The 45,367-nt window shown below is 70.7% G+C and carries 31 protein-coding genes and 2 pseudogenes; 12 read left to right on the top strand and 21 right to left on the bottom strand.

The genetic code is table 11. From position 1 onward, the window contains the following. Positions 1-1,074: 1,074 nt before the first annotated feature. The gene (locus ACLZN2_RS42400) at positions 1,075-3,165 is read left to right on the top strand and encodes a hypothetical protein (RefSeq protein ID WP_416985110.1); all 2,091 of its coding nucleotides are present in this window, start codon (positions 1,075-1,077) and stop codon (positions 3,163-3,165) included. A 121-nt stretch (positions 3,166-3,286) separates the two neighbouring features. Beyond that, positions 3,287-4,006 carry a UPF0158 family protein gene (locus tag ACLZN2_RS42395; protein ID WP_416985108.1) on the top strand — a complete coding sequence of 240 codons (720 nt, stop codon included), beginning with the start codon at positions 3,287-3,289 and terminating at the stop codon, positions 4,004-4,006. Between the two features lie 96 nt (positions 4,007-4,102). Here the strand turns inward: ACLZN2_RS42395 and ACLZN2_RS42390 are convergent, their stop codons facing one another. Both ACLZN2_RS42390 and ACLZN2_RS42385 read right to left on the bottom strand, forming a co-directional pair. After that, on the bottom strand, positions 4,103-4,708 hold the full coding sequence (locus ACLZN2_RS42390; RefSeq protein ID WP_416985107.1) for a hypothetical protein: 606 nt from the start codon (positions 4,706-4,708) through the stop codon (positions 4,103-4,105). Positions 4,709-4,834: 126 nt separating this feature from the next. Continuing rightward, the gene (locus tag ACLZN2_RS42385) at positions 4,835-5,272 is read right to left on the bottom strand and encodes a hypothetical protein (protein ID WP_416985106.1); all 438 of its coding nucleotides are present in this window, start codon (positions 5,270-5,272) and stop codon (positions 4,835-4,837) included. Between the two features lie 165 nt (positions 5,273-5,437). Here ACLZN2_RS42385 and ACLZN2_RS42380 point away from each other — a divergent pair, with 165 nt between their 5' ends. Next, positions 5,438-7,720, top strand: coding sequence for a 2OG-Fe(II) oxygenase (locus ACLZN2_RS42380; protein WP_416985105.1), 2,283 nt, complete (start codon positions 5,438-5,440; stop codon positions 7,718-7,720). A gap of 398 nt (positions 7,721-8,118) precedes the next feature. Here the strand turns inward: ACLZN2_RS42380 and ACLZN2_RS42375 are convergent, their stop codons facing one another. The 11 genes and pseudogenes from ACLZN2_RS42375 to ACLZN2_RS42325 form a co-directional block, all read right to left on the bottom strand. Then, on the bottom strand, positions 8,119-8,538 hold the full coding sequence (locus ACLZN2_RS42375; RefSeq protein WP_416985103.1) for a PIN domain nuclease: 420 nt from the start codon (positions 8,536-8,538) through the stop codon (positions 8,119-8,121). Further along, positions 8,538-8,792 (bottom strand): type II toxin-antitoxin system VapB family antitoxin, encoded by a 255-nt coding sequence (locus ACLZN2_RS42370; RefSeq protein ID WP_013001761.1) that lies wholly within the window; start codon positions 8,790-8,792, stop codon positions 8,538-8,540. The genes ACLZN2_RS42375 and ACLZN2_RS42370 overlap by 1 nt, the downstream gene beginning before the upstream one ends. 329 nt (positions 8,793-9,121) lie before the next feature. Beyond that, the gene (locus tag ACLZN2_RS42365) at positions 9,122-9,514 is read right to left on the bottom strand and encodes a type II toxin-antitoxin system VapC family toxin (RefSeq protein ID WP_416985101.1); all 393 of its coding nucleotides are present in this window, start codon (positions 9,512-9,514) and stop codon (positions 9,122-9,124) included. After that, positions 9,514-9,765: a hypothetical protein gene (locus tag ACLZN2_RS42360; RefSeq protein ID WP_416985100.1), complete on the bottom strand. Its 252-nt coding sequence runs from the start codon at positions 9,763-9,765 to the stop codon at positions 9,514-9,516. Before ACLZN2_RS42360 ends, ACLZN2_RS42365 begins: the two co-directional genes overlap by 1 nt. A gap of 511 nt (positions 9,766-10,276) precedes the next feature. After that, entirely contained in the window at positions 10,277-11,518 is a 1,242-nt protein-coding gene (locus tag ACLZN2_RS42355; RefSeq protein ID WP_416985099.1) for a YbfB/YjiJ family MFS transporter, read from the bottom strand. Between the two features lie 354 nt (positions 11,519-11,872). Further along, positions 11,873-12,178, bottom strand: a complete 306-nt coding sequence (locus ACLZN2_RS42350; protein ID WP_416985098.1) for a DUF1330 domain-containing protein — start codon at positions 12,176-12,178, stop codon at positions 11,873-11,875. Then, entirely contained in the window at positions 12,175-12,864 is a 690-nt protein-coding gene (locus ACLZN2_RS42345) for a type 1 glutamine amidotransferase domain-containing protein (RefSeq protein WP_416985097.1), read from the bottom strand. Before ACLZN2_RS42345 ends, ACLZN2_RS42350 begins: the two co-directional genes overlap by 4 nt. Before the next feature lie 89 nt (positions 12,865-12,953). Continuing rightward, a complete protein-coding gene (locus tag ACLZN2_RS42340; protein WP_416985095.1) occupies positions 12,954-13,547 on the bottom strand; it encodes a TetR/AcrR family transcriptional regulator in 594 nt (197 codons plus the stop codon). Positions 13,548-14,179: 632 nt separating this feature from the next. Then, complete coding sequence (locus ACLZN2_RS42335; RefSeq protein WP_416985094.1) at positions 14,180-14,548, bottom strand: phosphotyrosine protein phosphatase; 369 nt, start codon at positions 14,546-14,548, stop codon at positions 14,180-14,182. A 32-nt stretch (positions 14,549-14,580) separates the two neighbouring features. Continuing rightward, positions 14,581-14,822: pseudogene (locus ACLZN2_RS42330) on the bottom strand (FAD-dependent oxidoreductase); the annotation flags it as partial. After that, the gene (locus ACLZN2_RS42325; RefSeq protein WP_416985093.1) at positions 14,819-15,232 is read right to left on the bottom strand and encodes an arsenate reductase ArsC; all 414 of its coding nucleotides are present in this window, start codon (positions 15,230-15,232) and stop codon (positions 14,819-14,821) included. The pseudogene ACLZN2_RS42330 and the gene ACLZN2_RS42325, both read right to left, overlap by 4 nt. A 108-nt stretch (positions 15,233-15,340) precedes the next feature. Between ACLZN2_RS42325 and ACLZN2_RS42320 the strand changes: the two genes are divergently transcribed. From ACLZN2_RS42320 to ACLZN2_RS42310, 3 genes and pseudogenes are all read left to right on the top strand, one after another. After that, entirely contained in the window at positions 15,341-15,649 is a 309-nt protein-coding gene (locus ACLZN2_RS42320) for an ArsR/SmtB family transcription factor (RefSeq protein WP_416985091.1), read from the top strand. Beyond that, positions 15,646-16,413 (top strand): aquaporin, encoded by a 768-nt coding sequence (locus ACLZN2_RS42315; protein ID WP_416985090.1) that lies wholly within the window; start codon positions 15,646-15,648, stop codon positions 16,411-16,413. Before ACLZN2_RS42320 ends, ACLZN2_RS42315 begins: the two co-directional genes overlap by 4 nt. Beyond that, positions 16,410-17,430 (top strand): annotated as a pseudogene (locus ACLZN2_RS42310) (ArsO family NAD(P)H-dependent flavin-containing monooxygenase). Before ACLZN2_RS42315 ends, ACLZN2_RS42310 begins: the two are co-directional and overlap by 4 nt. Before the next feature lie 23 nt (positions 17,431-17,453). Here ACLZN2_RS42310 and ACLZN2_RS42305 read toward each other — a convergent pair. After that, positions 17,454-17,993 carry a DinB family protein gene (locus ACLZN2_RS42305; RefSeq protein WP_416985089.1) on the bottom strand — a complete coding sequence of 180 codons (540 nt, stop codon included), beginning with the start codon at positions 17,991-17,993 and terminating at the stop codon, positions 17,454-17,456. 35 nt (positions 17,994-18,028) lie between these two features. Continuing rightward, positions 18,029-18,397, bottom strand: coding sequence for an ArsR/SmtB family transcription factor (locus ACLZN2_RS42300; protein ID WP_416985087.1), 369 nt, complete (start codon positions 18,395-18,397; stop codon positions 18,029-18,031). Positions 18,398-18,580: 183 nt separating this feature from the next. On the opposite strand from ACLZN2_RS42300, the gene ACLZN2_RS42295 reads away from it, so the two are divergent. Further along, a complete protein-coding gene (locus ACLZN2_RS42295; RefSeq protein ID WP_416985086.1) occupies positions 18,581-19,960 on the top strand; it encodes an FAD-dependent oxidoreductase in 1,380 nt (459 codons plus the stop codon). 28 nt (positions 19,961-19,988) lie between these two features. Continuing rightward, positions 19,989-20,462: an ArsI/CadI family heavy metal resistance metalloenzyme gene (locus ACLZN2_RS42290; RefSeq protein ID WP_416985085.1), complete on the top strand. Its 474-nt coding sequence runs from the start codon at positions 19,989-19,991 to the stop codon at positions 20,460-20,462. Between the two features lie 249 nt (positions 20,463-20,711). On the opposite strand, the gene ACLZN2_RS42285 is transcribed toward ACLZN2_RS42290, so the two are convergent. After that, positions 20,712-21,542: a hypothetical protein gene (locus tag ACLZN2_RS42285; protein WP_416985084.1), complete on the bottom strand. Its 831-nt coding sequence runs from the start codon at positions 21,540-21,542 to the stop codon at positions 20,712-20,714. Between the two features lie 173 nt (positions 21,543-21,715). Here ACLZN2_RS42285 and ACLZN2_RS42280 point away from each other — a divergent pair, with 173 nt between their 5' ends. Next, entirely contained in the window at positions 21,716-22,282 is a 567-nt protein-coding gene (locus tag ACLZN2_RS42280) for a hypothetical protein (RefSeq protein WP_416985082.1), read from the top strand. 43 nt (positions 22,283-22,325) lie between these two features. On the opposite strand, the gene ACLZN2_RS42275 is transcribed toward ACLZN2_RS42280, so the two are convergent. The 5 genes from ACLZN2_RS42275 to ACLZN2_RS42255 form a co-directional block, all read right to left on the bottom strand. Next, complete coding sequence (locus ACLZN2_RS42275) at positions 22,326-26,969, bottom strand: FtsK/SpoIIIE domain-containing protein (RefSeq protein WP_416985081.1); 4,644 nt, start codon at positions 26,967-26,969, stop codon at positions 22,326-22,328. 149 nt (positions 26,970-27,118) lie between these two features. Next, positions 27,119-28,351, bottom strand: coding sequence for a hypothetical protein (locus ACLZN2_RS42270; RefSeq protein ID WP_416985079.1), 1,233 nt, complete (start codon positions 28,349-28,351; stop codon positions 27,119-27,121). Between the two features lie 11 nt (positions 28,352-28,362). Continuing rightward, positions 28,363-28,938 carry a sigma-70 family RNA polymerase sigma factor gene (locus ACLZN2_RS42265; RefSeq protein ID WP_416985078.1) on the bottom strand — a complete coding sequence of 192 codons (576 nt, stop codon included), beginning with the start codon at positions 28,936-28,938 and terminating at the stop codon, positions 28,363-28,365. Between the two features lie 318 nt (positions 28,939-29,256). Then, a complete protein-coding gene (locus tag ACLZN2_RS42260; protein ID WP_416985077.1) occupies positions 29,257-29,556 on the bottom strand; it encodes a hypothetical protein in 300 nt (99 codons plus the stop codon). Positions 29,557-29,647: 91 nt separating this feature from the next. Next, the gene (locus ACLZN2_RS42255) at positions 29,648-31,900 is read right to left on the bottom strand and encodes a hypothetical protein (protein WP_416985075.1); all 2,253 of its coding nucleotides are present in this window, start codon (positions 31,898-31,900) and stop codon (positions 29,648-29,650) included. A gap of 242 nt (positions 31,901-32,142) precedes the next feature. Here ACLZN2_RS42255 and ACLZN2_RS42250 point away from each other — a divergent pair, with 242 nt between their 5' ends. From ACLZN2_RS42250 to ACLZN2_RS42240, 3 genes are all read left to right on the top strand, one after another. Next, positions 32,143-41,661, top strand: coding sequence for a hypothetical protein (locus ACLZN2_RS42250; protein ID WP_416985073.1), 9,519 nt, complete (start codon positions 32,143-32,145; stop codon positions 41,659-41,661). Further along, the gene (locus ACLZN2_RS42245) at positions 41,658-44,351 is read left to right on the top strand and encodes a right-handed parallel beta-helix repeat-containing protein (protein WP_416985072.1); all 2,694 of its coding nucleotides are present in this window, start codon (positions 41,658-41,660) and stop codon (positions 44,349-44,351) included. The genes ACLZN2_RS42250 and ACLZN2_RS42245 overlap by 4 nt, the downstream gene beginning before the upstream one ends. A 70-nt stretch (positions 44,352-44,421) precedes the next feature. Continuing rightward, positions 44,422-45,333 (top strand): hypothetical protein, encoded by a 912-nt coding sequence (locus ACLZN2_RS42240; protein WP_416985071.1) that lies wholly within the window; start codon positions 44,422-44,424, stop codon positions 45,331-45,333. The last annotated feature ends 34 nt before the right edge of the window (positions 45,334-45,367 follow it).

Genomic DNA, 45,367 nt, shown 5'->3' with positions numbered 1-45,367 from the left:
AGCCACAGTCGTAGCCGCCTGGTCAGGCCACGACCAGCCCGACAGCCCCACCCGAAAGCCCGAAACGGGCATCACGTCACGTACTGCCCTCTCAAGAACCCGCCGTTCACTAATATCGGCCTCGCCCTCCGACCGCGTTCCAGCAGTACCTCGACGTACGCGGCCTGCCCCGGCCCCTGTGGTGGCGCCAAGGGAAATGACCCCGGATCTCAAGATTCCCGACAGAGTCGTTCAATGGGACCTGAGGGACGGTCTCGGGAACAGCCAACCGGAGAGGTCTGCGCCGGCCACGCTGGAAGGGGCCGTCTCAGGAGCGGCCTACGGGAGACCCGGCATGCGTACGAAGGGGCTGCGGGAGCCCTACAACCTCGGTGATCCTGCTTCTTGCCACCGGCGGTGGCCTTCCCGGTGGCCAGCCGGTGGCCGGACGCCTTTGGACGGTGCAGCATCGGCCGGCGCGGGTCAACCTGTTGCATGTTCTCTGATCAGGCACAACGTCGCTACGCGGCACGGCGAAACATCGGGCAACACAATCGCTCACGGTCTCGTAATGCGTAGGTCGGAGGTTCATTTTCTGTGACGAGGTCGACTATCAAAGGTTCTGACCTGGTCTTTTATCCGCTGGTAGGGGATGGATCATGGTGGCGCAAAGGGTCCGTGGACAACCGGTGGACAGCCGTGCGTCACGCTCCGTCAGGACTCTCTCTGCCCCTGTGTCGACGGGTGAAATCCACGGGTCTCAGATGGAGCGATCGGCATCGTGGGGACTGTCCGGTCGCGACAGATCTCACATCCGGCGCGGGCGATCCGTCGGCAGTCGGCCCCTTGGGTCGGACTCGGCGGTCGGGCGTCCGACGGTGGGTCTCTCGCGAGTCGGCGGAAAGGGTCCTCGCACACCTCCGCACCCGGGCTCTTCATTGCGCTTCGGTTCAGTGAAACGTAGTCGTGCCGTGGCAATACGTGACCATACTCCTGGCCGGTGGCTGGCCGCTCGTCCCCGGCCACGTTGTGCGTCGCTGTTCGGCGGTAGCGTGGCGCGGCAGAAAGTGCTGAGGACAGGTTGGGCGGGTTTCCATGCGGATGCGGTGCGAAGCCGGGGCCGAGGAGGAGTTCGAGGCGGCGTGCGGGCTGCTGGTCGACAGGCTGGTCCAGTGGGCCGGGGAGCAGGGGCTGCCGGTGGACGGGTTCATGGCCGAGGCGGCGCTGGACTACCGCCACCGGGCCACCGCCGACGGTCGGTTGGGGCTGTGGGAGCCGCGGCATGTGGAGGAGCTGCTGCTCTGCTGGCTGCCGGAGACCATCACTGAACTTCCCGGCGAGGAACGCGGCGACGCCCCGGGCACGTTGCGTACGCTGCTGCGCTATCTGCACGCCGCGCGGTTGGCGGATCCGCGCGGCCCCGCACTTGAGGACTCCCTCGCAGCGGTCGACGCGGTGGCGGAGCTGTATCCGGGGGCGATGGCGGACCGCACCCGCTGGGGTTTGGCGAAGTTCTGGGCGATGACAGCCGCCGAGCAGGGCGTGGATGTCCTGGACGGGGCGGCGTTGCAGCGGTTCGCGGAGCGTGCTCAGCGCGGGGAGGCCGCCTACGACCAGCAGGCCCTGGACATGGTCATGGAACGGCGGTTGACCGGCCGTGCTCTGTCCAGTGTGGCTCGGGCCGAGCCGCAATTGCCCGTAGTGCTGCCCCCGGACGACGAGCTGCGCCGACGGGCCGAGGCCTCGGCGATCGTGGTGCAGTTGCGCGGGCTCGCGGAGTGGGCGGGGCGCGACGGCCGCGCGGTGACGGAGGCGGGGCGGCTGCGGATGGCCGATGCCCGCGAGCTGGTGGACGTGCTGGGTACAGGCGACAAGGCCGAGGGGGTGCGCTCGTCGGCCGATCTGCCGCGGCTGGGGCTGCTGGTGGAGTGGGCGAAGAAGGCGCGGCTGGTCCGGGTGGTCAAGGGGCGGTTGTGTGCGGTTGCCAGGGCCCGGCCGGTGCTGGCCGACCCGCTGCAGCTGTGGCTCCGTGCTTTCGAGGCGTGTTTCGAGTTGCGGCAGGCCCTGATTGGTGCGCGAAGTGGCTGGCATGTGGAGTCGATGCTCTTCGATGCGTACGAGGATGTGCTGGAGGACGTGCTGAACACGGTCTACAGCCTGCCGTACCCGATGCCCTGGCCGCGGCTGCGTGACTCCGTTCACCTGGCCTACCGGGCCCGTTTCCAGCTGGACGGTGGTTCGGACGTCCAGCACCGGATGTGGTTCGAGCACGCCGACCGGGACCTGCGCACGGTGCTTGACACGATGGTGGAACTGGGCGCGATCGAGCGTGAGCGGGGGATGACCGATCCGGTGTTCCTCGAGGTCGACCTTTCCGCTGAATCCGAGTTGCCTGAGGGCATGCCGCCGGAGCTCGCGGAGCTGCTGGGCTCCGCAGGGGTAGCGCCGGACCCGACGGCACAGGAACGTGACCGACGCCTGCGTGAGGAGCTGACCGCCGGGCCGGTGGAGCTCATCCGTCTCACCGAGCTGGGCACCCGGGCGGTACGGCAGCGGCTGCTGGCGGTCGGCAGGGACGCACCGCTGGTCGGCGAGCTGGCCCAGGCGTCGGCGACCGGCCTGCTGGGTGTGCTCTCCGAGGACTACGACCCGGATGCCGCCCGCGTGGAGCTGGCCGGCTGGATCGCGGCCCGCGGCGAGCGGGATGCCGCGCTGCGGCGACTCGTCGAAGCCGTACGGTCCATGCCCTTCCGGGTGCGTGCGCAGGCGATGCTCGCCGTACTGCTGGTGGCGTTGCCGGACGGTGAGGGCGAGCGGCTGCTGCGCGGGCTGCGCGGCGACGCAGCGCTGGCGCCGCTCGTGCTGACCGCGCTGACGCACCATGAGCTGCTGTCCCCCGAGGACATGACCGATGCCGAGCAGCTGCTGCTGCTCGCCGAGAACCTGCTCCAGCTCGTGGAACTGGCGGGCGGCGGGGACGGCGCCGAGGAGGTGCTGCGTGCTCAGGGCTCCGAGGTCAGGGACGCGGTTGCCGCCGTGCTGGACTCCGCGCACCCGGATCGGGCCGGACTCGAAGAGCTCGGGCAGCTCGCGGCCCGGGCACTGCGTACTCCCGCAGCCCGACTCGGCCGCGCCTGGAAGCGTCGGCGCACCGCCGGCAAGAGTGGCCGCAAGCGGCACCGCTGAGCAGGGCATGACCGCCTGCTCATGAGGGTGCCGGGTGAGACCGGCACCGGCACGGTGTCGGGGGGAAAGCCGGTGGACCCGGCGCCGTACGTCCCCGGTGGCGCGCGCTACCGTCGGAGTCATGGCCGAGGGCTGGGACGAGGGCGGGCTGCGAGCCGTGCGAGGCGCGCTCCAGGCTCAGGACGGGGTGGCGCTGCTTGCCGCGTTGCGTCGTGGAACCGTGCGTGAGGTGCTGCAGTTGGCCGGCGATGGTGTGGCCGGGGCCGCGGCGCGGGGCCTGCCGGGGGCTGCGGAGATGGCGGCCTCGTTTGTCGGCGAACTCCAGGAGCGCGGGTTCCGGGGCGACGAGGAACTGGCGCACCAGTTGCGAACGGCCATGGGAGATGCGGCGATTCCCCTCCTGCGCCCGCTCGCGGTCGATCTGGAGATGCTGGCCATGCTGCTGGAGGGCGACCTGGCTGAGACGGGTGGCCGGATCGACCTGTCCACCGGGGAATGCCGGCCGGCGTTCACAGACGAGTTGGGGACCGGGCTTGAGGCCGAGGAGGCGGACGATCCCGAGCGATGGCTGTACGTGCCGGCTCTGGGTTCCCGGGCCGGCTACCGGGACATGGAGTTGTTCATCGACGGGCTCGGCGACGTCGCCCTCGCCGACCGGCTGCGGATCGCCATCACCGGGCGGGGCGCCTTCCGACGCTTCAAGGACGTCCTCGCTCGGGACGAGCGCGCCTGGCGTCGGTACCACCGGCTCAACGATGAGCGACAGCGCGGCCGGGCCCGCGCCTGGCTGACGGAGGAGGGCTATTGCCCGTCCGCGTCATGCAGCGCATCCTCGCGCTGACCGTCGCGATCACGGCACGACGACCACACCGGACAGCCAGTCCTGCGCTCACTGCCCGCCTGTGATCACTGACCCCTTGGATGGGAATCAGTCATCTCAGCGGGGCGTCAGGCCGGCGTCGGTGAGGCGGCGCATCAGTGAGGGCTTGCCGCGGTGCTGCTCGCGCAGGTTGTCAAGGCGCCGGGTGAACTCCTCGGGGGTGCCCGCCCGGTCGTGGATCTCGCGGAGATCCTTCAGGAGGGTGACAGCGGTGTCGTAGGGGCCGGGCTGCTTCTGCCCGATCAGGTGGGCGATGTCCTGCCAGGCTTGCTGGGTGTTCTCGGTCAGGCGGTCCAGGTGGCTCTCGCGAGCTCGCTGTTCGGCCCGGCGGGCCTGGGCGCGGGCCTGTTCCTGCTGCCGTGTGTGCTCGGTGCGCACCTCGTAGGCGGCGTCGAGGAGCTCCGCGGCTGAGCGGCGCCGGGTGGCGGTGGACGGTTCGGCCGTACCGCGGGACGCGGCGCGGTGGCGGGCCAGCAGAGCGGGGCCCGGTTGCGGGGCGGTGCCCAGGGCGGCGTCCAGCAGCAGGGCATCCTTCTCTCGTTGCGGCAGGGCGCGGATCCAGGTGGCGAGTGCGTCCTTGTCGACTGCCTGGGAAGGGGCGGCACCGCTGGCGTGGGCGGCCGCGGTGAGCAGGTGTGGGTCGACGTGAAGGAAGTCGGCCAAGCTCTTTTGCGGGCCGGTGAGGTGGGCGAGACCGGTGGGTACGGGCGGCTCGAGGGCGGAGGTGTACTCGTCCTCGTCGACGTCCTCCTCCAGCGCCCAGCGGGTGAGTGCGGACAGCCAGGCCAGCTAGAGGGGGCGCAGGTCGCCTGCGGCGAGTTCGGTTCGCAGGGTGGTGAAGGAGGCGAGGGTGAAGGAGGTCTCGAAGTCCCACTCGCCGCCGTCCTCGGCCTCGTAGGAGAAGTCGAGCAGCAGGTGCCCTTTCCTGGTCCAGCAGGTCAAGGCGTCTTCCGCGCAGTACGGTTCGGCGCTGCGGGCGGGTAGCAGTGTGGTGGGCAGACGCAGCATCAGGCGCCGCGAGCCCCAGTTGGCGACGTACAGGTGGGCGTCATACACCTGCTCCATCAGTTTGCGCTCATCGCCGCGGAAGTTGCCGTAGTGGTACTCATTGACGAAGTGCGTCGCGCTGATCCGGGCCCGTCTCGACAGCGCTCGCACCCCTTCGAGCTCGTCCTTCGTCAGCGGTCGGTCGATGGCCTGGAACTCGTGGTAATGGTACTCGCTCACATCCGTGCAGACGTTCGACAGGCGCTGCGGCTCATCTCACGGGACCTGGATGTGTTCCCTCGTTCGGGGCCCCGTCCACGGTTACGGTCCTGGCGGTGCCGTCGGGTTCGTAGGATCGGGCCGAGAACGACGGCCCCGCAGGGGGCGGCGGAGGGCAGGCGTGTGGTGGCGGCACCGAGGGACCGGCTGGCTGGTCTGCTCGGCGGGGCGAAGGCGGCGGGGGCTTTCAGCGCCCGGCTGGAGGCGCCGGTGGCCGGCCTGGGCCTTGAGGTGGTCGGGGTCGGGCCGGTGCGTCTTCCCTTGCGGGCGCCACAGGTGAAGCGGCTGATCTCGGTGGCACGGCCGGCGTTGTTCGGGCGGGGCGAACAGACGCTGAGCGACACCAGTGTGCGCGACACCTGGCAGATCTTGCCGGATCAGCTCAGTCTTGCCGGTCCCTCCTGGTCGTCGCTGCTGGGCGGCGCGCTGGAGCATTTCCGGGACGCTCTCGGTCTCCCGTCGGCGACCCGGCTGTGGGCCGAGCCGCACGCGATGCTGGTGTACGGCAAGGGACAGTTCTTCCTTCCGCACCAGGATTCGGAGAAGGACGACGCGATGGTGGGCACGCTGGTGCTCTCCCTGCCTTCGGCGCACACGGGGGGAGAACTGGTCGTCGAGCACGCCGGGCAGGAGCGCGCCTACCGCGCCTCGAAGACGGATCTGACTCTCGTCGCCTTCTATGCCGACTGCCGGCACCAGGTCACTCCGGTCCGATCCGGGTACCGGGTGACGCTCACCTTCAACCTGCTCGCCGAGCCGGGGACTTCGACGGAGGCGTCCGGACCGCTGGCGGAGCTTGCACACAGTCTGGGCCGGCACTTCGGCTCGCCCGCCAAACCGCGCTACGGCACCCGCGAGTTGGACCCGCCGACCCGGCTCGTGTACCTGCTCGATCACGAGTACACCCAGCGGGGCCTGAGCTGGGAGCGGCTCAAGGGCGCCGACGTGGGGCGTGCCGCTCTGCTGCGCGCCGCTGCCGGGCAGGCCGGGTGCGAGTCGGTGCTTGCGCTGGCCGAGGTGAAGGAGACCTGGGATGCGTATCCCGAGAGGGACGATCCCTGGGACGACTACGGGTACGACGAGGATGATGAGGAGGAGAGCGGCGATGCGGGTGAGGACGGGGGCTACGTCCTCCAGGAGCTGGTCGACGACGAGATCACCCTGGGCTGGTGGACCGGTTCGGACGGCACCGGTGGCGAGCCGATCTCGTTGCGGGTTCACGACTACGAGGTGTGCGCGAGCACCGCGAACGCGGACCTGACGCCCTACGACTCCCAGTACGAGGGCTACATGGGCAACTACGGCAACACACTGGACCGGTGGTACCGGCGGGCCGCGGTCGTCGTGTGGCCGCGCGAGCGGGCCTTCGCGGCACGCGGCGAGGCCGGATCGCGGTGGGCCCTGGAGGAACTGCGCGCCGGTATCGCGCGGGGCGACCTCGACAAGGCGCGCGACCAGGCCCAGTCCCTCGCACCGTTCTGGAAGAGCACCCGTCCGCAACCCGAGCTGCTGGACTGCGCGTTGCGGGTGGCCGCAGGACTGGATGCGGCCGAGACCGCGGCGATGCTGCTGGAGCCGTTCCAGGCGGGTGCGCTGGACCCGGAGCACGCGGACGGACTCGCCGCGGTTGCGGAGCGGTACGGGACCGGGTGGATGGGCCCGGTTGTCGACGCCTGGTTCGCCTCGGAGCACCGCCTCCCGTCGCAGCAGTACGAGTGGACCGAGCGGTTGCCGGAGCTGTGCACGGCGCTGCGTGCGCATCGGGCGTCGGCGGTGGCACGGCTGCTGTCCGCCGGCGTCTGGGCCGCGGTGGACAGCGGTCTGCGGCTGTGGACAACGACCGGGCCTGCCGAGATCCGCCGTGCGCGGCTGCAGCAGCTGACTCTGCCGCTGCGACACGTCCTGGCGGCGGCCGACGAAGATCTGCGGGACGGGATCCTGGCAGTGCTGCGCGAACGCGGGGACACGGTACTCGAGTGCCTGATGCCGCTGCTGCGCCACGCCGCTGAGGCGAGCACGTCGGCCGAGTGGGGTGCGGCGGGGCTCGACGTCATCGCCCGGGACTGCGCGGACCGGCTCCGCTCGGTGTGCGAGCGGCCGCCGCGCGCTGCCGACGACTGGGCAGTGGCCTGGGCCGGGTGCGGCTGCGAGCTGTGCGGTGTTCTCGGCGCCTTCCTCGGGTCCCGGTCGCGGCGGGTCCTCGAATGGCCACTGGCGAAGGACGGGCGACGGCATGTGCACACGAGGATCGACTCGGCCGAGTTGCCGGTGCGCCACCAGACCAGGCGGCAGGGGCGCCCGTACACGCTGGTGCTGACGAAGACCCAGGAGTTGTTCACCCGTGAGCAGACGGTCCGCCGTCAGGCGGCGGCCGACCTGGCATGGCTGATGTCGCTGCGGAACGGATGACTGCGGTTTCCGGCTCGGCGGCCTCGTCGCGAAGCTACGCCCCGGCCGGAACCGGTTCGTCGGCTGAGGCGACCTGCCAGGGCGTCGCCCCGTCCAGGCAGCCCGCCCCCGAAGACTCCAGGCCACAGACGCTCAACGACCCGTATCCAGGCGGTGATCACGGCCTATGGCGCCAGGCTGGGCCAGAACAAGCCGGGGCTCTATGCCGACGCCGGGGTCCCCCATCTGTGGCGCATCGAGGGTGAATCAGGTCTGCCGGTCGTGCTCACCTACGAGCTTCGACGACGCCATCCGGGTGCACGTGGCCACCGGCGGTCACCGCGACTCGTTGCCCACCTCTGTCCCGTTCCCGTTGGATCTCGCCCTCGCCGACCTCTCCCGACAGACAGCCGGTCTGCTCAACGGTCGGCGTTGCCGGGCGGTACGACCCATTCGGTGGGTTGGCCGGTGAGGGAGGCGATCATGTCGAAGTCGCCGTCGTAGTGGAGGACCGTTCGCCGGTGCAGTTCCGCTGTGGCGGCGATCAGCAGATCGGGGAGGGACAGAGCGCGGTGGAAGCCTGAGTCGAGGGCATGGCGCTGGATCTCGAGAGCGCGGGTGAAGGTGTCGTCGTCGGCGCGGAGGTAGTCGAAGGCGTGGAGCCAGGTGCTGATCCGTGTTGCTTCCGAGCTGTCCCGGGCGGAGTGGATCATCTCGAACTCGGTGGGCTGGCATACGGCGAGGAGGTAGCGCTCGTGCAGAGGCTTGAGCACCTCCTTGACGCTCGGCTTCGTCCAGCGGGCGAGGGCCGACTTGTCGATCAGGTAGCGGTCCTGCATCAGGCGGCCCGGCCTCCGTCGCGGTCGCCGTTGTGCTTGAGGGAGCCGTCTGCGTTGCGGGGCCCGGTGTTCTCGACGATCTCACTGAAGTCGAGCTCGCCGGCCTCCATGGCGTCGAAGCCCTCCTGCCGCAGGTGTCTCTTGACGGCGTCTTCCATGGCGAGGCGGACGGCTTTGGCCTTCGTTTTGGTCCCGAAGATACGCATGGCCTCGGTGACCATGTCTTCATCGAGGTCGATGACGGTTCTGGCCATGTGGTGATCCTCTCGGAGGTACTTCTTCCAGCAAAATGATACCAGTCGTCGGCTGTGACAGATATCGTTTCGATCGTAGGTTCCGTCATGGATGGAGGGTGTGGCGTTCACGGTGACCTGCCGTGCGGTCGCCCGCCCCTGTCGGGGGTTTCACCGGAAGCGATGGGGTGGCGGGAGGCGGTCGACCAAGCGGCCCTGTCGGTGGACAGCCGGTGGACAGACGCATTTGGACCATGCATCACGGGGTGGCACAGGTGACTGATTGCCGTGCGTTGTCGAGGGTTTGCGCTGTGTCATGCGTGAGCGGGTGTGCCCGCGATCTGTACGCGTCAGGTTTTGATGACCTCGACGGCGGGTCCACAGAGCAGACTGATGTCCTCAGGGTCGGAGGTGAGGACGATGACTGGTCTTGGCGCCGAGCGTGCAATGGCCGCAAGGACGGCGTCGATGGCGTACTTGTGGCCGCTGAGGTGGTGGTTGCGCAACAGTGCTGCCGCTTGGTCGGTGACGCTCTTGGTGACGTCATGGACGTCGATCCGGGAGAGTACCCACCGGATGCGGGCGGGGTGGATGCGCTCGTAGTCCGCCTCGAGCGTGGTCATGGCGGTCGTGGCCACTCGGGTGCCTTCTTCCGAGGCTGCTTGGACGAGAGCCACGACGGTGCGGTCCTTGAGGTAGAGCTTGGACAGGCCCTCGCTGTCGAGGAGGAGTGTGCCGGGCATCAGGCTGCGGCACCGCTCGAGTCGCGCTGATCATGGCGCAGTACGGCGCGGGCCGCTTCGATCTCTTCCCGGGACAGCGGGTCGTTGTCGGTCTCGAAGTCGGCGACGATCTCACGAAGCTTGTCCATGGCTACACGCTGCTCCAGGGCCTCGGCCACGTAGGCGGAGAAGCCGCCTGGGCCCACGTGGCTGCGTACGGTCTCGGCGAGGTCTTCGGGGAGGCTGATGGAGTACTTCTTGCTACCACTCATGGTCCTTATCCTACCGGAGGTGAGAAATCGCGCTCCAGCTGACGCTTCTTCTGCGCCGGCCTGACGCTCGGGCTTGCCCCTTGGCCGCCGCCGCCCGCCGCTGCGGCGTCGCGCCATGGAGGACGGCTTCGGTGAGGTGGGCCGCGGTGCGTGAGCGATGCGGGAAGGGGACGGCGCGGCATGGGCCACCGAGGACCCGGACTGGGCAACCTGCCGCGAGGTGCTGATCTGCGCAAACAGCACCGCACGGCACGCGCCGACACCACCCACCATGATCCCCGCAGTCCTCGTAGTAGGTCTCGGGTTCGAATCCCGAAGGCGGCTCTTTCTGAGCCCAGCCCAGACACTGGGGCGGAGTTCCGGCTGAGGCTCCGGGGCGGGTTCCGGGCCGGGCATGAAGGTGTCGCCCATGCGACGCATGGCGTCCTTCGAGAGGTGAGATCGACCCTGTACGTACTGCCGGGTCTGGCTGCTGGGTGTGACGCAGGATCTCCATGATCACGGGTGGGGATCATGGGCCTGTCAGGGGCGCCATGGGGGGCAGGTTCCGTGTCAGGCGGGAGGGTTCGATCATGTGGCCCAGCCGGTGCGGGTAGCGGACCCTGAGCGCTGCGGCCGCCACGGTCGCGGCAGCCAGGACGACGCTTGCCAGCAGCAGGGCTGCCGAGTAGCCGGTTCCCAGCAGCGGCTGGGAGATCAGGGGGCCGATGATCTGCCCGATCCCGTAGCCCGCCGTCAACAGTGCGACGGCTCGCGGCACCTGGAGGTGCTCACCGAGGGCCAGTGCCAGGGAGGTGATCCCCACGAACGTGCCGCCGAAGGCGGCCGCTGCGACGAGCGCGCCGGCGCTGCCGGGAACCAGGCCGGTCAGGGCGATACCGGCGGCCTGGAGCATCAGAGCCGACGCCAGCAGGGTGGGGCGGCTCCACCGCCGGGCCAGGGCCGTCCACAACACCGAACCGGGGATCGCGGCCAGTCCGACGACGACCCACGCCCCCGCGCCGACCCAGCCGGGGGCGTCCTGGGTGATCGAGGCGACGAGGAAGGTGCCGGCGATGATGTAGCCGATGCCTTCGAGGGTGTAGCTGAGCGCCAGCGCGGCGAACCAGCGGTGGGTACGGGGGCGGGTCTTCGCCTTCGCGCCGGCTGACTGCGGGGCCGGCGGGTCGAGTTTCCATGAGGCGGCGGTCAGCAGCAGCGTGAGGACGGTCGCGATCCACCACGCCGTACGCCAGGTCGAGACCTCGCGGACGGCCAGGACCAGCAGTCCTGAGAGCACGATGCCGGCGCCGATGCCGCCGAATCCCCAGCCGATCAGGTGTGGGGCCGATCGACGCAGTCCGGACAGAAGCGCTCCGACCGCGTAGACGAAGGCGAGCGCGCTGGTGAACCCGGCGATGAGACGCAACGCTGACCAGGCCGTGACGTCCTGCGTGAGTGGCATCAGGGCGAGCGAGGCAGCCATCGCGATCATCGAGGCACGCATCACCGGGCGCGAGCGGACCAGCCGGGGCGCGAAGCTGCCGGCCAGCGCGCCGGTCAGGTAGCCGACATAGTTGGCTGTCGCCAGGTCTGCCCCGCTCGTGGCCGAGAGGCCGGCCTGGTCGTGCATCAGCGGCAGGATCGGGGTGTAGACGAAGCGGCCGACGCCGTTGCTGGCGGCCAGCGCTGCGGCCCCCTGGAGTGCTATGAGCCACGGTGCGGGTCCGGGAAGTCGGCGTTCAACCGAAGCTCGTTCGAGGGTGAGAGTCACGAAAGGGCCCTTTCTGAAAAAAAGTCCTGGCACGGTGCTGCCGGATCGGGCGGCGGCATCTTCGGCGCCAGGTCCGCGGCGTCATCGCCGCCGAGACCCTTCGCGGTCCATGGGTGGCATCAGCAGGGTGGAAAGCTGGGTGTCTGGCATCTGGTCACGGCGTCGCCTGTGCAGCGGAGCGCCTGCGCGTTGCCCGGCCGGCTCCCTGCCTCGGGGCTTCGGACCGGCCGAATCCGCGGTGGGCGCCGACCGGCTCAGTGGCGCGGCGTCGTCAGTGGGGTGACGGCTCCGGGCATGGGGGGTGTCTCCGTCGGTGGAGGAGGGAGGGTGCGGGTGGCCGCCGGACCAGCAGTCTCAGGGGGCCTGGGTGTCGTCGATTCCTTCGACGATGAACACGCGGTAGTCGGCGCCGGCTTGGCGGTGGGGCAGTGCTGCCTGGTAGGCGGGGCTGTCGTACCAGGCCCGTGCGTCCTTGACGCTGGGGAAGCGGTGGATCAGTACCCCGTCGAACGCTGTGCCCTCAAGGGTTTGGATCGCTCCGTATCCGACGACGGGTGTGATCTGGTGGCCTGTCCGGGCCGCCCGGGCCGAGCTGGCGTAGAGGGCCAGCTCGGCCGGGTCACTCACGCGTTCGCGGAGCATGACGACGTAGGCGCTCACACGCCGTCCTTGGTGACCAGCTCGATCAGGGCGTCGGCTGCGGGGGCGGAGGAGGCCGGGTTCTGCCCGGTGATCAGCAGACCGTCCTGCAGCACGTAGGGGTGCCAGTCGTCGGTCTTGGAGTAGAGACCGCCGAGCTTGGTGAGCTCGTCCTCGACCAGGAAGGGCACGACCTCGGTGAGCTGGACCGCCTCCTCCTCACTGTTGGTGAAGCCGGTGACGTTCTTGCCCGCGACCAGCGGGGTGCCGTCCTCGTTCACGGTGTGCCGCAGGGCGCCGGGTGCGTGGCACACCAGTCCGACCGGCTTGCCCGAGCGGAGGGTCGTTTCGATCAGCCTGGCGGAGTCGGTGTCCTCGGCGAGGTCCCACAGCGGTCCGTGCCCGCCGGGGTAGAAGACCGTGTCGAAGTCGGCGGCCGAGACGGAGTCCAGGCGCACGGTGTTGGCCAGGGCCTTGGTGGCCTCCGCATCGGCCTCGAAGCGCCGGGTGTCGTCGGTCTGGAAGCCGGGTTCGTTGCTCTTGGGGTCCAGCGGCGGTTGCCCGCCCTTGGGTGAGGCGAGCGTGATCTGCCAGCCGGCCTCCTTGAAGCGGTAGTACGGCGCCGCCAGTTCCTCCAGCCAGAACCCGGTCTTGCGGCCGGTGTCGCCCAGCTCGTCGTGCGAGGTGAGAACGATCAGAACCTTCATGACACACACTCCTTGGGGAGTAAGTAGACCAGTCTACTATTATGACTGAAACGGGGTCCCCGTGACCGGATCGGGCATGGGGTGCGGGTCTACGGGTGCAGCAGCTTGCGGGTCACCGCCGTGACGGTGTCGAGCGGGGCCAGGCTGCGGTGGATCTTGGCCATGACGCTCGCGCCGAGCCACATGTCGTACAGGGCCTGCGCGACCTCGCGGGGATCATCGTCGACCGAGAGGGAGCCGTCCTCCAGGCCGCTGGTGATCGTGCGCTCGATGCGGTCGACTATGGCGCTCGTGCCTTCCTTCAGGGCCAGGCGCATCGACTCGGACAGGTCCGCGACCTCGGCGCCGAGTTTCACGGCCAGGCACTTGCCCTGGCACTCCTCGACGCTCTGCGTCTCCCGCCACCGCTGCCAGTAGGTCATCAGTCGCTCGGCCGACGACTGGCCGGGCTGGGCGAGGATGCGGTCCATGTCCGCGAGGTAGTCCGCGAAGTAGCTCTTCAGGAGAGCTTCACCGAAAGCGTCCTTCGAGGCGAAGTAGTGATAGAAGGACCCTTTCGGCACGCCGGCCTCCGCGAGTACCTCATTGATGCCGACAGCCGAGTAGCCCTTGCGGGCCATGATCTGCTGGGCGGTGTCGAGGATGATCCGACGGGTGTCTGTGGTGCGCGCGGTGACCGGCATGTAGGAACTGTAGCACCTGAGTAGACCGGTCGTCTAGAGAGGTGTATGGCAGAGGGCGACAGCACCGCAACAGGGAGATGAGACCGAACGACGTCACTCAAAGGGTAGGGAGATCCACCGAGGAGGCGTGGCCACCAACTCCACTCGGTCGTCGCGGAGGCTGCGTGCGGGTGGGCGCTCAGCTGGAAGGCGACGGGTGGTCCGGTGAACCGGGCTCCCGCTGCAGTGGGGCCGCGACGCCTTGGCCGACTGCAGCTTCTCGGGAAAGTGCTGGTCACGCACCTGCGATGCCTGGGTCAGCGGATGCGTTGGAGCTTGTGCTGTGCGGATGGCAGGCCACTATCGCGGCTGACGCCGCCTTGATTCCGCTGTCGACAAGTGGGGCGCGATGGCGCCCAGACGGACCTGTTCGCGACCCATCCGTGCGGCGCTGCGCCTGCGCTGACCGGTAACGGGCGCCGCAGGGAGAGGGGAGGCCGGCCACCGCCGACCTCCCTCACCGTCGAGTCATCCAGCAGCCTGTCTCGGCGACGTTCCGAGACGGGCCGAGTACGTGGCGAGCCTGTCGGGAACGAGCAGTCGGCTTTCGGGACTCAGGCCGAGGGGCCGCTCTCCATCCGCTCTGTGTGCGGTCAGTGTTGTGCAGGGACGCCGAGGTCGTCGAGGAGTCCGCGAACGCGGCGCTCGATCTCGTCACGGATCGGGCGGACATCTTCGACGGTCCTGCCTGCGGGGTCGTCCAGGGCCCAGTCGAGGTACCGCTTGCCGGGGAAGACCGGGCAGGCGTCGCCGCAGCCCATGCTGACGACGACGTCGGCGGCGCGCACGACCTCGTCGGTCCAGGGCTTGGCGAACTCGCGGGAGATGTCGATGCCGCGCCCGCTCATTGCGGCGATGGCTGACGGGTTGACCTCGAATCCGGGCTCGGATCCGCCGGACCAGGCCACGGCGTTGTCTCCAGCCAAGTACTGGAAGAAGCCCATGGCCGTCTGGCCGCTCATCGCCGAACGCTTCGCCCGCCAGCGCCTGCGCGCGCGCCGAACCGCTCGGCCTGGGCCCGCATGTTCTTCATCAGCTCGGGGCCCATGATGCCGTCGCGGAAGCCGGGGAAGTTCTCCACCTCGGTCGTCTGTACCAGCGCGCCGCCGGCCGTGACCGCGCCCTCGAAGACCAGTGGCTTCAGTGAAGCGCGGGCGGTGTAGAGGGCGGCGGTGTATCCGGCGGGCCGGAGCCGATGACGATGACGTTCCGGATGTCCGTCGCCGTGCCGCTCATGCCTGGGGCTCCGGCGCGATCTCCTTGATCAGGCCCTCGACCAGCACCTTGATCTCGTCCCGGATCGGACGTACGGCCTCGACGCCCTGGCCTGCCGGGTCCTCCAGTTGCCAGTCCAGGTACCGCTTACCGGGGAAGACGGGGCAGGTGTCGCCGCAGCCCATGGTGATGCAGACGTCCGATTCCTTCACGGCGTCGACCGTGAGCATCTTCGGGACCTCGGCGGAGATGTCGATGCCGACCTCGGCCATGGCCTCGACGGCGGCCGGGTTGACGTTGGCACCGGGGTTGGAGCCGGCGGAACGGACCTCGACGCGGTCCCCGGCCAGGTGGGTCAGCCACGCGGCGGCCATCTGGGAACGGCCGGCGTTGTGGACACAGACGAACAGCACGGAGGGCTTGGCGGACATCAGAGGTCTCTCTTGTCTCACGGCGGCATCTGTCTCACGGCGGCATCAGGCGCGAATGACATCATCACCTGGTGGTGTCAGCCACCACTGATGTGACAGTATCAGCCCATGCTGACGTCAGTCGACACTGATCTGATCCGGGTTCTGGCCGACCCGCTCAGGCTCCGGATCGTGACCCTCCTCGCCAAAGAGACGCTGTGCACCACCCACCTCGTGGAGGAGACCGGTGCCCGGCAGACCAACCTCTCCAACCACCTGAAGGTGCTGCGCGAGGCCGGGGTCGTCGAGACGGAACCGTGCGGCCGGTACGTCTACTACCGACTCAAGCCGGACGTCATCGCCCACCTCGCCGGTCAGTTCGCCGACCTGGCCGAGTCCGCTCGCACCGCCGCCGAGAACAAGAGGGCCTGCCCATGACCGCCGCCGAAGCCGCCCCGACCGCGGAGTCCGCGACACCCGCTCCAGCACCCGCCCCCGCCGTGCCCGCGCCGCCGCGTACTCCGCTGGTCGCCAGGGCTGCCGCCGAACTCATAGGCACCGCCCTGCTCGTGGCGGTCGTGGTCGGCTCCGGCATCCAGGCCACCGAACTGACCAAGGACGTCGGCCTGCAGTTGCTGGCCAACTCCACGGCCACCGTCTTCGGCCTCGGCATCCTGATCTTGCTGCTCGGCCCGGTGTCCGGCGCCCATTTCAACCCCGTCGTCACGGTCGCCGAGTGGTGGACCGCCCGACGCGGCGGCGACGGGGTCACCCCGCGCGAAGTGGCCGTGTACCTGCCCGCGCAGGTCGTGGGCGCGATCGCGGGCGCGATCCTGGCGGACGCGATGTTCGGTGAGCCGCTGGTGAAGTGGTCCACGCACGACCGCTCTGCCGGGCACCTTCTGCTGGGTGAGGTCGTCGCGACGGCCGGCCTGGTCCTGCTGATCTTCGGCCTCGCCCGGGCCGACCGCCTGCAGTTCGCGCCCGTGGCCGTCGCCTCCTACATCGGCGCCGCGTACTGGTTCACCTCGTCGACCTCCTTCGCCAACCCGGCCGTGACCATCGGCCGCGCCTTCACCGACACCTTCGCGGGCATCGCGCCCGGCTCGCTTGCCGGGTTCATCGGCATGCAGGTCGTCGGCGGCGTGGTCGGACTGGCCCTGGTGGCCCTCATCTTCATGCCCGGACGACCGGCCGAATGAGCCACAGCACGCAGGTGGTGGTGGTCGGCGGCGGCCAGGCCGGCCTCGCCGCCGGCTACCGCCTGCGCCGCCTCGGCCTCGACTTCGTCGTCCTCGACGCCCAGACCACACCGGGCGGCGCCTGGCAGTACGCCCGGGACTCGCTGCACCTGTTCTCCCCGGCCGCGTACTCCTCCCTGCCCGGACGCCTCATGCCGCCGCAGGTCGGCGAGACCTACCCCGACGCGCAACACGTGGTCGAGGACCTGGCCGACTACGAGAAGCGGTACGAGCTGCCCGTCGAGCGGCCCGTGCGCGTGATGAGCGTCCACCGGAGCGGCCCGTTCCTGCGGGTGGAGACCGACTCCGGCACGTGGCGCGCCCGCGCGGTGATCAGCGCGACTGGGACCTGGTGGCGGCCCTTCCCTCCTGCCGTCCCCGGCCGCGCGGCCTTCGTCGGCCGCCAGCTGCACACGGCGGAGTACCGCAGCCCCGCCGACCTCGCAGGCCAACGCGTGATCGTGGTCGGCGGGGGCAACTCCGGCGCCCAGCTCGCATCCGACCTGGCGTACGACACCGACCTGACCTGGGTGACCCAGCGGCCGCCGCACTTCCTCGCGCGGCCGTCGACGAGGGACGCGCGGACGCGGGCGGCGTCGCCTCGCTCGGGGACATCGTCGCCGTACCGCCCGTACGCGAGGCCCGAGACCGCGGCCTGCTCGAGGCAAACCCGATGTTCTCGCGTCTCGTCCCCGGCGGCGTCGAATGGGCCGACGGCACCCGCGCCGAGGCCGACACGATCATCTGGTGCACGGGCTTCCGCCCCGCCCTACCCCACCTCGCCCCGCTCCAACTCCGGGGGCGCCGCGGCCACATCGCCACCGAGGGCACACCCGCGCGGTGCGCGAACCACGCCTGCACCTGCTCGGCTACGGCGACTGGACCGGGCCCGCCTCCGCCGCCCTCATCGGCGTCGGCCGCACCGCCCGCGAGGCAGCCCGTGCGATCAGCACGCTTGTTTCGAACGGGATGCGGTAGCCGCGGCTCGGAGCCCTCCGTCGTCAATGCCCCTCGTCGGCCAGGGTGAGCTGCCGGCGGTGGAAGTCGAAGTGCTGGGTGGGATAGCGGTAGAGGTCGGCGATGGTCATGACCTCTTGGAAGAAGGGATCCCAGCGCGTGGGGTAGTGCATGGCGAGTGCGAGGTCGGCCTCCTGCTCGGTGTCGAGGCGGCGGTGCAGGGAGTTGATCACGCGGTCGAACACGATCCCCGTGCGGCGGCGCCCGAAGACCTTCGCCCCGCCGAGCGGACCCAGGTAGTTGACGACGTCGAAGGGTCTGGCCCCAGCGTTGAGGAGGCCGGCGAAGGCCCGGCTGAAGCCACGCGGCAGCCGCCCGAAGATCCGCAGCAGGAACAGCAGCGGCCGGATCAGGATGTAGCCGAACAGCATGTGGAACAGCAGCTGTCCGTTGGTCCACCGGGTGCCATTGCTGGGCTGGCGCAGGTCGTCCCCGGTGGCGTTGTCGAGGAGCCGGTGGAACGTTGTCCGGGTCCGCTCCAGCTCGTCGTGGATCGCCTGACGATCCAGCAAATCGTTGCTCATCGGACTCACCCGCTCCCCGGGTCGGTCCAGTCGGCTCAGCCCAGGCTGCCGAGCATCTGCCCCATGGCGGCGACCACCGACGGCTCCACCTTGTAGTACACCCAGGTGCCGCGCCGCTCGGAGGTGAGGAGCCCGGCCTCCTTCAGCTTCTTCAGGTGGTGGGAGACGGTCGGCTGGGAGACACCGACGTCGGAGATGTCGCACACGCACGCCTCGCCGCCCTCGTGTGAGGCGACCAGCGAGAACAGCCGCAGCCGGACCGGGTCGCCGAGCGCCTTGAACATCCGGGCGGTCTTCTCCGCCTCCTCGGCGGTCAGCGGACGCTCGGTGAGCGGCGGGCAGCACGGCGCCACACCCTCGGGGACCGAGGGCTCCAGCAGCGGCAGCACCTTCGTATTCGACATGCGTCTATGTTGACATACGTCGAACCAGGGTGGGGAGGGGTGGTTTCCTTCGGGCGGGAGGGCTGCGTGGGCATGCGACCGGCAGGCCATTAATTCGATGGATGTCTATGTTGACGCTTGTCGATTCAGGTGCCATGCTGGCCGGGTAAGACATCGACAAACGTCGAAACAAAGGGGAACTCCGTGACTGCGTCCGCCAACACCGTGCTCACCGCCGACCACCCGCCCGTCGTGGTCATCGGAGCCGGCCCCATCGGTCTGGCCGCAGCCGCCCACCTCGTCGAGCGCGGCATCGAACCCCTGGTCCTGGAGGCCGGCCCGGCGGCAGGCAGCGCCGTACGCGACTGGTCCCACGTCCGCCTCTTCTCGCCCTGGGGCGAGATCACCGACCCGGCCGCCGAGAAGCTCCTCGCCCCGACCGGCTGGGTCCGCCCCGACGCCTCCGCCTACCCGACCGGCGGCGACTGGGCCGAGAAGTACCTCCAGCCGCTCGCCGACGTCCTGGGCGACAAGGTCCGCTACGGTACGACGGTCACCGGTGTCGCCCGCGCCGGACGGGACCGCATCGTCGACGCCGGCCGCGACGAGCAGCCCTTCACCGTGCACGTCCGGTCCGCCGACGGCCACGAGGAGCGGATCACCGCCCACGCCGTCATCGACGCCTCCGGCACCTGGTCCGTCCCGAGCCCGATGGGCGCCGACGGCCTGCCCGCCCTCGGCGAGAAGTCGGCCACCGCCCGCATCTCCTACCGCCTCCCGGACCTCAAGGACCCTGCCGTACGCGCCCGTTACGCAGGCAAGCGCACCGCCGTCATCGGCTCCGGTGCCTCCGCCTTCACCGCCCTGGCCCTCCTCGCCGACCTCGCGAAGGAGGAGGACGGCACGCACGCGGTGTGGATCCTGCGGCGCGGCATCGGTGCGCACACCTACGGCGGCGGCGAGGCAGACCAGCTCCCCGCCCGCGGGGCCCTGGGCCTGCGCGCCAAGGAAGCAGTCGAGGCCGGCCACGCCAGCGCGGTCACCGGCTTCCGTACACAGGCCGTGGAGGAGGACGGCGACCAACTGGTCCTCATCGCGGAAGACGGCCGCCGCCTCGAACCGGTCGACGAGGTCATCGTCCTGACCGGCCTGCGCCCCGACCTGTCCTTCCTCTCCGAGGTCCGACTCGGCCTCGACGAGCGCCTCCAGGCCCCGACCGCGCTCGCCCCGCTGATCGACCCGAACATCCACTCCTGCGGCACCGTCTACCCGCACGGCGTGAACGAGCTCTCCCACCCCGAACAGGGCGTCTACCTCGTCGGCATGAAGTCCTACGGCCGCGCCCCCACCTTCCTCGCCATGACCGGCTACGAGCAGGTCCGCTCCATCACCGCCGCCCTCGCCGGAGACCAGGAGGCCGCCGAGCGCGTCGAACTCACCCTTCCGGAGACGGGAGTCTGCGGCGGCGCGGGTCTCTTCGACGAGCCGGAGAACGCAGAACAGTCCGGCGCCGGATGCTGCGCCGCTCCCACCACCCTCCAGATCGGCATCGGGGCCCCGGCCGCCACCTCCGGCGGCTGCTGAACACCCCACCCACACAACGAGGTTCGCCATGACATCCCGAGTACAGCTCGCCCTCCGCGTCCCCGACCTCGCCGAGTCGGTCGCCTTCTACAGCAAGCTGTTCAACACCGAGCCCGCCAAACTCCGCGACGGCTACGCCAACTTCGCCATCACCGAGCCCCCGCTCAAGCTCGTCCTCATCGAAGGCACCGCAGGTGAGGCGACCCGCATGGACCACCTCGGCGTCGAGGTCGAGACGACCGAGGCGGTGCACGCCGCCACCGCCCGCCTGGGCGAGGCGGGTCTGAACACCGACGTGGAGAACGACACCACCTGCTGCTATGCCCTCCAGGACAAGGTCTGGGTCCACGGCCCCGGCCAGGAACCCTGGGAGGTGTACGTCGTCAAGGCCGACGCCGACTCCCTCGCCAAGCAGCAGGGAAGCACCTGCTGCACCGGCACGGCCGAGACCGAGACCGAGACCGGCGTGAAGGAACCGGTCACCGCGGGCGGCTGCTGCTGACCCGCAATGACGTGTGGCAGACCGGGGAAGAAGCCGAAGAAGGCGAAGAAGGCGAGCGCGGCGACGAGGCCCAGGAGAAACGCGGCGGTCCGGGCCCGGCGACGCCGCGTCTGGCGAGAGTTGTTCCGCATCGGGTCGATCTTGCACTCGCTGTGCGTCCTGCCGCGCGCTGTGCGGTAGGACCGGTTGTGGGTGTCGCCATAGGTGAAGGCACGGCGCAGCTCGTTCCCCTTGGCTCCGGTGGGACTTCTACTGAAGTCCCTCGACCTGATCCTTGGCCCACCACAGGAACGCGGCGGCGTGCTGCTGGTTGGCGAAGCCCTCGCCGACCAGGTCATTCAGGAGGTCGTTGCTCCAGAGGATGAGCCGGCCGGGGGTCCAGGTCACCGACTCGGGTGCCGGCAGGTCCAGTCCGTAGACCATCCGCGCGATCTCGCGCTTGCCGCCCGCCTGCGTCGTGTACTTGAGGATCGTCAGGAACCGGTCGGGGTGCATCACGCAGAGAACCCTCGTGAGGAGGGCCTCCTTGAAACCGGTCATGGCGAACGGCCTGGTGCCGGAAAGCAGGTGCTGGAGCCGGTCTTCGAGCGGCACGTCGTCAGGGCCGTACAGGAGGTACTCGATCGTCTGGCGGGTCGCCTCCCCGGCCGCGGCATCGCCCATGTCGTTCCACGCGGAGTTGAAGGTGGCCTGATTGCCGGGGCGGGCTCCGACCTCGGAGTTGGCGAAGTCCTTGAGGACTCTGGGGTCGCACGTCCGCAGCCCGTCGGGGGAGAAGATCCGCTGGTACTTCGACCAGTAGGCCGCCACGTCGGGGGCGAAGTCCGGCTTGACGGCGAGGTACCGCTCCTTCAGCCGGGCCACGCGCTCCAACTGCTCGGGATCGACGTCCTCGGGTTTGGGGAAACGGGCCTTGAGGTCGTCGAAGACGGTGAGCGGGTTCCTCCGGGGGACGGTGGGCTCCTTGTGCTCCCATCCATAGCCGCACCGGTGCTTTACGAACCGACGCCCGCCGTCGAGCGTGCGAACCACCTCGATGTCCTCGTCGTCGCTGCACAGCGGACACATGACCAACGCCATGGGTACCCCCGTTCCACAGTGCTCGAGCCCACCGCGAGCCGATGCACTTGTCCACCCAAGGGCCGCATTCTTGCATTCGGCAAAGGCGGGCGGGATGTGGGGCCATCCAGCGAGACTGGGGTCGGGGACCTCCTGTCCGTCGGATCAGCCTGTGCCATTGACCTGCTGGCCGCGTGCGCCGAGACCGGGCGGACCGGTGCGTACGCGGCACCGTTGCGCATGCTTGCCTTCGAGGTCTACGAACGGCTGCGCGCCAGGCTTGGCGCGGAGCGGGTCGGTGCGATTTCCTGGTCGTCGACGAAGCGCATTGGCTCGCCGACGAAGACCGCGGCCACGCCTGGACCCGCCTTCTCCTCTCCGGAGCCCACACCGACGTGCACGTCTGTGCCGCACCGGAAGCCGAAGATCTGCTGCGCGAGCTCTTCGTCCCCGGCACGGACATCACCGTGGTCCGCCACGCCCGGCACGGCGCACTGAGCCGGACGGAGGAGTTCCGGGCTGCGAGCCTCCCGTCGGCAAGCGTGGTGGTGGCCTTCTCCCGCAAAGCCGTTCTCGCTCTGCACCGTGAGCTGCTCGAGGCGGGCCGGTCAGCGACGGCCCTCTGCGTGCGGTGGCGTTCGCGGAAACGGGCAAGTACGACGGCAGTTCCCGCCGGGATCTGCAGGTCTGGGAGGCCGCCCAGATCGCCGGGCGGGCAGGGCGGCGGGGTCATGATGCGACGACGGGCACCTGGGCGGTGAGCGGGGGAGGCATCGATGGGTGCCTCCCCCGGCACTCGTGCCGTCAGTCGAGTGTTGTCTCCGGGATCTGTACGTTGATCAGGTCCCCGGTGTGCGGGTCGACGGTCAGGCCCCGGCCGGGTTTGCGGCCGCGTAGGTGGGCGTGGGCCAGGCGGGCGCCGATGAAGTCGCCCTCCAGGATGCTCTGCGGGCCGAGGAGGACGCCCTTGCGGTGCCGCTTGAGGGCGCCGAGCCAGCCCATCGCGCCCGTCATCGTCTCGGCGGTGGCCCCGATGACGATGCCCATGCCGCGGTCCTTGCCGGACTGGGAGAGGGAACGCAGTTGCTGGTCGATGTCCGGCAGGACGAACAGGTCGGCGTCGTCCACGACTACCACCTTGGGTCCGCTGCCGGTCTCCAGGGCTTCGGCGAACTCCTCCTCCGTGGGTTCCGTCGCGGTGATCAGCCGTACGCCGGGGTGGTTTTCGAGGGTGCGCAGGTGTGACTCGCGGGGGGCGAGGATCACCAGTCGGGTGCCGGAGGCGAGCAGCGAGACCGCGAGCGAGGCCAGGGTGGTGCTGCGGCCGGAGCCGGGTGGGCCGACGACCGAGAACGCCGGTGTGAGGTCCGCGAAGTCGACGCCCACGGGAGCCACTTCGTCGCCACCGAGGCCCAGCAGGCCCCACATGGGGCGGCGCGATTCCTCCGGCACCTTTTCGTACGCGTCGGTGAAGGTCACCTTCACCGGCAGGGTGCCGATGCCGGCGGGCTTGCGGGCCACGGGGAGTCCGGCGTCGCGGTGGGTCGCCTCGGCGCCGATCGCGCGTAGTGCCTCGGCCTGTTCCTGGCCGGTGGCGCCCGGTGCGAGAAGCGCCACCTGGATCTCGGTGCCGCCGTCGGAGGTCCAGCCCCGGCCGGGCTGGATGATGTCGGGGATGTCGCGGGAGCGTTTACCGACGGCGTGGTAGTCGGTGCGGTCGTTCAGGCGCAGCAGCAGCTTGTTGTCGTTGAGGGCGGTGGCCCGGCCGGTCAGCAGGGCGCGTTCGGAGGTGGCGACCAGGTGGATGCCGGCCGCGGCGCCTTCTCTCAGGAGGCGGTTGACCTGTTCGACCAGTCGGCCGCCGTTGTGGTCGGCGACGGCCTCGATCATCGCGTCCCAGCCGTCGATGAACAGCATGGTGTGGGCCGGTCGGGCTCCGGCGGCGACGAGTTCGCGCAGTTCGGTGAGGTTGCCGGCGTGGTGCTGGGTGAGGAGTCCCTGACGGCGCTCCAACTCCGCGTCCAGCCGGGCGAAGAGGCGTTCCAGGCGTTCGATGTCGCCCCGGGGCACGATGGCACCGGTGTTCGGGAGGACGCCCAGCGCGGTGAGCGCGCCGCCGGCGAAGTCGATGCCGTAGAGGTGGACATCGGCGCTGGTGTGGGCCCGGGCCAGGGCTCCGGCCATGGTGCGCAGGACCTGGGAGCGGCCGGAACGCGGGATGCCGATGACGTACAGGTGTCCGAACTCGGCGAAGTCCAGGCGGACGGGCAGTTGGGCCTGGGCCTCGGGGATGTCCGACAGGGCCCAGGAGACGGGGGCCAGCCGGGCGCCGCCGGGTTCTGCGCCGCCGGGTTCTGCGCCGCCTGGTTCGTCGGGCTGGGGCAGGTCGTCGATGAGGACGTCCTGGCCGAGCGCGGGCAGCCAGGGGCTGGGCTGCGGTACGCAGTCGACGAGCCGCGCGGCTTCGGAGAGGGCGGCCACCAGGGCGTTGAGGTCGGTGGGGGTCTCTTCGGCGGCCAGGTCGTCGGCCGTGTCCGTGTTCTGGTCGCCGTCCGGGGTGCCGGGGCGGGCGACGGCGCGGCCGAGGCGCTGCCAGTGGAGTGCGGTTCCCCAGATCCGGGCTTCCTCGGCCGCCCGCCGCTCCTGGCGTGCCTTGGCCCTGGCGGACGGCTTGGCGGCGGGCAGGGGGGTGCCAGCGTAGGCGGTCTGGAAGGGTACGACGGTGCCGTGGCCGAGGCGGGCGAGGGCACGGCCGGGGGTGGCCGGGGAGATGCTGACGGCGTCCTTGGTGTCGATGACGTCCATGCTCTCCGAGGAGTCGGTGACCCGGAGCGCGATGCGCAGGTTGGTGTTGGCGCGGATGTCGGAGCTGACGACGCCCGCGGGGCGCTGGGTGGCGAGGATGAGATGGATGCCGAGGGAGCGGCCTCGTTGGGCGATGCTGACGAGGCCGGGGATGAAGTCGGGGATCTCCCGGTAGAGGGTGGCGAACTCGTCGATGACGATCACCAGCCGGGGTACGGGCCCCAGTTCGGGGTCGCGGCGGCGCATGCCCTGGTATTCGGGCAGGTCCTTGGCGCCGGCCTCGGCCAGGATGTGCTCGCGGCGGGTGAGTTCGGCGGACAGCGAGGTGAGCGCGCGCTGGACGAGATGGCTGTCGAGGTCGGTGACCATGCCGAGGGTGTGGGGCAGGCCGACGCAGTCCTTGAAGGCGCTGCCGCCCTTGTAGTCGACGAGGACAAAGGTGAGTTCGTCGGGTCGGTTCATCGCGGCGAGGGAGGCCACGAAGGTCTGCAGCAGCTCGGACTTGCCGGAGCCGGTGGTACCGGCGACGAGTCCGTGCGGGCCGTCCTTGACCAGGTCGAAGGCGACCGGGCCGTCGTAGCCGGCGCCCAGCAGCACGCTGGTGGTCGCCGCCCGCTGTCCCCACCGGGCGGCGACCAGCTCCGCGCTCGGCCGCGGCAGGCCGAGCAGTTCCAGCAACCCCACCTTGGCGGGCAGTCCTTCGGAGGCGTCCGGGGTGACGTCGCGGATCGGGGCGATGCCCCGGGCGGCCCGCTCGCACCAGTCGGGCTCGACCAGGTCGGGGCGGATGCCGGGGATGTCGGGCTGTCCGGTGCGGCGCAGAGTCAGCCGGTGGTTCTCGTGGCGGACGACGGCGGTGCACTCCTCCGGCAGCAGCCGCTCCTCCTGGTCCAGGCAGAGCGGGAAGATCCGGACGCCGGGGCCCTCCTTGAGGATCGACACCACACCGGGTACGTCACGCAGCCGCCGGGCGCCGTCCATCACGACCAGGACGTCGGGTTCGCTGAGCAGCGCCTTGCTCATGGTGGACTCGGCCGCCCGCTGACGTGTACGGAGGGTGGAGACCAACTCGGCGACGCGGTTGGCGACCGTCTCCGGGTCGTTGCCGATGAGGGTGACGGCGCCGCCCCGCGTACCGGGGAGGCCGTCGCGGGAGTGGGGCAGCCAGCGGGCCCAGTGCCAGGAGTCCTGGGAGCCCTTGTCGGTGAGGACGACGATCCGCAGATCGCGCGGCGTGTGCAGGATCGCCGCCTGGGCCGTCATCCAGCGGGCCAGCGCCTGGACGGGGCCGGGCGCTCCGGCCAGCCCGACCACGCCGCTGTCGACCAGGTCGACGCTGACCGGGGCGTCCGGGATCGTCCAGTGGACGGCGGTGTGGTTGTCCTCGCGGGCCGTGTCGTCGATGCCGAGGAGGGACGGCTGCGGGGCGGTGCCGATGCGCAGGGCCAGGTGGTCCGGGTCGCCGCGGCGGCGCTCCCACAGCCTGCGACCGGGCCCGACCGCCCAGAGTCCGGCGACCGCCGGGTCCGGTGCGCTCTCGGTGCGCAGCCGTCGCTCGGTGGCGACCTTCTCGCGGACGTCCTCCTCCAGCGAGGCGCGGCGCTGCCGGTAGACGCGGGACCGCTCCTCGTAGTCCTTGCGGGCCTGGCGTCGTCCGCTGACGTAGTTCGCCGCCATCAGCACCGGCGAGAGGAACATGAAGACGAGATAGAAGTACGAGTTCCAGAACAGCATCATGGCCACGCCGAACACCATCGGGGCGAGCGAGACCATCAGCGGGATCGGTCTGCGGGCCGGGGGGTCGGGCGGGCCGGGCAGCCGGAACCGCTCGGGTGCCAGGTGCGGCAGGATGCGCGGGGGCCGGTTGTAGTCGAGGCCGCCACCGCCCTCGGACGGCACCACCGCCGCGTCCCTGGGGGTCGGTTCGGCCAGCCGCAGCAGATACTCGCCGACGGACAGCTCCGCGCCGACGGCCCACAGGTGCCAGCCGTCGGGGAGTTCGGCGCTGTCGGTCTCCTCCGGCGCCCCGTCCGCCTCGTCCGCCTCGTCCTGCTCGGCGAGGGGCAGCAGCGGGGTGTCGGGGCGGCCCCGGTGCTCCGGCGGTTCCGGTACGGACAGCCGGGCCGGTCCGCCCTCGCACAGCTCCACGATGGCCGAGCCGTCGGGGCGTACGGTCACCCGGATGCCGTCGCTCGGCAGGTCCCGGCCTTCGAGGGGGACGGCGGCGTCCTCCAGGGGGCCGATGCCGTGGGTGCCGAGGCCGAGGGGGTACACGCGTCCGGCGTCCGGGCCGCCCACCACCTGGAGTTCGACCACGGGGGCGTGGTCCGGCCGGTGCGGCTGCGGCATGGCGTCGCGCTCGGGGCCGTACGCGGTGACGGTCGGGGTCCGCGGGGTCCCCAGGGCGACGACGCTGCCGTCCATGAGCCGGGTGTCGGCCAGCGCGGTGCCCGGGGCGAGGGGCTCGTCGCCCAGGTAGCAGGCCGGTGCGGGTGCCGGTGCCGGGCTTGGGGCGTCCCCGGTGCGCAGGTGGGCCAGATGTGCGGCGACGTCCTCGACGGGGGTGCTGCCGGACGCGGTGAGCAGGACGTCCTGGCTGCCGTGGGTATCGCCGTCGGCGACGGTGGTGATGAGGAGTTTCACGTCTCGCCTTGCGGAGGTTCGGGGTGGGCTGTGGGGGACATCTGTGGCGTCGTCGTGGCTGGTCGCGCCCACGCGGCGGAGCCGCATAGTGTTCCGCCCCGCGCCCCTTTGGGGCGCGGCTGAACCGCAGCGGACTTCGCCCGACTTTCTTAGTCCACGCTCGTTCCGGACGAAGCCGCCGTGGTGCGTTCGCGGGCTGTGTCCGGTTCGGCGAGGAGGTCGGCGCCGGTGGTGGTGCGGACGGGGGCCGTGGCCTGGGGGATGGGTTCCGTCGGCGCTTCCTGGAGGGGGTCGACCCGCGGCGCGGTGGTGGCCCGGCGTGGGGCCGACTCCCGGCGCAGCCGGCGGTGGTCGGCGCGGACCGCGGCGACGACGGCCCGGCCGAGCGGGCCCGAGTCGGCGTCCAGTTCCAGTTCGGGCGCGATCACCCGGCCCCGGCCGTCGACCCGGAGGGCCCAGGTGTGCCCTGCCGCCCGGCCGTCGATCAGGCAGACAACGGCACCGGAGGCGGAGAGGGCGCCGAGTCTGCGGGCCTGCTCCGCGGTGGGGGAGGTGCAGACGAGCACGGTGGTGGCGGTGCGGCCGGACTCGCCGATCTCGTCGGGCCCGGGGTTCTCGTCGGGCTCGGCGGCGGCCGTCTCCAGTTCCCTCAGCAGCACGTCGAGCCGCTGCCCCCGGTGCTGTGGATGGACCCCGTCGGCGACGATGACGGAGGCTCCGCTGCCGGGCCGGTCCAGTTGGGCGGCGAGTGCCAGGAACAGCCGGGTCCGGGCGGCGGTGTCCCCCTCGACGGTGATCAGCCGGGGTCCGGCCGCCAGATCGAGGTGGACACAGGCGTCGTCCGCCATGCCGACGGCGACCGGCAGCGGCCTCAGGTGCGCACCGGCGCGGGTGCGGCCGGGCGGCAGCGCGTCCTCGTCGTCCAGGGACAGCTCCCAGCGCTGCGGGCCGGGCTCCGCCGGGGCCTCCCAGGGCTCGGGCGGACGGGGAAGCCGGCGGGCGGCGATCTGTACGGACGCCCAGCCGGGTTCGAGGCGTACGGCGTGCGGTACGGCACCGGGGGTGTCGGCGAGGGCCGCGGCCGCCGCGTCGAGCAGCCGGCGTACGAGGAGGCCGCCACGGGGGTCGGAGAGCTGCCGGGCCAGGGCGCGTACGCCTCGGCGGTGGCGGCGGTAGGCACGCAGGGGTTCGCCGAAGGCCCGCCGGGTCAGGGTGAGTTCACGGCCGACGCGCCGCCGGAACCGGCGCCAGCCACCCCGCTTGCGGATCAGGTGCCGCAGCAGAATGACCAGCAGGATCAGGACGACGACGGCCACGATGACGACGGTGAGCACCGAGTCGTCGGGCTTGCCGATCGCGATGAAAAGGTCGGTGTCGGTCACCGCGGGCCCTCTCATGCCGCCGCCCGGACGTGTTCGGGGTGCCGGCGGCGCAGCTCACGTATCGCGTGGTGAGTGCGGGACTTGACGGTGCCCGGTGGGATGCCCAGGGCGTCGGCGGCGTCGGTTCCGGTGCAGCCGAGGACGTAGATGTAGAAGAGGACCTCGCGATGGGGGTGCGAGAGTCGGGAGAGGGCGTGGACCATGAAACGGCGCTGGACGGCCTGGCTCATCGGGTCCACGGGTTCGAGGTGCTTGTCCAGGGTGTGTTCGTGCTGGATCTCGGTGTGCACCCGTTCGCGCCGGGACCAGTCGACCACCAGGTTGTGCGCCACCCTCATCAGCCAGGTCCGGGACGGTGACCAGCCGGGGGGCTGGTTCGCGGTGCTCAACCAGGCGCGTACCAGGGTCTCCTGGACGAAGTCCTCGGCCCGCTGGCAGTCGCCCCGGATGAGGCTGGACACATAGCGCAGCAGGGGGCCGTGGTGCTCCTCGTAGAGCCTGCGGATGGAATGGTCCCCGGAGGGCGAGTCGTCGCCGGTGTCGGGAGCGCTCCCGTCGGCGGCGGAACTGGGCGTGGGCGTTCTCATAGGTTCCCCCAGGGCCGGCATAGGTCTTCTGAGCCGGTCCGGTCGTGCGCCGCGGCGGCGGCGTTGGCTGGGCAGGGCTGAGCACGGGTACCCGGGGTGACCTCACGACTCATGGGTGGAACGTGAGGTTCCGCACTGTGAGTCTATGAGTGGTTCTGTAGGTTTCAAGAGTTTCTGAGGGGAACCTGAGGTTACCGACGAGGATGTTGCACGAGAACGCGCACGGGGCGCCGGTCCTGGGGGAGGGACCGGCGCCCCTGGGGAAGGGGTGCCGACCAGAGGGGGAAGGGTCGGCACCCCTGCTCGGGTGCACCCTGATCAGGTGGGGATGCCGCCGGCGATCTGCGAGTCGAGGTTGTTGACGGCGTTGCAGATGTCACGGAACTGCTTGGAGAACTGGGTGATGTTGTTCACCGCTTCCGTCAGCGACTTGTTGAAGTTCGCGTAGGACGTCTGCATCTTCGGGCTGGTCGCGGTCAGCAGCAGGCCGCCCTGGAGGAGGTTCTCGACCTCGGCCTGGAGTGAGCTCAGCTGCGGAACCAGCGTGTCGCTGACGGCCGAGTCGAGCTTCTTGGCGGTGCTTTCGATTTCCTCGTCGTCGATGACGTTCTTGGGCATGGTGCACCTCGTTTTCTGTTGATGGACCCAGCGGCGTGGGAAGAGCGCGCGCCGGGAGCTTGGGGCGGGCGCGCGGGGCGCCCCGTGGGGGTCAGCGCCAGAACTCGCCCAGGGTTCCGAGGGGCGGTTCGTCGCTGGTGCGTTCGTGCTGGGTGACGGAATCCCTCAGGTACCAGCCGCCGTTCTCGTCGCGCTGCCAGACCTCCTGGATCTCGTTGTTGGCGTCGGCGACGAAGCGTTGTCCCGTGTTCTCGTTGGTGACGACCTTGGTGAGGGAGCCGTCGGGGGCCGTGTAATCGGTGCGGGTGACGCCCTCCTGCACGGTGGTGGTCTGCCCCGGGTCGGTGGAGCCGGTGGGCCGGCCCGACGAGTCGACCAGGGGCTTCTCCTGCGTGAGGTACGCGGGCGGGCGGTCCAGCCGCTGCTGGGCGTCCTGCTGACCGGCCTCGGAGTTGAGATACGTCTCCTTGTCCATGGTCAGTTCCCAGTCGCCGTCCGGGCGTTTCGTCCAGATCTGGAGGGTGTCCGTGCCCGTCTCGTCGGTGACGTAGCGCTTCTGCCAGCCGTCCGGTGAGCCCTCGGGGTTCGAGTCCGTGAAGACCTTGGTGACGGTGCCGTCGGAGCTGCGGATCGTCGTCACGGAGTCGCCGTCGCGTTCCAGCGGGTGGTACGTCTCGGAGTACGTCAGGCCCGTGTTCTTGTTGGTGACGGTGGTGGTCGTCTCGACGGGGTCGCCGTTCTTGTCGACCTTGATCTCACCGTTCTCGTCGAGCTGGAACGACACCGTGGTGGTGCTGTTCTCGTCCTCCATCGTGTACCCCTTGGGCACGAAGGCCTCGGGGGGCAGATCGTCCAGCTGGCCGCGCATTCCCCGGAGCTGACCGGGATCCGGGTCCTTGTCGAAGTCCCGGTCGCGGATCTTGTCGAGTTCCTCGCCGAAGCCGTCCTGGAGATCCTGCTGCCGCTGCTGGAAGGGCTTCTCCTCCTCGGTCAGCGCGGTCTGTGCGTCCTCGGTGGCCGACTGGTCGTCCCACAGGTCCTTCTGGCGGGCCTGGAGATCGTTCGACTCCTGGTCCAGAGGGTCCAACTTCGTCTGGAGGTCGGCGCGTTCGGCGTCGAGGCCGTCCTGCTTGCCCTTGACGGCGTCCTCGACCTCCTGCTGGCTGGACTTCTCCAGGGCCCAGAGGTCCTGCTGCTTCTTCTGCAGCTCGTCCTGCCGCTCGGAGAGGGGCTTCTGGTCCTCGCTCAGCGCGTCGCGCTCGCCGTCGAGCTGCTTCTGCCGCTCGTTCAGCGGCTCGAACGCCTTCTGCTGGTCGCGCTGTTCCTGCTCCAGGGCGTCCCAGCGCGCCTGAAGTCCCTTGCCCTCCGACTCCCACAGGGCGTCCCGCTCCCTGTCGAGGGCGTCCTGCTTGCGCTGCCAGGCGTCGAGGTCGGCCTGGGTGACGCCGTCCTTGGCGAGCAGGGTCTCGCGCTCCGTCCGGAGGGCTTCCTGTCGCTCCTGGAGGGCGTCCTGTTTGGCGTCGTAGGCCTTCTGTTCCTGCTCAAGAGCGGTGGCCTTCTTCTCGATCGCCGCGTCCTGCTCCGCGCGCAGGGCCTTCTCGTCCTCCCAGAGCTGCTGCTGCCTGGCCTGGAGTTCCTCCTGCCGCTTCTGCAGCGGCTCCTGTTCCTTGCGGAGGTCCTCGTACTCCTTCTGTAGTTCGTCCCGCTTCGCCTGGAGTTCCTGATCGCGCTGCTTGAGGAGTTCCTTCTCCTCCTGCCACAGCTGCTGCTGCCTGGCCTGGAGTTCGTCCTGCTGTTTCACCAGGGGTTCCCGCTTCTTGGCGAGCTCCTCCTGCTCCTTGTTGAGCTCCTGCTGTCGCTTCTCCTGGGCCGCGGTCTGCTCGTCGAGCTTGTTCCGCTTCTCGATCAGCGCGTCCTGGTCCTTCTTCATGCGGTCCCGCTGGGTGTTGTAGCGGGCCTCCGCGTTCCTGGCCATGGCCTCGCGGCGCTTGCCGTCCAGGGTCTGCTTGCGTATCTCGTTCTGCCGGGTGGCCTCGTCGCGGACCTGGGAGGCGACCTGCCCGGCCGCGCCGGCGGCATGGGAGGCGTCCTGGTCGTAGAACGCCTTGCCCGCCTTGTCGAGGAGGTTGCCGAGGTCGGTCATGACCTGCCAGCCCTCCTGGAACGACTTCTTCCAGGCGCCGTAGAAGTCCTCCAGCGCCTCGGCCGTCTCCCTGCGGGGGCCGATGTCGCCGGGGGCGAACGTCTTGTCCGTCTGGGAGGTGACGTCCAGTTCGTCGCGGAGGTGCCACAGATGGCGCGCGAGGACGGTCATCAGGTCGTAGTCGTAGGAGACGCGCACCATGTCCGCCGTCCTTTCCTCGAAGCGGTCGCTGTCCGGCACCGGCTCCGGCACGGGCGTCGTCGCCGACCGTGGGTGCCGAGCCGCCCTGTAGACGACGAGGCGGGGCGGGATGGTTCAAAAAACTTTTGCCGGCACCGCGCTGACCGGCGAAAACTGTGGCGTGCGCCACTTTCTTGAACTCTCAAGCCGCTCCGGTACGTCTGCTTTCGACACCCCAAGTCCCGGACCGCGTGGAGGATTCGTTGGCCACCTCCGACGAATGGAGCAGAGTCGGATTCACCGGCAATCCGGTGTCGGGGAATCCGGGCGTCGTCGAGAACATCACCAAGGAACTGCGCGACCTCGCCGATCTGGCCGGACGGGTCAGCGGCGGTCTCGACACCCTGCTGACCAAGGCCGAGGACGGCGGCTTCGAGGGACGCACGGCGGACGCGCTGCGGACGTACGTGAAGGACGAGCTGAAGACGTTCATGGCGAACATCAACCGCTCGTTCGACATGGCCGCGGGCGCCACCGCCCGCTACGCCCGTGCCCTCGGCGACTCCCAGGACCGCGCCGAGAACGCCGCGGACACCGTCGCCGCGCTGGAGCGGGTCGGCGGTGAGCCGCTGCCCGAGAACGATCCGGAGATGACGCGCGCCCGCAACGAGGTGGACGCGGAGATGGACGCCGTCCAGGCCGAGGCGAAGATCCTGGAGGACGCCCTGCACGAGGCGTCCCGGCTGGTGTCGAGGCCCGTGAAGAAGCCGAAGAAGAGCTTCTGGAAGCGGTTCGTGTCAACGTTCTTCAAGGTCCTGGAGATCGTCGCCCTGGTCATCACCCTCGTCGCGGCCGTCATCGGCGGCCCGCTGGGCCTGGTCGCCTTCGGGCTCGGCGCGGTCCTCTTCGCCAAGGCCCTCGTCGACTACGCCATGGGCAACGGCAACGCCCTCAGCCTGGGCCTCGCCTTCCTGGGCATCCTGTTCCCGTCGACGAAGGGCCTCACCACCATCGGTGGCCTGGCCCGCATGGCCTCATCGGGCACGAAGGCCCTCAGCGGCGCCCTCTCCGCGAGCGGGCGGCTGCTGTTCCGGGGCGGCAGGATGCTGATGTCGTCCCCCGGCCGGCTGCTGTCCCTGGCCGGGCAGGGACTGGTCAGGTTCGGCGGAGGGCTGGCCGGCCGGGCCGGCGGTGGCTTCATGGCGCTGCCCCGGGTGCTGTCGAAGGCGCCCGCGATGGTGGGATCGACCCTGAGGTTCATGGGCCGCTTCGCCCGCAGTTCGTTCCGGCAGGGCTGGTCCGCGCTGAGCCGCGACTTCTACCAGTCCACCGCGTTCATCACCGGCAACACGGCCACGAAGATAGGCGTCTTCACGATCATGAGCCTGGGCCGGCTCACCACCTCGGCGCTGCTGCCGATGCGGTACTCGGAGATCGCACAGTTCGGTTACCGGGGCGCGGCCCGTATGGGGTTCATCAGCCGGGGGACGAGCTTCACCTCGAAGGGCTCCGGCGTCCTCACCAGGACGGGCTCCCTGGCCGGGGACCTCATGGACGTGCCGGGAAGGAACCTCGACCGGGGCGGCACACTGCGCCCGTTCGACGGCACCGGCGCCGACAAGCTCGCCGTCCCCGGCACCCCGGAGTTCAGCGACACCCTCGACGAGCTGGCGGACGTCTCGCTGACACCGACGACCACGACCCGCGCACCGGACTTCAGCCGGCTGTCCAGCAGGAGTCCCGTACGCATGCCGGGCCGCCTCGACGACATGGGCGGACGGCTCAGCACCCTGGACAACCTCGACGCCGTGGGCCTGCCGGTCGGCACGGTCCCCGGCGGACAGCGCCTCGGCCTCCTCACCCCCGTGAACGAACGCCTCCGCCTCCTCGACCCCATGAACGGCCGGGTCGGCGACGACCTCTTGCCGCCGCCCACCGCGCTCGACGAGCTGCGCGACCTCGACACCCTGACCGGCATGGAGCGCACCTCGACCGGTCTGCTCCGGCCCCTCGACGGCCTCGCCGACCTGAGCCTGGACGGCAGGCTCGGCGGGCTGTCCGAGACCCAGGTGCGGCAGGTCATGGACGGTGAGATCGACCTGGTGAGGATCACCCCGGACGGGGTGGTCATGCGCATCGGCAAGACCGATCCGGTCGATGTCCGGGTGCAGTTGAAGGACGGGGTGAGGATCGAGGCCCTCGGCCCGGCCGACCCCAAGGTCCCGACCCTGAACAGGGCGAACGGCACGGACGGCCTGGACGGCCCGGGCATCGAGCCGGCCGACCTCACCCGGCTGCTCCCCGACACCGGCGACGGCTCCCGCACCGCACGCGAACTGCTCGGCCTGGGCCCGGTCCGCACGGACGTCGCCACCCCGCCGGCCGCCAAGCCCCTCACCGCGCTGACCCTGCGGGACATCGTCACCGGCGGCGCCACCGGCAAGCTCGGCACACAGCGCTTCCAGACGTGGCTGCGCACCCAGTCCGCCCAGTTCCAGCTGGACACCGCCGGGCGCAAGCTCGGCGAGCTCGACCGGCTGACCGACGTACCGCCGCTGAGCCGCGCCCAGGCCGAGCTGGATCTGAGCGCCGCCGAGATCGACCTCAACCAGGCCCGGATCGCGTTCGCCCGGCTGGGGATGAACCTGGACACGGTCCGCCGGGACGTCACCGTGATGATGACCCGCGTGGACAGCCCGGCGGCCGGCCTGCCCACCGGCGAACTGCGGCTGCTGGACGACCAGTTGCGGCTGCACCAGCTGGACCTGGGCGGGACCAGGGGCTTCGACGACATGGGCAGTCAGGTCGACGATCTCGGCCATCTCTCCGACGACTTCCGCTTCGACCGCTTCGACGCGCCCGTGCCGCGGACCGACACCGTGGTGGTGGACCCGGCCGACTTCGCCGGGGTGACCGGCTTCCGGACGGAGTGGCAGCGGACCCCGCTTCAGAACGGCGGGTTCACTTTCACCGACCAGGCCGGGGACATCCGGCTGGTGTTCGACGCCGGTGAGGTCCGGCAGTTCACCGACATCCGCATTCCGGGCGGCGACTCCTTCGTACGTTTCGACGCCGACCCCGGGCCGGGATCGCTGCCCCGGGTCGTCGGCCAGGACGGGGTGGCGTTGCCCGGCGGTGCGACCATCGAGCCGGTCAGGGGCGCGCTGGGCGTGGTCACCGGTGCGCGGGTGCAGTCACTCGACGGCGCCTGGATGGCCCGGTTCGAGCTGGACGGTACGCGGCTCTCCGAGCAGCTGACCCTGTCCGGCACCCCGACCGGCCGGCTGACCGGGTCCCGGCTGACCACGACGTTCACCCAGCTGCCGGGCGGCACACAGTCGGCGACCTTCCGGCTGGCCGTGCCGGGGCTGGGCGACGGTGCCTTCGATGTCGTACGGCTGGACGGGGATCTCGCGCAGCGGCTGCCGGGCGGCTTCTCGGTGACCGACAGGGCGACCGGGGCGCGGTTCGTGTTCGACCGGGGCGGCCGGTTCGTGGACCTCCCGGCCGACGGGACGCCGTCGGTACGGCTGGACGTCTCCGGGTCGGCGACGCCGGACACGACGGTGAGCCCGCCCTCGACCCTCGGTGACCTTGGTGATCTGGGGCGTATCGGCGCGTCGGGTGACCTCGGCGATGTCGGCCGGCTCGGTGACCTGGGCGATGTCGGCGACCTCAGCCGTCTCGGTGACCTGGGCGACCTCGGCCGCGTCGGTGACCTCGGGGAAGTGGGCTCGCTCAACCGGCTCTCGCTGCCCGATCCGCCCCGTACGGATCTGACGCCGGGGCCCGCCGGTTTCGACACCCGGTTCACGGCGAACGTGGGCGACGGCGCCCCGACTCCCGTCGATCTGTCCCGGTTCGACGGGATGCGGCTGTCCGGCGCCCCCGAGTTGACGAATCTGCGGCTCCAGGTGACGGAGTTCCCGGCGACCGATCTCGCGCCCGCGTCGTTCCGGATCGACGTGGTGGACTTCGGTGCACCCGGCGGTCCGGTGCGGCTGGAGAACGTGAACGTCACCCTCCGCGAGGGCGGCGGGCTGAGCATCACGGGGTCGCAGGGCGGGGCACGCTGGCATTTCGACGCGTTCGGGCGGCTGGAATTTCCGCTGGCCGGCACCGACTTGGCGCTGCGCTTCAGCGACGAGGCCCTGAACCAGCTGCCGAGGGTGGTCGGCCCGGACGGGCTGACCGTCCAGGGCGCGACGATCACGCCGGTCAGGGACGCCGCCGGTGCGCTGAGCGAGCTGACCGTGCGGGTGCCCGTGCCGGACACGGACGGGCTCACCACGGTGTGGCGGTTCGAACCCGGCGGCACACTGCGCGGGCAGGAACTGCCGCTCACCCTGCCCGGCCTCGACGGCCCCGCCGGTCTGGGCGTCAAGGTGACGATCACCCCCGGAACGGGCGGGACCACGACCAGGGTCCTCGAACTGACCGGGCCGTCGAACCTCACCGGTTCCTTCCGGCTGGGCCCGCTGGACGGCGGCCTCGCCGGACGGCTGCCGAACGGCTTCACGGTCACCGACACGGCCACCGGCTCCCGCTTCCACTTCGACGCGGGCGGCCGCCTGGCCACACGGGACATACTCGCCCCGGACGGCTCCGGCTTCCTTCGCTTCACCCAGGACGCCGCACCCGGCACCCCGCCGGTCCGCCTCGACGAACTGGGCGATCTCGGCGACTTCCCCGGCGACCTGGGCGATGTGGCACGGATCTTCGAGCGCACGCTCGACGAGGCGGGCGGCGTCCGCGGTCCCCTCGACGACCTGAACCGCCTCGACGACGTGAGCCGCCTCGACGACCTCAGCCCTCTCACCGGCCCGGACGCACCGCGCACCGACGCGCTCCCAGGGCTGGACCATCTCGGCCCGGCGGAACGAGCACTCGTCGACGACCTCTGGAACAACCTGACCCAGCCGGTATCGGCCGACGATCTGAACCGCCTCCTGGCCACCGACTCGCCGCCGCGCACCGACGCACTCTCGGAACTCGGTGAACTCGGTGAACTCGGCGACCTGTCGGACACCGAACTGGACGCCCTCCGGGCACGCCTCGACAACGTCAGGCAGCTGGACGGTGGGCCCCAGGGCGCGGACGAGCCGTTCCAGGTGCCGCTGTCCGGTGTGGACGACCTGGCGGACTTCGACCTACGGGTGTCACGACTCCCGGCGACCGACGACGCACCGCAGGGCTCGTACCGACTCGAACTGACCGACCGCACCCCCGGCGGGACGGGACCCGTGCGCGCCTCGGACTTCACGGTCGAACTGCTCGACGGCAGCGGCAGGTTCGCCGTCATCGATCCGACCGGCACGACCCGGTTCACGTTCGGGCCGGACGGCACCTTCCTCGGGCGGGAGTCCGTTCTCACGGTCGACGGGCTGCCGGAGGGTCTGCGGCTCAGCGTGACGATCGATCCCATGGCGGACGGAACAGGGCGGGCCACGGTCGATCTGCTGGTCCCCTCCGGCGCCACCGGCTCCGTCCGGTTCACCCCGACGAGCGGCCCGCTCGCCGCACGCCTGCCCAGCGGCTTCACCCTCACCGACACCGTCACCGGCTCCCGCTTCCACTTCGACCACACCGGCCGTCTCGCCTTCCGCGACCTGCCGGACCGGGACGGCTCGGGACTGCTGCGCTTCACCGAGGGCGCGGCCCCCGGCACGCCACCGGTCCGCCTCGACGAACTCGGCGACTTCGGCCGTGACGTGGGCGAACGCTTCCCGCTCGACTCGGTCCCCGAGGACGGAGTCCTGGACGGCGTACTGGACGGCATCGACCTTGCGCGGGTCTTCGACCGTACGCTCGACGAGGCGTCGGGCTTCCGTACCCTGCCCGAGGGCGCGCCGGCCGACCTGTCGGACGTCGGACGGGCCATGGACTTCCTGGAGCCCGACTCCCACGTCGTCCAGTCGCTGGACGTGCCCGGTGTCCATCGGCTCGCCGACGGCGCCACCGAGTCGCTGAACCGGCTCGGTCTGGGCCCGGAGCTCATCGACGACCAGCTGCGGAACCTGACCGGACAGACCCGTCTGGCGCTACGGCAGCAGGCCGTCACCACCCTCGGCCAGTACCTCGACCTGCCTCGGGAGATGCGCCTCGACGATCACCTGCAGTCGGCGCTCCACGGCGGCGGCGGCCGGGTCGTCGGCGACTTCACGGTAAGGCCGACACCCCGCGGCAGCGGCCCCGGCGGCAGCCACTTCACCGTGCACCACAACCCGTCGGACGTGACCCTCGGCTTCGACGCGAACCGCGGGCTCGTCCACCAGGAGGTGTTCCTGCGCGGCGGCCCGGCCGACCTGGACGGACTGAAGCTGGGCGTGACCGGCCGCTCGGCGGACGGCGGCCCGTGGACGCCCACCGCGGTCGACTTCGTCGGCGCCCGCCCCGCCGACGACCTCTTCACGGTCGCCCCGAGCACCGAAGTGCGCGGCGGTCTCACCCTCACCGACGAGGCCGGCACCACACGCTGGCACTACGGCCCCGAGGGCGTGCACGCCTTCCGGGACGTCGACCTCCCCGGCGACCGGGGCGTACTGCGCTTCGAAGTGGTCGGCGCTCCCCAGGCGTTGGACTCGGCGGGTCACCAACTGCCCGGGTTCCGCACGGAGATGCTCGACGACGGCCGGATCGCCCTGGTCCCGACCGGCAAGGGCGCGCAGCCGCTGGAGCGGACGGTGTTCGACCCGGCGGGCAAGCCGGTGGAGGAGACGGTCGCGATCCGTGGCACGGGCGGCAAGCCCACCGGCGAGTACTGGAACATCGACCACGTGGCCGGCGAAGCCGTACGCACCGACGCCGACGGCACCCCGTTCAGCGGCCGCTTCGACACCGCCACCGTGGAGAGGTCCGGCACCGGACAGTTCAAGCTGACCGGCACAGGCCCGGGCAAGGTGACCCTGTTCGAGCGCGAGGTCTTCAAGAACGGCAACGTCCTCCACCTCGACCGCAACCGCTTCGGACGCGCCCGCTGGACCGAGTTCGACAGCGCCGGCGACACCTTCCGGCACGGCCGGCGGATCGGCGACGCGGACATGCGCACCTTCCACGACGTGCCGGACGGCGGCTCCTGGCGCCGTCTGATCGACAACTCCGGCGACGTCAGGACGTACACCAAGGGCATCGACGGCGGTCTGGTCCGCGCCGAGAAGGAGGCGGACGGCCACTGGACGTGGCAGCGCTTCGACAAGGCGGGCGCCGAGTCGCTGTCCGGGACCCGGCACTGGAGCTGGGACCACGTCGGCTTCCGGGACACCTTCGCCGACCCGGCCACGGGCATCGACACCGTGGCCCAACGCCGGGGCAGGACCTGGCCGTTCAGCGGTGAGCACGGGTCCCGGATGTATGTGGAGCACTCGGTGGTGCCCGGTCACGCACCCGCCGGAGGCCGGATCGCCCCGGACACGTACACCGGCTTCGGCGGCGCCAACGTTCAGTTGGAGAGCCTGGAGACGCTGGCGGACGGCGGCAGCCTGCTCGTCAAGCGGTACGCCGACATGCGGCCGCCCGCCTTCCTCTGGAAGAGCGCCGCGGGCCGCAGCCCCTTCGACGGCTTCTTCCGCGACCTGTTCGCCGGTGACTCCCTGCACCGCGTCAGCCACTGGACCCAGACCGCCGCCGACGGCACCGAGGTCACCGGCGTCCGGCTCAACCCGACCGGCGCCCACTGGGTCGACATCGACCAGTACGGCCGTGTCGTGCGCGAGACCCGCAAGCTGGACAACGGCAACGTCGTCGAGGTCGGCCGCAGTCTGGACGACCCCAAGCAGTGGGCGGCCCTCCCGGAGTACCGCAAGGGCGGCTCGTACGAGCTGTCCTGGCGGGACACGACGAGCGGCACCACCGGCACCCGGCACGTCGACGGCTACGGGCGGTGGCGGGACCTCTTCACCGACGACCTGGGCGTGGAACGGGTACGGCTGCGCAGCGAGGTCGGGGGTGGCACCCGCGAGTACCTGTTCGAGGCGCCCTCCACCCGGGACCTCACCGTCAACGACAACGCGGGCACCTGGGTCGACCGGAACTCCCTGATGCACATCACCGGCCGCCGGGACCTGATCGACGGCCGGATCGTCGAGTCGTCCGGCAGTCCGTACCGGACCAGTTGGACCTGGCGGGCGTACTCCCCCGAGGACCCGACCACCGCCGTGGCCGAGGGCGTCCGCAAGCAGAACCGCGGCTCGTTCTACTCGAAGACCTGGGACGACTCGTTCGTCGACCTCGACGGGCTGGGCAACCCGATCCGGGAGCGCAACGCCACCGACGTCGGCAGTTCCTGGGTGGACGCGGTGAAACAGGCCAACGGCGACTGGAAGTGGACGAAGACCACGGCCGACGGCACGGTCCACTCCGGCGGCACCCGCGTGTACGACGACATCGCGGACGGCACCCACTGGCGGGACCTCGTCGACGGCCAGGTGGTCCGGCAGCGCGAGGGCGGCCGGGTCCGTGAGTTCGACTACAAGATCATCGAGCCCGAGCCGCCCGCCGCCCTGCCCGAGGCCCCCACGCTGCAGGACATGCTCGCGCACTCGGCCCGGCACTTCGAGCCGCCGAAGACGGTCGAGGTGAACACACAGGTCTGGAAGGAGTACGACGTCGGCAAGGTGTTCCGCGAGCGCGTCGCCGTGGACGGCACCCCCGGACGGTTCCGCGAGGTCGACAAGCAGTGGGGCCAGTGGCGGGAGTTCCAGGACGGCCACCTGGTCGAGCAGCGCACCTTCACCGGGCGGGTGTGGAAGACCGACGCGTTCGGCCGCCTGAGCACCTCCGGCCCGGCCGTGATCCCCGAGTACCTGGCCGGTGCCCTGCCGCGGATGGGAGACGGGGTCGGTCTGCCCGGCGACGTCGGCTGGAAGCTGATCGGCCGCGAGACGGACTTCCGCGGCTGGGACATCGAGGCCATGGGTCTGCTGCGGGAGGTCCAGGACCCCTGGCACGGCGTGCTCCAGGGGGTGAGGGACGGGGTGTCGGCCGAGATGCCCGTGTGGCAGCGCGAACTGCGTGCCGCACTGACCACGTTCAGCACCGGCTTCGTGACCGACTTCACCGCCGGCCTGGCCGTCACCGCCGCCACCAACGACGGCAAGGTCAAGCTGGAGGACGTCTACAAGGCGCTGCTGTCCGGCAGTGTCGGCGGCACCTTCAGCGGCGGGCTCAACATCCTCTACAACCGGACCCCGCTGGGCTACTACAAGATGAGCATGGGCGCACGGGACTGGGGCGGGCACCCCAAGCAGTCCATGGCCACCAACACCGACGACTGGGCCACCGAGTTCTCCGCCCAGGAGAAGCCCACCCGCTGGCGCACCGCCACCTACGCCAACACCGTGGGCATCGGCACCAGCGCGCTCAGCGGTTTCGTCAGCAACGCCATCAGCGCGGCGGTCTTCGGTGTCAACGGCAACGAGGTCAAGGGCGCGGACGCGCTGCTGGCCGGCTTGTGGGGTGCCGGTTCCTTCGCCTTCAGCGGTGTCACCACCGGTCTGGCGCGGAACGCCTTCCACCTCACCACCGCCGGCCGGCTCTTCCACAAGGGCGGCATCAGCGAGCTGGGGATGAACTGGACAGAGTCGTTCCTGGCCAGGTACATCAACTTCTGGATCACCGAGGCGGACAAGAAGGACGGCACCACCAACCTGCCCGCCCCCGGCCGGTCGTTCCCGACCGCACCCACGACGCCGGCCACGCCCCCGTCCACCCCGGCACCACCAGAACAGCAGCAACCGGCCTCCGATCCGGCCGCCCTGCTCACCGACGGATTGGAGTTCCCGTGACCCCCACCGCCGCCGTGCACCGGGTCGCCACCAAGGGACGCGGCGCGCATCGCAGCATCGCCTCCGCCGTACGCGCCGCCCGCGACGGCGACGAGATCCACATCGCCCCCGGCGAGTACGTCGAACAGCTGGTCGTCGACCGTACGGTGCGGCTGCTGCCGGAGGACGGCCCGCTCCACGCCGTACGGCTGCTCGCCGCGTCCCCCGGCCGCCCCGTGCTGGAGGTCGCCGCACGGGACGTACGCATCGAGGACCTCGCCCTGATCGGCCAGGACCCGGGGCTGCCCGCCGTACTGGTGGACGCCGGGGACCTGGCGCTGGACGGCTGTGACGTCTCCGGCGGGCGGGTCGAGGTGGGCGGCGACGCGTCGCTCGCTCTGGCGGACTGCCGGGTCTCGGGGGCCGAACTGGCGGCCGTGCACCTCAACACCACCGGGTCGGCACGGCTGACCCGGGTCGTGGTCGAGGACGTCGAAGGGACCGGTGTCGTCGCCGGCTCCCGGGCCCACGTCGAGGCCGACGAACTGACCGTACGGCGCGTCACCGGGTCCGGTGTCCGGGTACGGGGCGGCGCCCGCGCGGTACTGCGCGAGTGCCGGATCTCCGGTCCGGGACGCAGTGGGCTGCTGGTGGAGGACGACGCGGCCGTCACGGCGCTGGACTGCCGGGTGGAGGAGACGGCCGTCGAGGGCGTACGGGTGCTGGGCAGTTCGGCGCGGCCCGAGGTGCCCTCGGCGGACAGGGCGTCCGCCGAGGGCGGGGTGGTATTCGCCCGCTGCGAGGTGCTGCGTACCGGCGGGGACGGGGTCGCCGTCCTCGGCACCGGCGATGTGCTGTTGCTGAACTGCCGGCTGCGGGACGGCTCCGGACCCGGCGTGAGTGTGGAGGGCGAGGGCCGGGCCGAGTTGGTGGACTGCCAGGTGGACGGGGCACATGGCTCGGGTCTGGTGGCCCGGGGCACCGCCCGGCTGTCCGCCGAGGGCACCTCGGTGACGGGCAGCCGGGCGAACGGCCTGCTGGCGGGCGACCGCTGCGAGGTGCGCGTGGACTCCAGTGACATGACGGCGTGTTCGTTCAGCGCGGTGCACGCCTGTGACGACTCCCGGGTGACGCTGACCGCGTGCCGGATCGGCTCCACCGCCGAGCATGGCATCCGGGCCACCGACCGGGCCGGGCTCACCGTGGAGGGCGGCCGGATCTCGGACTGCGGGCTGTCCGGGGTGCAGATCGACGGGGCGGCCGAGGCGCGGATGCGCGGGCTGTCCGTCCTGCGCGGCCGGGCCGGGATCACCACCGAGTCGACCGGGACCGTGGTCCTGGAGGAGTGCGATGTCGTCGGTGCCGAGCGGGCCGGGATCTCCTGCGGCACCGAGACCACTCCGGTGCTGCGGGACTGCCGGATCAGCGGAACCGGCACGGCGGGCCTGGTGATCGGCGAACGTGCCACCCCGAGCGTCGAGGGCTGCACGGTCCGGGACGCGGCCGGCTCCGGCGTCGTGGTGGGTCCGCGCGCCGAACCCCGGGTCAGGGCCGTGACGGTGGCCCGGACCGGCAAGAACAGCCTGTTCGTCGGCGAGAAGGCCCGCGGCACCTTCGAGGACTGCGTGTTCACGGGTGCGGGCACCGACGGCGCGGCCTTCCCGGCCCTGCATGTCTCGACGGGCGGCGCGCCCGTACTGCGCGGCTGTCTGGTCCGGGACTCCGAGGAAGACGTGGCGCTGGAGAAGGGCGCCCGCCCGGTGTTCGACGACTGTGTGTCCCGCGATGTGAGGAACCCGTCCCTGCCGACCGGCGTAGAACAAGCACTGTCGGCGGCCGGGAGCCCGGAGACGTCAAGTGGAGCCGGGACCACCGCCCGCGAGACCGAGGCACCACCCGAGGACACCCTGGAGGACCTGCTTGCCGAACTCCAGGGCCTCGCCGGCCTGGAGCGCGTCAAGAACGACGTGTCATCCCTGGTCAAACTGATGCAGATGGTGCGCCGCCGCGAGGAGATGGGCCTGGCCCCGCCCCCGCTCAGCCGCCACCTCGTCTTCACCGGCAACCCGGGCACCGGCAAGACCACCGTCGCCCGCCTCTACGGCCGTATCCTCGCCGCCGTCGGACTGCTGGAGCGCGGCCATCTGGTCGAGGCCGACCGCTCCGCCCTGGTCGGCGAATACGTCGGCCACACCGGGCCCAAGACCACCCGGGTCTTCCAACAGGCCCGGGGCGGGGTGCTGTTCATCGACGAGGCGTACTCCCTCACCCAGTACGCCGGGACCAACGACTTCGGCCAGGAGGCGATCGCCACCCTGCTGAAGCTGATGGAGGACCACCGCGACGACGTGGTGGTGATCGTGGCCGGATATCTCAAGGAGATGGAGGTCTTCGTCCGCTCCAACCCCGGTCTGGCCTCCCGCTTCAACCGCACCCTGCTCTTCGACGACTACAGCGGCGCCGAACTGGTCAGCATCGTCGAACACCAGGCCGCCCAGCACCAGTACGAACTGACGCCGGACGCCCTCACGGCACTCACCTCGCGCTTCGACGCCATGCCCCGCGACCGGGGCTTCGGCAACGGCCGTACGGCACGCCAGTTGTTCCAGGCCATGACGGAACGCCAGGCGTACCGCGTCGCCGAACTGCCGGAGGCGTCCGAGAGCGACGTGATGACGCTCAGGCCCGAGGACATCCCACAGACCCTCTGACCTCTGACCTCTGACTCTCTGCTCCTCGCCAGCCCCCTCCCCACCCGACGATTTCGTGAGGACCCACTCCATGCCGCAGACACCCGCTCGCCCGAACGGCCGGGAAGGCGCCCGCAGTGAAGGCGAGTTCGCCGATCTGTTCGCCCGGAAGGCACGTACCCCGCTCCGTGGCTTCCTGCCCGGCCGCCGGGTCTGGAACGCGATCGGCGCCTCCGCGGCCGCGGCCCTGGTGATCACCGGCTCCGCCACGGCCGTCGCCGCCATCGACTGGAGCTCCGACTCCTCCGAGAAGGTGACCACGGCCGCCGACGACGTCCCGAGGAAGACCTTCTCCGGCGACACCGAGAAGGCGTCGGCCGCGCCCTCCGCCACCGCGAAGGAGAAGAGCAAGGGGGGCCCCGAGGTCGTCTACGTCCCGGTGTCCGGTGGTGCCGGGTCCGGGTCGGGAGCAGGCGCGGGTACGGCGGCGACGCCGGGCTCCGACCCGACGTCCGACTCGTCCGACGCCACCGGCGGCACGACCGGCACGACCGGTGCGACGGGCGCGACGGGCAGCAAGGAGCAGCAGAGCTCGACCTCCGAGAACACCGTCACGCAGTCGACGACCGGCTTCCTGTGGACCGACGGCAGCGTCGAATCCGACACCAACGACTACTGGGACCAGAGCACCGTCACGGTGAAGACCACCGAGCCGCTCACCGCCCTCAAGGTCGTCGTCAGCATCGACCAGACCGGCGGTGTCTCCAACACCGGTGTCTGGACCGACCTCGGCGACAAGGTCTCGGTGTCCTCGGCGGCGGACAGCGGCCGGCTGGCGTACGTGGTGACCCTGAAGTCCGGCAACACCATCGCCCCCGGCACCTGCACCTTCAAATTCCAGTACAACCACTCCCAGGGCCGCCGCGACGCGGGCGGGGACCGCTACAACGTCACGGCGACGACGACGGGTTCGGATTCCGAGTTCAAGAAGGGGAGCTTCTGAGGGCTGGCACTTCCCCCGGGTCGGGGGGGGGGGG

The organism is Streptomyces sp. T028, assembly GCF_048159505.1.
GTDB lineage: Bacteria > Actinomycetota > Actinomycetes > Streptomycetales > Streptomycetaceae > Streptomyces.
Note: the sequence above shows the minus strand (reverse complement) of the source record. Positions and strands in the feature narration are given on the sequence as shown.

What these genes read in the sequence shown, in the direction of transcription:
- ACLZN2_RS42400 (WP_416985110.1), top strand. Translation starts at nt 1,075, where the DNA reads ATGCGGATGCGGTGCGAAGCCGGGGCCGAGGAGGAGTTCGAGGCGGCG.
- ACLZN2_RS42300 (WP_416985087.1), bottom strand. Translation starts at nt 18,397, where the DNA reads ATGTCGAATACGAAGGTGCTGCCGCTGCTGGAGCCCTCGGTCCCCGAG.
- ACLZN2_RS42255 (WP_416985075.1), bottom strand. Translation starts at nt 31,900, where the DNA reads ATGGTGCGCGTCTCCTACGACTACGACCTGATGACCGTCCTCGCGCGC.
- ACLZN2_RS42340 (WP_416985095.1), bottom strand. Translation starts at nt 13,547, where the DNA reads ATGCCGGTCACCGCGCGCACCACAGACACCCGTCGGATCATCCTCGAC.
- ACLZN2_RS42375 (WP_416985103.1), bottom strand. Translation starts at nt 8,538, where the DNA reads ATGCAGGACCGCTACCTGATCGACAAGTCGGCCCTCGCCCGCTGGACG.
- ACLZN2_RS42345 (WP_416985097.1), bottom strand. Translation starts at nt 12,864, where the DNA reads ATGAAGGTTCTGATCGTTCTCACCTCGCACGACGAGCTGGGCGACACC.
- ACLZN2_RS42325 (WP_416985093.1), bottom strand. Translation starts at nt 15,232, where the DNA reads ATGTCCGCCAAGCCCTCCGTGCTGTTCGTCTGTGTCCACAACGCCGGC.
- ACLZN2_RS42370 (WP_013001761.1), bottom strand. Translation starts at nt 8,792, where the DNA reads ATGGCCAGAACCGTCATCGACCTCGATGAAGACATGGTCACCGAGGCC.
- ACLZN2_RS42285 (WP_416985084.1), bottom strand. Translation starts at nt 21,542, where the DNA reads ATGGCGTTGGTCATGTGTCCGCTGTGCAGCGACGACGAGGACATCGAG.
- ACLZN2_RS42240 (WP_416985071.1), top strand. Translation starts at nt 44,422, where the DNA reads ATGCCGCAGACACCCGCTCGCCCGAACGGCCGGGAAGGCGCCCGCAGT.
- ACLZN2_RS42265 (WP_416985078.1), bottom strand. Translation starts at nt 28,938, where the DNA reads ATGAGAACGCCCACGCCCAGTTCCGCCGCCGACGGGAGCGCTCCCGAC.
- ACLZN2_RS42290 (WP_416985085.1), top strand. Translation starts at nt 19,989, where the DNA reads ATGACATCCCGAGTACAGCTCGCCCTCCGCGTCCCCGACCTCGCCGAG.
- ACLZN2_RS42360 (WP_416985100.1), bottom strand. Translation starts at nt 9,765, where the DNA reads ATGAGTGGTAGCAAGAAGTACTCCATCAGCCTCCCCGAAGACCTCGCC.
- ACLZN2_RS42365 (WP_416985101.1), bottom strand. Translation starts at nt 9,514, where the DNA reads ATGCCCGGCACACTCCTCCTCGACAGCGAGGGCCTGTCCAAGCTCTAC.
- ACLZN2_RS42335 (WP_416985094.1), bottom strand. Translation starts at nt 14,548, where the DNA reads ATGAGCGGCCAGACGGCCATGGGCTTCTTCCAGTACTTGGCTGGAGAC.
- ACLZN2_RS42260 (WP_416985077.1), bottom strand. Translation starts at nt 29,556, where the DNA reads ATGCCCAAGAACGTCATCGACGACGAGGAAATCGAAAGCACCGCCAAG.
- ACLZN2_RS42305 (WP_416985089.1), bottom strand. Translation starts at nt 17,993, where the DNA reads ATGAGCAACGATTTGCTGGATCGTCAGGCGATCCACGACGAGCTGGAG.
- ACLZN2_RS42315 (WP_416985090.1), top strand. Translation starts at nt 15,646, where the DNA reads ATGACCGCCGCCGAAGCCGCCCCGACCGCGGAGTCCGCGACACCCGCT.
- ACLZN2_RS42395 (WP_416985108.1), top strand. Translation starts at nt 3,287, where the DNA reads ATGGCCGAGGGCTGGGACGAGGGCGGGCTGCGAGCCGTGCGAGGCGCG.
- ACLZN2_RS42320 (WP_416985091.1), top strand. Translation starts at nt 15,341, where the DNA reads ATGCTGACGTCAGTCGACACTGATCTGATCCGGGTTCTGGCCGACCCG.